The organism is Streptomyces sp. NPDC093544 (assembly GCF_040683495.1).
Taxonomy (GTDB): Bacteria; Actinomycetota; Actinomycetes; order Streptomycetales; family Streptomycetaceae; genus Streptomyces.
This window is the reverse complement of record NZ_JBFBEA010000002.1, coordinates 1-56,334: the sequence shown is the minus strand read 5'-3', so window position 1 is coordinate 56,334 and position 56,334 is coordinate 1. Positions and strand designations below refer to the sequence as shown.

Below are 56,334 nucleotides of genomic sequence, written 5' to 3'. Positions count from 1 at the left end.
GTGCACGGTTCGGTGCTGTCCGTCCTCGACCGGCTCGGCATCCGGGTGCTGCCGAACACGGCGGGCTGCTTCACCGCGGGCGAGGCCGTACTGACCGCCCGCCTCGCGCGCGAGGCGCTGGGCACCGACGTGATCAAGCTGGAGGTCATCGCCGACGAGCGCACGCTGCTGCCCGATCCGATCGAGTTGCTGGACGCGGCGGAGACGCTGGTGGACGACGGGTTCACCGTGCTGCCGTACACGAACGACGACCCTGTGCTCGCGCGGAAGCTGGAAGACGTCGGGTGCGCCGCGATCATGCCGCTGGGGTCGCCGATCGGATCCGGGCTCGGGATCCGCAATCCGCACAACTTCCAGCTGATCGTGGAGCACGCGCGCGTGCCGGTGATTCTGGACGCGGGGGCGGGTACGGCGTCCGATGCCGCGCTCGCGATGGAGCTGGGGTGTGCGGGGGTGATGCTCGCCTCGGCCGTGACCCGGGCGAAGGAGCCCGTGCTGATGGCCGAGGGCATGCGGCACGCGGTGGAGGCGGGGCGGCTCGCCTACCGTGCGGGGCGGATTCCTCGGCGGCACTTCGCCGAGGCGTCGTCCCCTGCGGAGGGGCTGGCCCGGCTGGATCCGGAGCGGCCCGCGTTCTGAGCTTCGGCCGACCGTCGGCCGTGGTTGCGGCTTCAGGACTTCCCCGCCCGCGCACCGCACGTTTCCACCCCGTTGGAAGGTGTGCCTCTCCCGTGGGGGTCCCCGCCGTCGGCGGCTGCCGCATGCCTCGCGTCTCGTGAGGCATGCGTCACAGGTCGGCTTCAGTCCAGCCCCGGTATCGGCTGAACGGGTGGGGGGTGACGGTGGCGGCTCGTACACTCACCTGCGTGGATATGACCCTTCAGGACCCGCTTGTCGGGCAGCTGCTCGACGGCCGCTATCGCGTGGACGCGCGGATCGCGGTCGGCGGGATGGCCACGGTCTACCGGGCCCTGGACACCCGCCTCGACCGTGTGCTCGCCCTCAAGGTGATGCATCCGGCGCTGGCCGCCGACGGCTCGTTCGTCGAACGGTTCATCCGCGAGGCCAAGTCGGTGGCCCGGCTCGCGCACCCCAATGTGGTGCAGGTCTTCGACCAGGGGGCGCACGGGTCGTACGTCTATCTGGCCATGGAGTACGTCGCCGGGTGCACCCTGCGCGACGTGCTGCGCGAGCGCGGAGCCCTCCAGCCGCGGGCCGCGCTCGACATCCTGGAGCCGGTGCTCGCCGCGCTCGGCGCCGCCCACCGCGCCGGGTTCGTGCACCGCGACATGAAGCCGGAGAACGTCCTCATAGGGGATGACGGCCGGGTCAAGGTGGCGGACTTCGGGCTCGTACGGGCCGTGGACACCGTCACGAACACGACGGGTGCGGTCCTCGGCACCGTTTCGTATCTCGCCCCCGAGCAGATCGAGCACGGCACCGCCGACGCCCGCGTCGACGTGTACGCGTGCGGAATCGTCCTCTACGAGATGCTCACCGGCGACAAGCCGCACTCCGGGAACTCCCCCGCCCAGGTGTTCTACCAGCACCTCCACGCGGACGTACCGCCGCCGTCGGCCGCCGTACCGGGGCTGGCGTTCCAGCTCGACGAGCTGGTCACCTCCGCGACCGCGCGCAACCCCGAGGTCCGCCCGTACGACGCGGTGACGCTGCTCGGTCAGGTGCTGGCGGCGCGGGCGGGGCTCAGCGCCGAGCAGCTCGACGCCGTACCCCCGCAGGCCCACAGCACAGGTCACCACAACGCCGAGGACCGTACGAGCGTGATCCCGCGCTCGCTGTCCGTGCCGCGCCCGCTGCCGGTGAACGAGTACCAGGACGCCGCCGTACTCAACCCGACCAGCCGGTTCGAGCGGACCAGCCAGTTCGCGTCCGAGGGGGCCCCGCCTTCACGGCGTGCCCCTGGCCGCCCTCGGCGCGGAATGATCGCGGTCGTCACCGCGGTCCTTCTGGTGCTCGGCGTCGGCGCGGGCGTCTGGTACATCAACTCGGGCCAGTTCACCAAGGTCCCGGCGGTTCTGGCGGTATCCGAGGCGACGGCCAAGGACCGCCTGTCGGACGCCGGGCTCGACGCCGGGGACGTCAAGCACGCGTACAGCGACACCGTGGAGCGCGGCACCGTCATCAGCAGCAACCCTGCCGTGGGCGCCCGGATCCGTGACAACGACTCCGTGGACCTGACCATCTCAGACGGCCCGGAGACGGTGAATGTGCCCGACCTCCACGGTGCGGCGCTGGACACGGCGAAGAGCCGGCTGAAGGACAGCGGCCTGGCGGCGGGCACGGTCACCCGGGAGTTCAACGACGATGTTCCGAGCGGCTCCGTGATCAGCACCGACCCGGAAGCGGGTACCGAGCGCCGCGCGGGCTCCACCATCGCGATCACGGTCAGCAAGGGCAGCCCGGTGGAGGTGGCCGACGTCACCGGAGCGTCGGTCGAGGACGCCACCGCGGAGCTGGAGGAGGCGGGTCTGAAGGTGAAGATCGCCTCCGCGCAGGTCAATTCGGAGTTCGACAAGGGACTGGTCGCCAAGCAGTCCCCGGGCGAGGGCCGCGAGGCCGCCGAGGGCGACACCGTGACGCTGACGATCTCCAAGGGTCCCGAGCTGATCGAGGTCCCGGACGTCGTGGGCGACAGCGTGGACGACGCGAAGCAGGCGCTGGAGGACGCCGGGTTCCAGGTCGACGAGGACCGCGGACTGCTCAACCTCTTCGGGAACACGGTGAAGAGCCAGTCGGTGGACGGCGGCGATACGGCACCCAAGGGGTCGACGATCACCATCGGGATCGAGTGAGCCGCACCGCGCCGGCCCCGTGCACGAGGTCCGCCGACGGGGCGGGCGCACGCGCGTGACACCCTGACGGATGTGACCAGCAAGCAGCTCCGCAACCCCGTCGGCGGCCATGTCCCCGTGGCCGGCGGCCTCAGTTCCGTCGGCCTGAGCTACGCCCGCGAGCTCAAGGCCGAGACCGTTCAGGTCTTCGTCGCCAACCCGCGCGGCTGGGCGACGCCCCCTGGCAACCCCCGCCAGGACAAGGAGTTCCGCGCGGCCTGCGCCGCCGAGTCGATCCCCGCGTACGTCCATGCCCCGTATCTGATCAACTTCGGCTCACACACCGAGGCGACGGCTCTGAAATCCGTGGAATCGCTGCGGCACTCACTGCGCCGGGCCCGGGAGATCGGCGCGCTGGGTGTGGTCGTGCACACGGGGAGCGCCACCGGGGGCAGGGAGCGTTCGGTGGCCCTGGCGCAGGTGCGCGAGCACATGCTGCCGCTGCTCGACGAGCTGACCCACGACGACGACCCGTATCTGCTGCTCGAGTCGACGGCCGGCCAGGGCGCCTCGCTCTGCTCCCGCACCTGGGACTTCGGACCGTACTTCGAGGCCCTCGACGCCCACCCGAAGCTGGGCGTCTGCCTCGACACCTGCCACATCTACGCGGCGGGCCACGACCTGACCGGGCCGAGCGGGATGCACCAGACCCTCGACCTGCTGGTGGACACGGTCGGCGAGGGCCGCCTCAGGCTGATCCACGCCAACGACTCCAAGGATGTGGTCGGCGCCCACAAGGACCGCCACGAGAACATTGGCTCCGGCCATATCGGCGAGGACCCGTTCCGGGCGCTGATGACTCACCCCGCCACCGAGGGCGTACCTCTGATCATCGAGACGCCGGGCGGCCAGGAGGGGCACGCGGGGGACATCGAGCGCCTGAAGAAACTCCGCGAGTAAGGAATACCCCTGGGGGGTATCCAGTTCTTGCTGGACGACAGGCACCACCACCTGACTCCGGGGGCTCCCCATGCGGCACGACGCGCACGCTCACGAACCGCACGCCCACGCATCACACGGTCACGAGACGCACGGCCTCGACAGCGGCAAGGCCACCTGGTCCATGGCCGCCCAGGCGACCCTTCACTGCCTCACCGGCTGCGCCATCGGCGAAGTCCTCGGCATGGTGATCGGGACCGCGCTGGGCTGGGGCAACGTACCGACGCTGATCCTGGCGATCGCGCTCGCCTTCTTCTTCGGGTACCTGCTCACGCTGCGCGGCGTGCTGAAGGCGGGCATCGGCCTGAAGGCCGCGATCCGGGTCGCACTCGCCGCCGACACCCTCTCCATCGCCGTGATGGAGCTGATCGACAACGGCGTGATCGCCCTGTGGCCGGGCGCGATGGACGCGGAACTCGCGGACGCGGCGTTCTGGTGGGTCCTTGCCCTCGCACTCGCCGCCGCGTTCGTGATCACCACCCCGGTCAACAAGTGGATGATCGGCCGCGGCAAGGGCCACGCGGTGGTGCACCAGTACCACTGACGAGGCACCGACCAGCCGCCGACCGGCACAGAAGCAGGAGGAGCTGCGCGGGACTCAGAGCTCGGGGCCGTCCCCGGGCTCCTCCTGGTACGAGTAGCGCTGCTCGCGCCATGGGTCGCCGACGTTGTGGTAGCCGCGCTCCTCCCAGAAGCCGCGGCGGTCCGCCGTCATGTACTCCACGCCGCGGACCCACTTGGGGCCCTTCCAGGCGTAGAGCTGCGGCACGACGAGGCGGAGCGGGAAGCCGTGTTCCGCCGTCAGCAGTTCGCCATCCTTGTGGGTGGCGAAGATCGTGCGGTCGGAGGCGAAGTCGTCGAGACGGAGGTTCGAGCTGAACCCGTACTCGGCCCAGACCATGACATGAGTGACGGTGGGTGCCGGCGGGGCGATCTCCAGGATCGTTCGGGCCGCAATGCCGCCCCACTCGGCCCCGATCATGCTGAACTTCGTGACGCAGTGCAGATCGGCCATGACCGAGGCGTACGGCAGGGCCGTGAACTCCTCGTGGGTCCAGCAGTGCTTCTCGCTGTCGGCGGTCGCGCCGAAGACCCTGAACTCCCAGCGCTCGGGGCGGAACTTGGGTACAGGACCGTAGTGCGTGACCGGCCAGCCGCGCTGCAGTCGCTGCCCCGGCGGAAGCTCCGACTGCGCTGCTTCTCCAGATTCACGCTCCACCGGCTGACCCATGACTCCATCCTGACAGACCCCGGGCGGTGCACCTGACCAGCGCGACTCCGATTCCGGCAACTCCTACTAAGCGTGCACTTACTGGACGTTCAGAGATTGCCGATGCGAGGATGCGGCGCAACCTGCCCCCGTTCCCCGCCTGCCTGGAAGGAGCCTCTGCAATGCAGGGCGACCCCGAGGTCCTCGAGTTTCTGAACGAACAGCTCACCGGCGAGCTGACGGCGATCAACCAGTACTGGCTGCACTACCGCATCCAGGACAACAACGGTTGGACGAAACTCGCCAAGTACACGCGTTCTGAGTCCATCGATGAGATGAAGCACGCGGACAAGATCACCGAGCGCATCCTCATGCTCGACGGTCTGCCGAACTACCAGCGGCTGTTCCATGTCCGGGTGGGGCAGACCCTCACCGAGATGTTCCAGGCCGACCGGCAGGTGGAGGTCGAGGCGATCGACCGCCTCAAGCGCGGCATCGAGGTGATGCGCACGAAGGGCGACATCACCTCCGCGAACATCTTCGAGGACATCCTCGAGGACGAGGAGCACCACATCGACTACCTGGACACGCAGCTCGAACTGGTCGAGAAGCTCGGTGAGGCGCTCTACATCGCGCAGCAGATCGAGCAGCCGGACAGCTGACCGGCCCGCTAGGCCGCCTCGTCCAACGACGCGGGCACCGGGACCTGCGAGAGGACCGGCTGACCCTGCTCCACCAGTTCGCGGCGCGGGCACGCGCCCCGGCCCAGCAGGGCCTGAATGTGGCGGACGCACGAACCACAGTCCGTGCCCGCCTTGCTCGCCGACGCTATCTGGCGAGGGGTGCAGACCCCGTCCTCCGCGTGCTTCTTCACCTGCGCCTCGGTGACACCGAAGCAGTTGCAGACGTACACGCGGTCCACCTCCCGACGGGGGATTCCTAGGTCGCGCCATCCCGATAATCGGTGAGGCTAACCTAACCTTACCCGTCTCGCAGAGACCGCAAAAGTGCGGTGGGGCGCGGATCGTATGTGATCCGCGCCCCACTTCACGCTCCTGTAACAGCCGAAACAGCTGTGCGTCCGCTACTGGTCGCGGTACATCTCCGCGACGAGGAAGGCCAGATCAAGCGACTGGCTGCGGTTCAGACGGGGGTCGCAGGCCGTCTCGTACCGCTGGTGCAGATCGTCGACGAAGATCTCGTCGCCGCCGCCCACGCACTCGGTGACATCGTCACCGGTGAGCTCCACATGGATGCCGCCCGGGTGGGTGCCCAGCCCCTTGTGGACCTCGAAGAAGCCCTTCACCTCGTCCAGCACGTCGTCGAAGCGGCGGGTCTTGTGCCCGGAGGCCGCCTCGTAGGTGTTGCCGTGCATCGGGTCGGTGATCCAGGCGACGGTCGCGCCGGAGGCGGTGACCTTCTCGACCAGCTCGGGCAGCTTGTCGCGGACCTTGTCCGCGCCCATCCGCACGATGAAGGTGAGACGGCCCGGCTCGCGGTCCGGGTCGAGGCGCTCGATGTACTGCAGCGCGTCCTCGGCCGTCGTCGTCGGGCCCAGTTTGATGCCGATCGGGTTGCGGATCTTCGAGGCGAACTCGATGTGCGCGCCGTCCAGCTGGCGGGTGCGCTCACCGATCCACACCATGTGGCCCGACACGTCGTACAGGTGGCCCGTACGCGAGTCGACCCTGGTCAGCGCCGACTCGTAGTCCAGGAGCAGCGCCTCGTGGGAGGCGTAGAACTCGACGGTCTTGAACTCCTCCGGGTCGGCCCCGCAGGCGCGCATGAAGTTCAGCGCCTGGTCGATCTCGCGCGCCAGCTGCTCGTAGCGCTGACCCGACGGGGACGACTTCACGAAGTCCTGGTTCCAGGCGTGCACCTGGCGCAGGTCGGCGTAGCCGCCGGTGGTGAAGGCGCGTACCAGGTTGAGCGTGGAGGCGGAGGCGTTGTACATCCGCTTCAGGCGCTCGGGGTCCGGGACGCGGGACTTCTCGTCGAAGGCGAAGCCGTTGACCGAGTCGCCGCGGTACGTCGGCAGGGTCACGCCGTCGCGGGTCTCGGTGCCCTTGGAGCGCGGCTTGGAGTACTGCCCCGCGATGCGGCCGACCTTCACCACCGGCACGGAGGCCGCGTAGGTGAGGACGGCGCCCATCTGGAGCAGGGTCTTGAGCTTGGCCCGAATGTGGTCGGCGCTCACGGCGTCGAACGACTCGGCGCAGTCGCCGCCCTGAAGAAGGAACGCGTCGCCCTTCGCGACGGCCGCCAGACGGGCGCGCAGCTGGTCGCACTCGCCCGCGAAGACGAGCGGCGGATACGACTCGAGGTCCGCGATCACATCGCGCAGAGCCTCGGCATCGGGGTACTCGGGCTGCTGCGCCGCGGGCAGGTCTAGCCAGCTCGCCTTGGCGGCGATGGCTTGGGAATCAGCGTTCACGGTCACCTCGTAAACATTACGGGGTCGTGTCGAGCCTCCCTTCACCTGCTCACAAATTGAGACAGGACGAACTCGACGGGGCCGTGCGCCGGGCGGCCGTACAACCGGTTCGTACGACCGCCCGGAGCAGGCAAGAGGCGACTGGAGGCGGCTAGTCGACGTCGAGCCGGTTGCGGTCGATGCTGATCTGCACACCGCCGTGGGTCTCGGTCGTGTCGCCCGCGTACTGGTGGATCCGCTGGTGCTTGGGCCACAGGCTCGCGGGGATCGCGGAGTCCGTGGTCGTCGACTCGTAGTTCCAGCGGGCGAAGTGGATCACGTCGGGCGGGGTGATGTTCTGCGCGTTGGCCACCAGATCGGTGATCAGGGACGAGACGCTGCCGTAGGCGCCCGAGCGGTAGCCCAGCTGGTGCAGGCGCTCGGTGTAGGCGTCGATGTAGGCCAGTACCCGGGTGGTCACCGTGCCGCCGGGGGCGTAGTGCTCCAGGTCGTTGTAGATCACCGACCCCTTGCCGAGTCCCAGCGCGGCGGCCTGCTTGGCCGCGTCGTCGGCGGCCGCGGTGCCCTGCGGCACCGGGTCGGTGATCGACGAGCAGCCACCGCCGCAGCTGCCGCCGTCGGCGGAGGGCTGCCGGCCGACGTACAGCGGGAAGAACCGCCAGCCGTTGGCGTACTGCGTCCGCACCCAGGCGGCGGTCAGGTTCGGCTGGGCGCAGGCGCGGTTGAGGCCGCCGATGTAGATGCCGATGGCGCCGTAGTCGGACGCGTCGCGCCAGGCGTTCATCGCGGACTGGCTCGGCGCGGTGCAGGCGTCGAAGCCCTCGCCCCGGAAGGACGTGGCGTCCGCGGGGACGGGCGCCGCCGCGGCCTGCTCGGCCTGCGCGGTCGCGACGGGCAGCCCGGCGCTGCGCAGGATCCGCTGGATGCTTCCGCGGTCGTCGCCGTACGCGGCGGTCACGACGATGCGGTCGGCGGCGGCCTGATAGGTGCGGGCCGTGCGGTTCTCGGTGACGGCGCTCCCCGCGGCGGTGGCGGGCTGGATGAGGAGCGCTTCGGTACGTCCCCGCAGGCGCGCCGGGCAGTCCTGCCGGCCGCCGGGAGTGCCGAGGTACACGGCGTGGCGGTCGAAGCGGACACAGGCGTCCGGGTTCTTCTCCAGGTCCACGACCTCCCAGGAGGCGGGGACGGTGAACTCGTGGCCCCGGTAACTGACCTGGCTGATGTCGTCGGATTCGGCCGGGCGGGGGGCCGACTGGGCGGCGCCGGGCCAGCCGGCGGCAAGGACCGTGGCTGCGGCGAGGGCCGTGAGCGCGCGTGCGCCGCTCCGGCGGGACAGGGGTGAACGAACTGCGTGAATGACTCGCTCCTAGGTCGGGCTCCTCGATCGGGCTGTGAACCCATCAATGGCCGCCGACCGGGCAGCCCGAACCCCGTCCCCACACGGTTCACGCTGTTGCCCGGCCACCGGCGTCGGGTAGAGTGCAGCGCATGTTCGCGCACTCGATCCAGACCTGGTGGTGGACCGCTCATCCGGCGGCCCGCTGACTGCGCGTACTCAAAACTTCGCGAAGGCCGCCCGAGGGGCGGCCTTCGGTGTTTTCCGGAGCCGTTCCTCTCTGACCCGGGTCACCCAGACCTCTCCGAGAAGGAACAGGACCGATGAACCTGCTCGATCTGCTGGACGATCCCCGTCCGTTCGCCCTGCTGCGCCGCCGCACACCCGGCCATGACGAGAACACGGTCGAGGTCATGCTCGGCCCCGTCAGCACCTACGACCGCCTCGCCGACCTTCCCGACGAGGGCCTGGCGCTGATCCCCTACCGTCAGATCAGGGAGCGCGGCTTCGACGTCCGCGACGACGGCACGCCGCTCGCGGTGCTGACCGCCGAGGAGACGTACGAACTGCCGCTGGAGCGGGTCTTGGCGGAGCTGCCGTCGCACGACGTGCGGGTCGAGGGCGGCGGCTTCGACGTCGCCGACGAGGAGTACGCCGGGATCGTCGGGCGCGTCCTCCACGAGGAGATCGGGAGCGGCGAGGGCGCGAACTTCGTCATCCGGCGTACGTACGAGGGTGAGATCCCGGGGTTCGGGAAGGCCGACGCCCTGGCCCTCTTCCGGCGGCTGCTCGTCGGCGAGCGGGGCGCGTACTGGACGTACGTCGTGCACACCGGGGAGCGGACCCTCGTCGGGGCGAGCCCAGAGGTGCACGTACGGATGTCGGGCGGCACGGTCGTCATGAACCCGATCAGCGGGACGTACCGCTACCCGGCCGGGGGGCCGACGCCCGAGGATCTGCTCGGTTTCCTCGCCGACGGCAAGGAGATCGAGGAGCTCTCGATGGTCGTCGACGAGGAGCTCAAGATGATGTGCACGGTCGGTGACATGGGCGGGGTGGTGATAGGGCCGCGGCTCAAGGAGATGGCCCATCTCGCGCACACGGAGTACGAGTTGCGGGGCAAGTCGTCGTTGGACGTACGGGATGTACTGCGCGAGACCATGTTCGCCGCCACCGTGACCGGGTCACCGGTGCAGAACGCGTGCCGGGTCATCGAGCGGCACGAGGTCGGCGGGCGGGGCTACTACGCGGGCGCGCTGGCGCTCATCGGGCGGGATGCGGGCGGCGCCCAGACCCTCGACTCCCCCATCCTGATCCGGACCGCCGACATCGACGCGGCCGGGCGGCTGCGGGTGCCGGTCGGCGCCACCCTCGTACGGGGATCGGATCCCCGGAGCGAGGTCGCGGAGACCCACGCGAAGGCGGCGGGGGTGCTCGCGGCGCTGGGGGTCCTGGACGGCAGGCCGCGCGAGGAGGGCGTACGACCGGAACTGGCCGACGATCCGCGGGTGCGGGCGGCGCTCGACGGGCGCCGGGCCTCGCTCGCGCCGTTCTGGCTGCGGATGCAGGAGCGGACCGACGCCCTGGAAGGGCATGCGCTGGTCGTGGACGGCGAGGACACGTTCACGGCGATGCTCGCGCATGTGCTGCGGTCGTCGGGTCTTGACGTGACGGTGCGGCGGTACGACGAGCCGGGACTGCGGGATGCGGTCGTGCGGCACGACGGGCCGCTCGTGCTCGGCCCCGGCCCGGGCGATCCGTGCGACATCCACGACCCCAAGATGCGTTTCCTGCGTGAGCTGACCGCCGAGGTCCTGCGCAGCCACGGCCACGGCGTGCTCGGCGTCTGCCTCGGCCATGAGTTGATCGCGGCCGAGCTGGGGCTGGAGATCGTACGCAAGGAGGTGCTCTACCAGGGCGCGCAGACCGAGATCGACCTCTTCGGGCGGACGGAGACCGTCGGCTTCTACAACAGCTTCGTGGCGCGCTGCGACGACGAGGCGGCCGCTGAGCTGTCGGCCCATGGCGTCGAGGTCAGCCGCGGCGGGACCGGCGAGGTGCACGCGCTGCGCGGGCCCGGGTTCGCCGGCGTGCAGTTCCACCCGGAGTCGGTCCTGTCGCTGAACGGCGCGGCGGTGGTGCGGGAGCTGATCGGTCAGCTGCGCGGCACGAGGACGTTCTCGGAGCGGCGGCCGGCCTTGTAGTCGAGGACGTTCCGCACCGCGGCCTCGGTGATCTGGCCTACTCCGAAGGCCAGGATCCCCAGGGTTCCTGGTCCGAGGTGGTCACCGCCGAATACGCTGAGTATGGGGCGGTAACCACCTGGGAGCCGGGCGGCCTCGGGCAGTCGGGGCGTCAGCCGACGTCAACCCGCCGGAACCTCGCGCAGCCCGGGCACCCTCGGTCAGCCGAAGAAGACGCCTACCTCCTCGTACAGCTTCGGGTCCACCGTCTTCAGTTTGGCTGTGGCCTCCGCGATCGGGACGCGGACGATGTCCGTGCCGCGCAGGGCGACCATCTTGCCGAAGTCGCCGTCCCGGACGGCTTCGATGGCGTGCAGGCCGAAGCGGGTGGCGAGCCAGCGGTCGAAGGCGCTGGGGGTGCCGCCGCGCTGGACGTGCCCGAGGACCGTGGTCCTGGCCTCCTTGCCGGTGCGCCGCTCGATCTCCTTGGCCAGCCACTCGCCGACACCGGAGAGCCGGACATGCCCGAAGGAGTCGAGCGAACCGTCCTTGAGGACCACATCGCCGTCCTTGGGCATGGCGCCCTCGGAGACGACCACGATCGGGGCGTACGAGGCCTTGAAACGGGAGGTCACCCAGCCGCAGACCTGCTCCACGTCGAAGCGCTGCTCGGGGATGAGGATGACGTTCGCGCCGCCGGCGAGGCCCGAGTGGAGGGCGATCCAGCCCGCGTGCCGGCCCATCACCTCGCAGACGAGCACCCGCATGTGCGACTCGGCGGTGGTGTGCAGCCGGTCGATCGCCTCGGTGGCGATGTTGACGGCGGTGTCGAAGCCGAAGGTGTAGTCGGTGGCGGACAGGTCGTTGTCGATGGTCTTCGGTACGCCGACGACGGGGACGTCGAACTCGTCGGTGAGGCGCGCGGCGACGCCCAGCGTGTCCTCGCCGCCGATCGCGATGAGCGCCCCGACGTTCTGCTTGGCGAGGGTCTCCTTGATCCTGCGGATGCCGTTCTCGACCTTGAGCGGGTTGGTGCGCGAGGAGCCGATGATGGTGCCGCCGCGGGGCAGGATGCCACGCACGGCGGGGATGTCGAGCCGGACGGTGTCGCCTTCGAGCGGCCCTCGCCAGCCGTCCCGGAAACCGACGAAGTCATAGCCGTACTCCTGCACGCCCTTGCGGACGATGCCCCGGATGACGGCGTTGAGCCCGGGGCAGTCGCCGCCTCCGGTCAGTACTCCGACCCGCATGGAAGAGTCCCTTCGCCATGGATGGCTGATGGGACTCACGCTAATAGTGATCCAGGTCACTTCGGCATGGTGCGGAAGGTCAATTCCGGTGAATTGTGCGGGTGTTGATCACCCGTCGTCACCCGAAGGTGGACAACGGGTACATGTGCGCGAGCCCTAGACCTCGTCGAGGCCGCGCTCGATCGCGTAGCGGACCAGCTCGACCCGGTTGTGGAGCTGCAGCTTGCCCAGGGTGTTCTGCACGTGGTTCTGGACCGTGCGGTGGGAGATGACCAGGCGCTCGGCGATCTGCTTGTAGCTGAGGCCCTTGGCGACCAGGCGGAGCACCTCGGTCTCGCGGTCGGTGAGCTGCGGGGCCCTGGGCGCGTCGCCGCCCGTGGCGGGCCCGGGGTCGGAGGCGAGCCGACGGTACTCGCCGAGGACCAGGCCCGCGAGGCCCGGCGTGAACACCGGATCGCCGACGGCCGTACGGCGCACCGCGTCGATCAGCTCCTCCGTGGACGCCGACTTGAGCAGATAGCCCGTCGCGCCGGACTTGACCGCCTCCAGGACGTCGGCGTGCTCACCGCTGGCCGACAGGACGAGGACGCGCAGCGCCGGGTTGGCTCCCACCAACTCCTTGCAGACCTGGACTCCGGGCTTGGCCGGCAGGTTCAGGTCGAGCACGAGGACGTCGGGCGCGGCGGCCTGGGCACGGCGCACGGCCTGCTCACCGTCGCCCGCGGTGGCCACCACGTCGAAGCCGGACTCGGCGAGGTCACGGGCGACGGCGTCCCGCCACATGGGGTGGTCGTCCACCACCATGACCCTGATCGGCCCCTTGCCCTGCTCACTCATGCCCGCTCCGCCTTCCCCCGTGAAACCTTCGAAACTTTCGAAGCCCTCGAATCCTTCGACGCTTCAGGATCCTTCTCCGACCCCGTCGCTTTCGGTACCTTCAGCTCGACTTCCGTGCCCTGCCCCGGGACCGAGATCAGCTCGGCCGCGCCGCCGATCTCGCGCAGCCGGCCGCGGATCGACAGGGCGACGCCGAGCCGCCCCTCACCCTCGGCCTGGGCGAGCCGCCCCGCCGGGATGCCGGGGCCTTCGTCGCGGACGGTCACGATCACCGCGTCCGGCTCGTCCTCGACGAGGATCCAGGCGCGGGCGTCTTCGCCGACGTGCCTGCGGACATTGTCCAGGGCCGCACCGACAGCCGCGGTCAGCTCTTTGGCGGCGGCCGGGGCGAGCGGCACGGGCGCACCGGGTTCGGAGAGCGTCACGCGCGCGGTGGCGTACGGGACGAGGAGCGCGCGCAGGTCGACGGGGCCCGTGGGGTCCTCGTCGTCGTCCGGTTCGTCGACGGCGCGTACGACGGCACCGAGCGCCGTGTCCTCGGACACCCGGGAGACGGGCAGAAGGCCGCCCGAGACCAGCGTGCGCAGCGCCACCTCCTGCTCGCCTGCCATCCGGCCCAGCTCGGCGGCCTCGCCGCCGAGGGCGGAGGCGCGGCGCTGGACCATGGCGAGGACCTGGAGCACCCCGTCATGGATGTCGCGGGCCAGGCGCTCCCGTTCGCGGGTGGCGGCCTCGATCTCCAGGGCGCGGGCGAGGGTGAGCTCGGAGGCGCGGGCGACCTCGACGACGTATCCGATGGCGATGGAGGCGACCCAGACGAGAAGCACGTTGTGGACGGTGTCGCGGGTCGGGGCGCCGCGCTGGACGACGTTGGCGACCGCGACGAGTGTGGAGGCGAACGCCGCCCAGCGCCAGCCGCCCTTGATCGCGAACGCGAGGACGGAGCCCGCGGTCCATATCGACGGCAGGGTCGGGCCGCCGGCCTCTATCCGGGCCGCGTCGTCGGCGACCCGGGTGAGCAGGATGCCGGCGAGCGCGATGGTCAGGTCGGCGGCGAGGAAGCGCTTGGTGCAACTGGCCGCGTTGGCGACCCTGGGCAGCGTCGCGACGGTCCACACGGCCAGCAGGGCGTAGTACGCGATGGCCACCCAGGGCCGGGCGAACGTGTCGTAGGCGGTGACGAAGAGCCCGATCGCGTACACCATCGTCAGCAAGCGGTAGCCGCTGAGCGCGCGCCACAGCGGCTGCTCGACCGACATCCTCATGACTCGCTCGCGCTTGGTCATGTCCCCCACCCCAAACTCCACACCACTGACGGACGCGTCTAGGAGCCGGCCCGTTCCTTCTCGGCGGCCTCAGCTGCCGCGACTTCCTCTGCGGCCCCGGCAGCCTCAGACACCTCGGTCACCTTTTCGGCTTCGGCTTCGGCCTCGGAGGTGGCCTTCACGACCTGCTTCTGTGCCTGCTCGGCTTCCTTTTCGGCTTCCTTCTGCGCCTGCTTCTCGGCCTTCGCCGCCTCCGCGATCTGCCGCTTGGCGGCCGTGGCGTAGATGTCGACGTACTCCTGGCCGGAGAGCTTCATGATTTCGTACATGACCTCGTCGGTCACCGCACGCAGCACGAAACGGTCGTGCTCCATGCCGTTGTAACGGCTGAAGTCGAGCGGCTTGCCGATACGGATTCCCGGGCGCATCAGCTTGGGCATCACCTTGCCCGGCGGCTGGATCTTCTCGGTGTCGATCATCGCGACCGGGATGACGGGCGCGCCACTGGCGAGCGCCACGCGCGCGAGGCCGCCGGGTTTGCCGCGGTAGAGACGGCCGTCGGGCGAGCGGGTGCCCTCCGGGTAGATGCCGAACAGCTCACCGCGCTCCAAGACGTCGATTCCGCTCTTGACGGCCGCCTCGCCCGCGCCACGCGCACCGGAGCGGTCCACCGGGAGCTGGCCGACGCCCTTGAAGAAGGCGGCGGTCATCCGGCCCTTGATCCCGGGTGTCGTGAAGTACTCGGCCTTCGCGATGAAGGTCACCTTGCGGTCGAGGACTGCGGGCAGGAAGAACGAGTCCGAGAACGACAGATGATTGCTCGCCAGAATGGCGGGGCCCTCGGCGGGGATGTTCTCGAGGCCTTCCACCCAGGGCCTGAAGGCGAGCTTCAGCGGCCCTCCGATGGAAAACTTCATTGCGCCGTAGATCAACCGAGTGCCTCCTGTGTCGTAGCTCAGACCTTAACCCGGAGCACTGTCAAAGGCCCCGACGACCCTGGTCGGTGTCAGTGCGGTCGCGTACGGTGAAGTACGCCTCGAACTCCCGGGGTCGTGTCTTGCTTCCGCCGCTTGTCCCATTCCGCCCGTCTCATGAACAGGAGACCGAAGGTGCCGGTCCTGCCTGGAGCCGAGCCGTTCCGCCATGAAGGCGGAGAGGTCGGCGTCCTCCTCTGTCACGGTTTCACCGGTTCCCCGCAGTCACTGCGCCCCTGGGCGGAGTATCTCGCCGAGCGTGGTCTGACCGTCGCGCTGCCGTTGCTGCCCGGGCACGGCACCCGCTGGGAGGACATGCAGCTCACCGGCTGGCAGGACTGGTACGCCGAGGTGGACCGCGAACTGCGCGCCCTCCGCGAGCGGTGCGCGCAAGTCTTCGTCTTCGGCCTGTCCATGGGCGGCGCGCTGACCCTGCGGCTCGCCGCGAAGCACGGGGACGAGGTGAGCGGCATCGTCGTCGTCAACCCTGCGATCAAGGTGCACGGCCTGGCGGCGTACGCCCTTCCGGTGATCCGGCACGTCGTCCGCACGGTGCCCGGCATCACGAGCGATATCGCCAAAGAAGGCAGCGTCGAGGTCGGCTACGACAAGGTGCCGCTGCACGCGGCGCACTCGATGCGGAACTTCTACCGGCTGGTCGACGGCGAGCTGCCCCAGGTCACCCAGCCCCTGCTGCTCCTGCACAGCCCGCAGGACCATGTGGTGCCGCCCGCCGACTCGGCGCGGATCCTCAGCCGGGTGTCATCCACGGACGTGACGGAGATCCTGCTGGAACAGAGCTACCACGTCGCGACGTTGGACCACGACGCGGACCGGATCTTCGAGGAGAGCTACGCGTTCATCGGCCGGCTCGCACCCAGTGTCGGCAAGGAGTCCGACGCGGGTCGACCGGTTCAGCAGGAAGGGACGGCCACGGGTGGCTGAGCACGAGGCGGACCGCGACGATTCCGAGGAGAAGGGCGTGCCCCTGGGCGATTCCCTCGGTGAGTCCCTCGGCGATGAGCAGAGCGTGCCCTTCGACGAGGAGGCCGCGTGGCAGGCGATCGTCTCCGGGTACGGCGAGGAGCCCAAGGACCCACCGGGCGCCAAACCGTTCAAGTCGGTGGAGGACCTGGCCCTTCTCGAACCCGAGACGAACGACAGCGACAAGGGAAGCAAGGACAACGAGGACGACAAGCCCACCACCGCACCCGGGGACGCGACCGAGGACACGACCGGGGACAAACCCTCACCCGTGAAGCCCCTGGGCAGCTCGGTCGCCTTCGCCCCCGGCGTCGCCGGCCCGCGTGACTTCCAGACGCCCGAGCCCGCCGACGAGGACTTCGAAGAGGACGACGAGGGCCACTTCGTACCGCCCGAGCCGCCCCCGCTGCCCGCGGCCGACACCACGGCCAAGTTCGCCTGGCTCGCCGTCCTCGGCGGCCCCGTCCTGCTCCTGCTGGCCATCCTTCTCAGCTGGGACATGACCTGGTGGCTCGCCACCCTCGGCATCGGCGGCTTCCTGGGCGGCTTCGCCACGCTGGTGACCCGTATGAAGAGCGACGACGAGGACGGGGAGGACCCGGGCCGGGGCGCGGTGGTCTGACCCCGCGCCTAGCCAACCGGTACCCTGAGGGCGGCCAGCACCGGAAGGTGATCGGTCGCCCTCGCAAGGTCGGCCTCCGCAACACCCGGGAGGCCCAGCGGCACCCCGCACCCCAAGACCTCCACGCCCTCCGTGGCAAAGATCGCGTCGATCCGCTGGCGAGGATCCACCGCGGTGGAGGTCAGCTCACCGCCCCAGGGCCGGGTGGTCCAGCAATCCTGAAGGGCGGCGCCAAGGCGCTTGAAGGTGCGCCCGTCCGGCCGCTCATTGAGATCGCCACCCGCGACAACATGAGGCGTGCCAAGGCCCGCCAGACGCTCAAGCAGCATGCCGCCCTGCTCGTACCGCTCGTCCTCCCGCAGCGAGAGATGACAGCTCACCACCCCGACCCGGACGCCACCGAACCGAACGACCGCGGTGGCGAACCCGCGCCGGTGCAACCCGGGCGTGAGCGGAAGCAGAACGTCCTCAGTACGCTCGACAGTCGCCCGCAGGGAGCACAACAGCGCCGGCCCGGACGCGGTACCCCCACCCGACAGGACCACCTGCCCGGACGCCGCCGCGAGCCGCGCCAGCTTCTTCCGCCAGCGGAAGAACCGCGGAGCCTCCTGCACCAGCACAAGGTCCGGCGAACAGGCCCCGATCACCCGCGCGAGCGCGTCAGTGTCATCCCGCATGGAACGGATGTTGTAACTGAGCACCCGAACAACAGCCGAACCATCGGCATCCATACGGGAGTTGGGCAGCGACCTGACCACACTGGACGAGCTATTCGGCATGACGATCAAGATACGACAGCCACGCGCCCACGGAGGTACGCCGACACCGCCCCCGCAGCCGCCCATGCACGCCCCACGACGACGCAGCGGGCGAAAGACACCCACAAAGCGCACCGAAATGACAACGCCCGCCGCCCCCAAGAGGGGGAACGGCGGGCGCAGAGAACGCGGCACGCGAACGTCACATGATCGGATCCGGCTCCCGGGCAAGGTCCGCCGCCCCCACAAGCCCCGCCTTGTTACCAAGCTGCGCGGCAATGACGTCAGCGACGGGACGCCAATTGCCCCCCACCAGCCAACGCTTGTACGACTTACGGATGGGGTCGAGAACCAGCTCGCCCTCGTCCGACAGACCGCCACCCACGATGAAGGCGGACGGGTCGAAGAGCGAGGCCAGATCGGCAAGGCCCGCACCGGCCCAGCGGGCCAGCTCACGGTAGGAGTCCACCGCGACCGGGTCACCCTGACGCGCGGCGACCGAGATGTGCTTGCCCTCGATGCCATCGGGGTTGCCGTCCCCCAGCGCGAGCAGGATCTCCGCGTTCTCGGGGGTCGCGTTCGCCCGCTGCTTGGCGTACCGGACGAGCGCCCGCCCGGAGGCGTACTGCTCCCAGCACCCCTGCGACCCGCACCCGCACAGCAGACCGTCCGGCACCATCCGGATGTGCCCGAACTCGGCGGCCACACCGAAGTGCCCCCGGCGCAGCTTGTTGCCGATGATGATGCCGCCGCCGAGGCCCGTGCCCAGCGTGATGCAGATGACGTTCCGGTGGCCCTTGCCGGCGCCGAACTTGTACTCGCCCCACGCGGCCGCGTTGGCGTCGTTCTCGACGACGACCGGCAGCCCCACGCGCGATTCGACCTCGGCCTTCAACGGCTCCTGCCGCCAGTCGATGTTCGGCGCGAAGTACACCGTCGAGCGCTGGCGGTTCACGTATCCCGCCGCACCGATACCGACGCCCACGATCTCGTGCCCGGCGCGCGCACCCTCCACGGCGGAGGCGATGGCGTCCACGATCGCCTGCGGCGTGGTGGGAGTCGGCACCTTGTGGGTCGAGAGGATGTTGCCTTCCTCATCGACCACACCGGCCGCGATCTTCGTGCCGCCGATATCGACGCCGATGGTGAGTCCCATGAATCCCTCAGTTTCGGTCGAGCCCCGCTACGGCCAACCGTACCCGAGCTGCCATTAGTCCAAGTCGATGCGTTCCCCTGGACCGGTGCCCTCGTCGCGAGGGCCCGTGTCCCGGGTCGTCCAGCGCCGTTCCTGTGCCTCGACGGCCGACCGGTAGGCGGCGAGCAGCTCGGAGCCCGCGGTCGCGAGGTGGTCGAAAACATCGGGGTTGCGCTCTATGACGGGTTCGACGGCGGCCTTGGCCTGCTGTACGACCTGGTTGACCACCTGCTGGGCGGCGCCGCCGGCGACCGCCCCGAGGAGCGGCGACTGCAGTCCGGACAGCTTCTCGGCGACGACGTCGACGAGCTTGCGCAGCTCATCGGCGGCCGAGCCGGGCGGTGTGCCGTACTGGGCGCGGCGACGGGCCTTCTCCGCCGCGAGATCCTCGGCCACCGCGTGCGCCCAGGCGTCGGCATCGACGTCGGCCGCACGGACTTCGCCAGCCGCTTCCTGAGCGGCGTCGGACGGCGTGCGCTCTTCGCTCATGGCGGTTCTCCTGACTACGTTTCGTCCCTCCGACGTTACCCGAACGGAGGTACGCAGTTCACCGTGTCCGCGGCCACAGTCCGGGGTCCGGCGCGAATCGGATCCTCAGTTCGCCCTCGCGCAGGGCTGCGCCGTCCACGGTGCAGCGCCGCAGGGCCGACGGCAGCGGCATGATCCGGCGGAACTGTCCGACGGTGACGACGAGTTCGTCGCCGCGCCGGATCAGGTCCAGCTCGTCGCGTATGGCGCCGGGCAGCGGGATGTGCCAGACGAGGACGCCCTCGTCGGCGAGGCGGTCCTCGAGAGGCCACTCGACGGGGGGCGGCGTCTCGTTGACGACACCGGGTACGGGGAGCGCGGCGAGGTCGTGGGCGCCGCGCGGGTCGTGCCCGCGGTGCGGGACCTCGTGCACGTCGTACGTCTCCTGCCACTCGTCGAGGCCCTTGCGCTGCTGGGCGGCGAGGGCGGCGAGCCAGGTGTCGTTCGTGGCACCCGGCAGCACACGGTTCGCGACCAGGGCGTCGACGGAGAGGCCGCGCAGGGCGAGGGCGGTGCCGGCGGCGCGTACGGCGTCGGTGCCGGCGGGACCCGGCTCGGCTACCAGCCGTACGGTCGTGGCGCGGTCCTCGACGACCGCCTCCACGGCGGCCAGTTCGAGGTCCCAGCGGGCCGCCGTCTCGTACAGCCACTCCGCGGGCATCGGGATACCCGCGAGGCGGCCGAGGACGGGGCGCAGGGCGCGGGCCGCCTGGCGTTCCGCCGGGAGCAGGCGGCGCAGGTAGCGGCGGAGTTCCTCGGGGAGGGAGAGGAGGGCGAGGGCCTGCGGGGTCGGGGGAAGGTCGACGACGAGAAGGTCGTACGTGTCCGAGGTCGCGGCGTCGCGCAGGGCGCGGAGCAGGGCGAGTTCCTCGGCGCCGGGGAGGGGAGTGACTTCCTCGGCGTCCAGGCGGGTGGCGCCGAGCAGGTCGAGGGCGGTGGTGGCGCGGTCCTGGAAGGCGGTGAGGTCGGCGCGGAAGTGTTCGGTGGCGTCGGGGCGCCAGGTGGTGAGGTTGTCGCCCGCCTCTGCCGGGGCGAGCCCTGTCCGTACGCCGAGGGCGGCGCCCAGGGTGTCCGTGCGGTCGGCGCTCAGTACGAGGGTGCGGGTGCCCTCTCGGGCGGCGTTCAGCGCGGTGGCTGCGGCGACGGTGGTACGGCCGGAGCCGCCGGGGCCTGTGATCAGGATGGTGCGCATGAGGGTGAACGGTACCTGGGCTGGCGGGGGCGCCTTGGCGGGGCTTCAGTGCAACCCCGTTTGCATGGCAGCCGGCGCCCGTGCCGGCGTAGAGGCGTTTTTTCGCCCCCTCCGCCCCTACCCGTCCCTTGTTCCTGGGGGCTCCGCCCCCAGACCCCCTATCGCGCTGAACGCGCTCGTCCTCAAACGCCGGACAGGCTGAAAGATCTGCAGCGCCGGCGGACGGGCTGGTCGTCTACTTGGTCTCCTCCACACGCTTCTTCAGGCCCGCCAGCGCGCGGTCGATGATGACCTTCTCCGCCTTGCGCTTGATCATGCCGAGCATGGGGATCTTGACGTCGACCGTCAGGAGGTAGGTGACCTGGGTGGCGCCGGTGCCCGCGGGCTTGAGGATGTACGAGCCGTCCAGGGAGCGGAGCATCTGGGACTTGACCAGGGTCCAGGAGACCTCGTGGTCGCCGGTCCAGGTGTAGCCGAGGGTCTGGTCGTCCTTGATGGCGCCGGCGTCCATGACGAGGCGCACCTGCTCGGCGCGGCCCTGACCGTCCGTGGCGAGTACCTCCGCCTCCTTCACCTCGCCGGTCCAGTCCGGGTAGCGGGCGAAGTCGGCGATGACCGCCATGACATCAGCCGGTGCCGCCTCGATCGTGATGCTCGAACTGGTGTGTTCAGCCATCGCCGTGGCTCCTCCAGATACGGTCCGGTGAGGGAGGGTGGTGCGCACGTGTGTGCAGCGTGAAGGCTACCGCGCAGCGGACGGGGCTCCGTCACCCGTACCGGTCAGGAGGCGGCTTCGCCCCTCACCACTCCAGGGCCCACGGCCGCCCGGAGCCCGCGAAGTGCCCCACGTTCACACACTCGGTCGCCCCGATCCGCATCCGCCGTGCCAGCGGCTGGTGGACGTGGCCGAAAAGCGAGTAGCGGGGCCGCGTACGGCGGATCGCGTCCAGGAGAGCCAGGCTGCCGCGTTCGAAGCGGCGCGCCACCGTGTCGTAGACCAGTTCCGGCACCTCGGGCGGGATGTGGGTGCACAGCACGTCGACCTCGCCGACGGCCTCGATCTTCGCCGCGTACTCCTCGTCGCTGATCTCGTAGGGCGTACGCATAGGGGTCATCAGTCCCCCGCCGACGAAGCCGAAGGTCCAGCCGCCGATCTCCACCCTTTGGCCGTCGAGCACCGTCGTACCGGGTCCGGCGTATTCCGGCCACAGCGTCGGCATGTCGACATTGCCGTACGTCGCGTACGTCGGTGTCGGGAAAGCGGCGAACAGCTCGGCGTACTGCTTGCGCACCGCCTTCTCGATGGCGGTCGCCCGGCCGGTGCCGATGCCGGACCACAGCCGGGCCCCGAGGTCCCGCGCCTCCTCGAAGCGGCGGGCGGTGCGCAGCTCGACGATGCGGTCCGCGTTCTCGACACCGAAGAGGTCGGGGAAGATGCCGCGCGAGTGATCGGCGTAGTCGAGGAAGAGCACGAGGTCACCGAGGCAGATCAGCGCGTCCGCGCCGTCGCCGGCCCTGGCCAGGTCACGGGCGTTGCCGTGCACGTCACTGACCACATGAACGCGTGTCCTGCCGTTACCGCCTGGTGTGGGTGCCATGACGATCAAGGGTAGGCGTGTGCGGCATACGTGAACAGGAGCGGGCCGGACCAGCGGTTACTGGCCAGTCCAGAAAGCCGTGGACTACTGTGCGCCAAGGAATACCAACCTGTGTGACACGGCGAACATCTCGTCCGACCCCCCTGTCGAAGAAGCCATACCGACGGGTAACGTCCGGGCAGTCCAGTCGTACTCAGGATTTCAACAGTGATCTCCCTGGGTGCCTGCCCAAGCCTTGGACCGCACCGTCGCAGCACACAGAGTCGTGGCGTCGGCGCCCAATGAGGAGCAGCAGTCTTGCGCGAGTTCAGCCTTCCGGCTTTGTACGAGGTCCCTGCGGACGGAAACCTGACCGACATCGTCCGTAGAAACGCCGCGCAGCATCCCGACGTCGCCGTCATCGCCCGCAAGGTGGGCGGCACGTGGACGGATGTCACCGCCACCGTCTTCCTCGCCGAGGTGCGGGCCGCTGCCAAGGGTCTGATCGCGTCGGGCGTGGAGCCCGGTGACCGGGTCGCCCTGATGTCCCGCACCCGCTACGAGTGGACGCTCCTCGACTTCGCGATCTGGAGCGCGGGCGCGGTCACCGTGCCGGTGTACGAGACCAGCTCGGCGGAGCAGGTGCAGTGGATCCTCAGCGACTCGGGCGCGACCGCCTGCGTCGTCGAGCTGGACGCGCACGCGGCCACTGTGGAGTCGGTGCGCGACCGGCTGCCCGCGCTGAAGCAGGTGTGGCAGATCGAGGGCGGCGGCGTCGAGGAGCTGGGCCGCGCGGGCAAGGACATCACCGACGAGGCGGTCGAGGCGCGCAGCTCGCTCGCCAAGGCCGACGACCCGGCCACCATCGTCTACACGAGCGGGACGACCGGCCGCCCCAAGGGGTGCGTCCTCACCCACCGCAGCTTCTTCGCCGAGTGCGGCAACATCGTGGAGCGACTGCGCCCGCTGTTCCGTACGGGCGAGTGCTCGGTACTCCTCTTCCTGCCGCTCGCGCATGTCTTCGGGCGTCTGGTCCAGGTCGCGCCGATGATGGCGCCGATCAAGCTGGGTCTCGTTCCCGACATCAAGAACCTCACCGACGAACTGGCCTCGTTCCGGCCGACGTTGATCCTCGGTGTGCCGCGCGTCTTCGAGAAGGTCTACAACTCGGCGCGCGCAAAGGCGCAGGCAGACGGCAAGGGCAAGATCTTCGACAAGGCGGCGGACACGGCGATCGCGTACAGCCGCGCGCTGGACACCCCCGCGGGCCCGTCCCTCGGTCTGAAGCTCAAGCACCGGACCTTCGACAAGCTCGTCTACAGCAAGCTGCGGGCCGTGCTCGGCGGCAAGGGCGAGTTCGCCATCTCCGGCGGCGCCCCGCTCGGCGAGCGCCTCGGCCACTTCTTCCGCGGCATCGGCTTCACGGTCCTGGAGGGCTACGGCCTGACCGAGTCCTGCGCGGCCACCGCCTTCAACCCGTGGGACCGCCAGAAGATCGGCACGGTCGGCCAGCCGCTGCCCGGTTCGGTCGTGCGGATCGCGGACGACGGCGAGGTGCTGCTGCACGGCGAGCACCTGTTCAAGGAGTACTGGAACAACGAGGCCGCGACCGCCGAGGCCCTTGCCGACGGCTGGTTCCACACCGGTGACATCGGCACGCTCGACGAGGACGGCTACCTCAGGATCACCGGCCGCAAGAAGGAGATCATCGTCACCGCGGGCGGCAAGAACGTCGCCCCGGCCGTGATCGAGGACCGTATCCGGGCGCACGCGCTGGTCGCGGAGTGCATGGTGGTCGGCGACGGGCGCCCGTTCGTCGGCGCGCTGATCACCATCGACGACGAGTTCCTGGGCCGCTGGGCCGCTGATCACGGCAAGCCGGCCGACTCCACCGCGGTGTCGCTGCGCGGGGACGCGGATCTCCTTGCCGCGATCCAGAGCGCGATCGACGACGGCAACGCGGCGGTGTCGAAGGCGGAGTCGGTAAGGAAGTTCCGCATCCTCGACTCCCAGTTCACTGAGGAGTCGGGGCATCTCACGCCGTCGCTGAAGCTCAAGCGGAACGTGGTGGCGAAGGATTACGCCGCCGAGATCGAGGCGATTTACCGGGGCTGACGCCCCAGCGACGGAGTCCCGCCGTAGGGGCGGGGGTTTGATGACGACCCACCGGCCGTGTGTGGCTGGTCGCGCAGTTCCCCGCGCCCCTTCAGGGCGCCCCCCGCAGAAGCGCGCCTCCAGGGGCGCGGGGAACTGCGCGAGCAACCCACAACCACCCGCAGTCGCCGAGGGCCAGAACGCGACACCCCCGCCGGCCCTACAGCAACTCCCGCAACCGCCCCGCCAGCAGATCCCAGCGCCACTTCTCCTCGACCCACTCCCGTCCCCGCTCCCCCATCCGGCGACGCAACTCGGCGTCGCCGAGGAGGGCGGTGACACGGTCCGCCGCGTCCTCCGGCGAGCCGCCGCGCACGACCCACCCGGTCTCACCGTCCAGCACCGCGTCAGGCGCCCCGCCGGAATCACCGGCGACAACCGGCAGCCCCGTCGCGGACGCCTCCAGATACACGATGCCGAGCCCCTCCACGTCGAGCCCGCCGCGCCGCGTACGGCAGGGCATCGCGAAGACGTCACCGGCGCCGTAGTGCGCGGGCAGCTCCGACCAGGGCACCGCGCCGGTGAAGCGGACCGAGTCGGCGACACCGCTCTCGTGCGCGAGCCTCCGCAGCTCCTTCTCATACGGCCCGCCTCCGACGATCAGCAGCACCGCCTCCGGCTCCTGGGCCAGGATGCGCGGCATCGCGAGGATGAGGGTGTCCTGCCCCTTGCGCGGGACGAGCCGCGAGACGCAGACCACGACCGGGCGGTCGGTGAGCCCGAGCCGGGCGCGGACCTCGTCACCGCCGGAGCCCGGGTGGAAGGTCTTCTCGTCGACGCCGGGCGGCAGTTGGACCATCCGCGCGGCCGCCTCGGGGGTCAGCGCGCCGGCGATCCGGGAGCGCGTGTACTCCCCGAGATAGGTGATGGTGTCGGTGGACTCGCCGATCCGGCGCAACAGCCCACGCGCGGCGGGCAGTTGGGCCCAGCCGGCCTCATGCCCGTGGGTGGTCGCCACGAGCCGCCGCGCGCCCGCCCTGCGCAGCGCGGGTGCCATCAGGCCGAGCGGGGCCGCCGCCCCGAACCACACCGACGTACAGCCGTGTTCCCGCAGCAGTCCGACCGCGCGCCGGGTGGCGGCCGGGGTGGGCAGCAGCATCGTCGTGCGGTCCCGTACGACGGTGAAGGGCTGCTCCGCGTCGAAGGCGGCCGTCGCCTCGACGCCCTCGCGGCCCCGCTTCCAGGTCGAGGCGTAGACGACGAGCTGCTCGGGGTCCAGGCGCAGCGCCATGTTGTGCAGAAACGCCTGGATGCCGCCGGGCCTGGGCGGGAAGTCGTTCGTCACGATCAGGGTCTTGTGCATCGTGTTCGACACTATCGAACCTATACTCACAGCTCCGTACGGCCGCGCTTGATGGCTCCCGCACAACATCGCGCGCCATCATGACCCCGCCAAAACTCATCCGCGGAGCATCGTCGGCTCGCGCGAGATCCGGACGAACGAGGGCCAGGTACGAATGACGGGCGCAAAGGGGGCGAGGTTCCCGTACGCGTTGACGGGAATCTGGGGCCTGACAAGGCTGGTACTGCTGCTCTTCGTCTTCAAGATCCTCATCTTCCCGGGCCCGGACGTCACCAGCGATGTCTCCGTGATCTACCAGGGCTGGTACGAGGTCCTGCGCACGGGCACCTTCCCGTTGGACGACGTCACCTGGCAGTACCCGCCGGCCGCCGCCCTGCCGATCCTCTCCCCCGGCCTGCTGCCCTTCCTCGACTACGCGTACGCCTTCTTCCTGCTGGCCTTCGTCGCCGACGCCGTGGTGTTCGCGCTTCTCCAGTACGCGGGACGGCGCTCCGGGAGGTCGCTGCGCGGCGCCTGGGTGTGGGTGGTGGGCGCACCGCTGCTCGGGCCGACCGTGTACGCGCGCTACGACGTCATGGTGACGGCCGTCGCGGTGGCGGCGCTGCTCGCCGGGGCGCGTCATCCGCGCGTGATGGGCGCGCTGGTGGGCTTCGGGGCGATGCTGAAGGTGTGGCCGGTGCTGCTGCTCGTCGGGGCCGTCAGGCGCCGTGCGTGGGCCGCGGCGGCGGTCTCCGCGGCGGGAATCGCGCTGCTGTTCGCGGTGTCGATGCCCGGCGCCTTCGCCTTCCTGACCTTCCAGCGCGACCGCGGCACCGAGGTGGAGTCGCTCGGGTCCCTCGTCTTCCATGTGGCCCAGCAGTACGGCTGGGACGGCCAGGTGCTGCTCAACTACGGCTCCGTGGAGTTCGTCGGCCCGGGCGTCGACCTGGTGAGCACGCTGGCGCTGGTGCTCACCGCGGTCGCCTTCGGCTGGCTGCTGCTGTGGCGGCTGTGCGCCAAGCGGTTCCTGACGCACACGCTCGCCGACGCCGCGTTCGTGGCGGTGCTGATGTTCACGACCACGAGCCGGGTGATCAGCCCGCAGTACATGGTGTGGCTGGTAGGGCTCGCGGCCGTCTGCCTGTGTTTCCGCGCCAGCCGGATGACCGTGCCGGTCGGTCTGGTGCTGATCGCGTCGTTCGTGACGGTCCTGGAGTTCCCGATCTGGTTCTCGCACGTCGTGGTCAGCGACGGTCTTGGCGTGACCCTCCTGTTCGTCCGCAACGGCCTGCTGGTGATCGCCGCCGTGACCGCCGCGGTGGCCCTGTGGCGCGACACGGTGTCCGAGCCCGCCCCGGCGCTCCCCGCTCAGGCGTCCCGCACCAAGGAGAGCCAGCCGTCCTCCTGACGGCACTCAGCACAGGCGGAGCGGAAGCAGCCCGCGGACGGAGAGCTGAACACGCCCCGCAGCCGCCCGAGTTGCACCTCCCGGATCTCAGCCGAGCTGTGCCCGCAAATACTCCCGCCACTGCTCCGTGAACTTCTCCGGCGTCGTGTCCAACACGTCCCGCAGCGCGTCCTGGACCGCCCCCGCCCGCTTGTCGTGCCCGCCCACGGCCCGGTAGAAGTCGTTGAGGCGGACCTCGCCCCAGCGGTCGGCGATCAGCCGGCAGGCCAGCCAGCCGCCCTCGTACGCCTGCGCCAGCTGCGCCGCGTCCCCGGTGAACCCGAAGTCCTCGTCGTCCGGCAGTGCGGCCGGCACGTGCCCGTCGGTGACTGCGCGCTCCAGCTCCGGGGCGATCTGCGCGGCGGTGCGCCCGCTGCCGAGGTAGCCGACCCAGTCCGCGTAGCCCTCGGAGAGCCAGAGAGGTGTGGCGGCGGTGGTGTGGGCGCGGGTGGCGACATGCGTGGTCTCGTGGGTGAGGACGACCTGTTTGCCGAAGTCGCCGAGGACGCCGTACGCGTCGGGGTTGATGATGATCCGGTCCGCGGGCGCCTTCGCCGAGGCCCCCGCCTCGCCGGTGGTGACCGCCGCGATGCCCTGGTACCCGGAAGCCGGAGCGCCCAGCAGCCCCGCCATGCCCTCCACCGACCTCGGTACGAGCACGACGTCGTGCCCCGACCAGTCGGTGCCCCACGCCTGCGACACGGCGGGCACGGCACGGTCCGCGAGATCCGCGTAGGCGCGCAGGCGCTCGTCCGACTGGCCGACCCCCATCACGAGGCTGTGCTCGCCCCGTACGACCGTCACCGCGCCCTGGTCCCACAACTGCTCGCTCGCGTCCTTGGCGGGCTTGTCGGAGGCGACGTACCACTTGCCACCGGTGCGGGTCAGGCTCAGGGTGCGGGCGGACGTCACGGGTGCCTTGTCGTAACCGTCGACGCGGTAGCTCAGCTCGGCGTCGGCGGTGGCCCGGTCGCCGGAGCGGTGGAAGCCGGTCACGCGGTACGACCAGGCCGCCAGCGGCACCTCGCGGAGATTCCCGAACTCGGTGAGGGGGGTGCCCGTTTGTTCGGTGGCCCGGTACGCCGGCTCGTCCCGGTCGAGGACGGCCGCGGCCCGCCGGTCGAGGACCCGCTGCACCTCGGCCGCCGCCGCGTCCGGGACGGCGGAGCCGCCGCAGCCGACCAGCACGGCGAGCAGCAGTACCAGGGTGAGCCCCGCTCGCGACGCGTGTCTTCGACCAGCCACGTTCCCGATCGTACGGTGACTTCGCGCGGGGTCAGACCCTGGTGACCGACGAGACGGGCATCATGCCCACGGGGTCGTAGCGGACGGGCGCACCCGGGTAGGGCGCGTGGATCACCTGCCCGTTGCCCATGTACATCGCGATGTGGCTGGCGTCGTCGCGGTAGGCGATCAGGTCGCCGGGTTGCGCCTGGGAGAGCGACACCTGCCGTCCGGCGTACCGCTGGGCCTGCGAGGTGCGCGGCAGACCGACCCCGGCCTGCCCGTACGACCACTGCATGAGGCCCGAACAGTCGAAGCCGCCGGGCCCGTTGGAGCCCCACACGTACGGGCGGCCGAGCGCGGAGCGGGCCGCGGCGACGGCGGCGGCCGCGCGCCCGGAGGCCGGGGCCGTGCCCGCGAAGTCGGGCATGTCGGCGCGCCCGGAGCGCGACGCCCGGTCATAGGCGGCCCGCACGGAGTCCGGCAGCGCGTTGAGCAGCTGCCGCGCCCTGGTCAGCTTCCGCTCGACGGTGCGCTTGTGCTCGGCGACGGCCTTGCGGCTCTCCTCCAGCTCGGCGAGCTTGCCGGTGGCCTCCTCGCGATGCTGGGCGAGGTCGCGCATGGCGGACTGGAGCTCCTTGAGTTCACCGGCCTGGTGGGCGTTGATCCGGTCGAGCACGACGGCCTTGTCGAGGTAGTCGTCCGGGTCGTCGGAGAACAGCAGCGCGAGGGACGGGTCGATACCGCCCGAGCGGTACTGGGCCCCGGCGAGCGAACCGAGCGCGTCGCGCATGGTGTTGATCCGCTCCTGCTGCCGGGCGATCTCGTCCTGGGCCTCACTCACCTCCTCGCGCAGCGAGTCGGCGCGCTCGTCGGCCTTGTTGAACGCCTCAGTGGCCTTCTCGGCCTGCGCGTACAGGCGGTCCACCTCGGCCCGGGTGTCGTCCTGTGGCACTCCGACGGCCGGTACGGCACCGAGAGCCGCGGCGGCGGCGGACATCACGCAGACGGCGAGACCGGCGGCGCCGGCGCCCCGGTCGAAGCCGGTCGCTGCAAAGCGGCGATGGGACCCCACGAGTAGCCGCTCTCCCTTCCGCTGACACTCCCCCGGAGTTGGAGGAAACGCGGCCGACAGTAGCCGTGCGACTACGCACTGGCCAAAGACCCCGGCGGGCACACAACGTGACACCCCGCCGGAGACGCAGGTCACCGACGGGGTGTGGGGTCAGCTGGAGTCACCGCGATTCGCCCGTTCGGGCGGCGTGGCGACAGCCTCCGCGGAGCGCGTGCGTCAGATCCGGACGCCGAACTGGAAGGGCATGTTGCTGATCGACTCGTAGCGCACGACCGTGCCGGAGCGCGGGGCGTGCAGCACCTGGCCGTTGCCCGCGTAGAAACCGACGTGGTGCTGGTCGCTGTAGAAGATGACCAGGTCGCCGACCTGGAGGTCGCTCTGCGAGTAGATCCGGGTGCCGGCACTGGCCTGCGCCTGCGAGGTGCGGGGTATGGACACACCGGCCTGGGCGAAGGCCCAGGAGGTCAGACCCGAGCAGTCGAACGAGGAGGGGCCGGAGGCGCCGTAGACGTAAGGCGAGCCGAGCACGGACTGTGCGGCGGCGTACGCGGAGCCGGCCCGGCCCGAGGCGGGAGCGCCGGAGCCACTGAGGGCGGCGGTCTGCGCGGCGGTGCTGGCCTGCGCCTCCTTCGCGTCAAGGGCTGCCTGCTGCGCGGCCGTGAGGCTGTTGAGGAGCGTGTTCGCCTCGGCGAGCTTGGCCTGAACTTCCTTCTTGTTCTTGGCGAGCTCGGTACGCGTCGAGGCGAGGTCCTTGAGCTTCTCGGAGGCTTCCGAACGCTGCTGAGCGAGCGAACGCTGCTTCTCCTGGACCTTCTTCAGCGTCTCGACCTGCTGATTGCTCAGCTGGTCCATCGTGGACGCCTTGTCGAGATAGTCGTCCGGGTCGGCCGAGAGGAAGAGCTGCACGGAGGGGTCGATGCCGCCGGTGCGGTACTGGGCGGTCGCCATCGAACCGAGGCCGTCGCGCAGGTCGTTGAGCTCCTCCTGGCCGCGGGCCACGTTGTCCTGAAGGGTGTCGATCTCCTTCTGGAGCTTGTCCTGCTTCTCCGTGGCCCCGTCGAGCTTCTCGGTGGCCTGCTCGGCCTCTTCGTGGAGCTTGTCGACCTGGGACTTGACGTCGTCCACGCTCGGCTTCTCACTCGGCGCGGCGTTGGCGGCGTTCGCGCTGAGGACCACGGCGGCGGCCGCGGCGGTGGTGAGCACGGTCACACGGGTGCGGCTCGGCTGCTTGGGTCGACGGTGGGACGCCACGAAGGCGAGCTCCTTCTTCCTCCAGCCGCCTGCCGATCACTCCGACGGGCGGGGCCCCCTCCACCGTCACTCCCAATGAGTGATCACCCGAGCGGAGGTTCGAGGCCTGACCCTAGTGACCTTCTTGTGATCAGTTCAAATCCTGAAAGGAAAAATCTCGGTCACCGAGCGTTTCTTTGCCGACAACTCACATGCAGTAATGCGCACTTGACACTACGTTGCGTGAAAGCCTCACCAATCCGGGCATCACACCCAGACGTTACGCATGACACTTAGGTTGCCTATGGGGCGTACGCGGCATCCGGTCAGCCGCGCGAGAAGCGCTTGAGGAGCACCACCGAAGCCACCGGCCGCGCACCCGCCTTGGCGATCCCGTCGGCCACCTCACGGTCGGTGGAGACGACGATGACCGGCCGCCCCGGCGGCTCGGCGCGCACCAGCTGGCGGATCAACTCGTCCGCCGTGACACCGGGCTTGGAGAACAGCACCCGCACCCCGCGCGGCGGCGCGAGCAGCACCGGCGCGGCCAGCTCGGCCCCGTCGAAGACACAGGTCACCTCGGCCCCGGTCTGCGCGGCGAGCTGCGAGAGCTGCCCGAGCAGCCTGAGCCGCTGCTTCTCCAGCGGCATCTGCGGATAGCCGGTCTTGGTGACGTTGTAGCCGTCGACCACCAGATGGGCCTGCGGCAGCGCGAGCAGCTGGTCGAGGATCGCCGGGTCGTGTTCGGACAGGGCCCGGGCCGCGATGTCCTTCGGCGTCATCCGTCCCGGTTCGACCGCGTCGACCGTCTCGGCGGGCCGCACGGACACCGGCGGCAGTGCGAGCTCCCGCCGCAGCCCCTGCGTGGCCTCAAGCACCGTGTCGAGCAGCAGTCGTACGCGCATGTCCTCGACGCTGCGACCCTCGCGCGTCGCTCTCCGCGTCGCCTCCAGGGCCGCCTCGGCCTCCCCGAGCCGCGCCTTGAGCCGCCGGGTCTCGCTCTCGGCGGCGGACAGCTGGGCCTGCCCCTCCGCCCGTGCGGTGTCCGTCTCGGACTGGAGCTTGCGCACGGCCGCCTCGCCGCGCTTGACATCACTGAGGGCGCCGCGCAGCTTGCGGTGAAGCGATTCCGCTTCCTTCTTCGCGGACTCCAGCTCCGTACGCAGCCGCTCGGTCTCCGCCTTCGTCTGGCCGCGGGCCTCCTCGAGCTCCTGGCGCAGCCGCTCCAGCTCCGCCCGGCTCTCCTCGTCGGCGCGCTCGGCATCCGCTCGCAGGGCCTCCTCGCCCGCGGCGGCCACCAGCTTCACCCAGCCCGTGGGGCGCAGCACGTAGGCCGCGGCCGCCACGTCCAGCGGATCCGCGGCCGGGGGCGGCGCGCCCGAGTCGAGCGCGCCGGTCAGCTCCGACTGCGCCTCTCTCAGCTTCTCGGCGATGCGCTGTCTGAAGAGGGGGTCCGTCTCCAGCGCGGCGGCCATCGCGTTACCGGCGAACTTGGCCCGCCGGTTGGGCGCGAACCGCGCGAACTGCCGCAACTGCGTGGGCAGTTCACCGATGGTCAGCCCGCCGAAGCCGTCGGAGACGATCTGTACGACCCGCCGGCGCACACCGTCGGGCAGCGGACGGTCGAGCACCTCGGCGGTGCCGTCGTCCGGCTCCCCGCCTGTGGTCTCCACCATCCGTCACCCCATTACCTGTGCGGGGCCCACTCCCTCAGGAGCCGGCGCCCGGCCTGTCCACGAGTTCCACCTGGTCCAGCGCGTTGCACCAGCGACACCGCACCGACTCGATGGTCTCACTGACCACCTCGCGCTCCTCGACCTTGGGTTCCCCCGCGAGGTCGAGATGCACATACTCGACGACCTTCGACGAACGGGTCACGTCGAAACGTGTGAGGTTGCCGCAGAGCGTGCAGCGCCACCGGGTCTCGGCAGTCGGGAGGGGAACCGTCATGTGGTGTCGTTTTCCTTCTGATGTCCGTACCGCGCCAGTCTCCCTGGCGTGTATGGCTCGTAACCCTAAGGCCTGGCGGGTACTCGACGCTCGGCCGTCCACTGCGGCGAGGCGCTCTGTGCGCATCCGTCCTATTACGCCATGCTCTGCACCATGATCGGCAACTGGAGTACGACGGTCGGCAGGGCGGTACGGAGTCAGTCGGCACCGGTGACGTACGGGCTGATCATCCTGTCCTGCCTGATCTTCGTGATCGGCCCGGCGTCCGGCCTCAATCCGGTGTACGGCACCGGGGACGAGCTGCTGGCAGCCCAGCGGGCCTACTTCCGGCGCTGGGGTGTGGTGCCCTCGGAACTCTTCACCGGAGACCCGCGTGCGGCGCTCACCCTCGCCACAGCCCTGTTCATCCACGGCGGCTGGCTCCATCTCCTCGGCAACATGCTCTTCTTCTACGTCTTCGGGACGATGACCGAGGAACGGATGGGCCACGTCGAGTTCGCCCTCTTCTATCTGGGCTGCGGCTGTCTCGCCCTGCTGGGCTACGCGGTCGCCAACGCGGAGTCCCAGCAGACCCTGGTCGGCGCCTCCGGGGCGATCTCCGCGGTGCTCGGCGCGTTCCTGTACCTGTTCCCCAAGGCCCGGGTGACCAGTCTTTTCCCGTTCCTCTTCTTCCTGCCGCTGCGCTTCCCGGCCTGGGTGGTGCTGCCCTTCTGGGTGACCCTGCAGTGGCTGGCGGCGGGCCGCGCCTCCACCGGCCCCGGCGTCGCCTATCTGGCCCACCTGGTGGGCTTCTCCCTCGGCTTCGTCTACGCGTGGGTGCGTTTCGGCCGGACGACTAGAGTGAAAGCCCCAGCCGCGGCCCCCGAGGGAGAAAACCAGCCGTGATCACCGCGATCGTGCTCATCAAGACCAGCGTGGACCGGATCCCCGAGATCGCGGAATCGATCGCCGCCCTCGACAGCGTCAGCGAGGTCTTCTCCGTCACCGGCACCTACGACCTGATCGCGATGGTCCGTGTGAAGGCCCACGACGACCTGGCGGACGTCATCCCCGGCAAGATCAGCAAGATCCCGGGCGTCGAGGGCACGGACACCCACGTCGCGTTCCGCACGTACTCCCAGCACGACCTGGAGGCGGCGTTCGCGATCGGGCTCGACGGCTGAGAGGCCGCGGCCGAACGCGAAGCCCCGGCTGTCAGGCGCTGACGTCCACCGCGGCGATGCCGCCCCCCGAGGGAACGTAGAGGCGACTGCCGCTGAGCACCGGGCTGTGCTGGTCGTCGCCGGTGGAGGCGCCGAGTGCCTCGCTCCACAGCGGCTTGCCGTCCAGGCCCAGGGCGCACAGGACGAGCCCGCTTCGCACATAGATACGATCTCCGGCCACCACCGGTCCCGGCAGCCAGTCGCCGCCGATCTCGTACGTCCACGCGGTGGAGCCGTCGGCCGCCTTGATCGCGTCGACGGTGCCCTGCCCGGTGGTGATCGCAAGCGACCGGTTCCCGGCGACCATCGGCCCGCTGCCCTCCCCCTGGGTTTCCCACAGCAGCTCACCGTCGGGGCTGAACGCGTGCCGGGTCGTCTCTCCGCCCGACTCGGCGACGAGGATGTCGCCGACCAGCGCCGGCCGGCCGACGTCGAGGCCCGCGGGGACCGACCAGATCCTGGTGCCGTCGTCGGCGTTCAGGGCCACCAGGTGGTCGCCGAAGGTGCCTGTGTAGATCACGTCACCCGCCACCAAGGGGGTGCCGTTCGGACCGGCGGGGGTGGACGCGTTCCACAGCACGGAGCCGTCGGCCGCGTAGCAGCGGAGCCCTCCCTCGTCGGTGTCGCCGGTGGCCACCAGCACGCCCTCACCCGCCAGAACCGGCGGGTTGTAGCCGTTTTCGCCGACGGTCTTGGTCCATATGAGCTTGCCGTTCGCGTTCACCGCGCACAGCCGGCGCCGTACCCTCTCCTGGTCCCAGGCGACGCAGAAGATCCCGTCCGCGGTGACGACGGGCGTCGACACCTCCTCGCCGAGCGCGACCGCCCAGAGCCGCCCGCCCGCACGGGACAGGGCGTGCAGCTTGCCGTTCGCGTCCCCGAGGTAGACGACTTCGCCGTCCGGCGACATGGCGACGCAAGGTCCGTACATGCCGCCGAGCCCGGCGGCGTCGTACTGCCAGGCGAGGGCGGCTGGACTCTCCACGCCCGCCGCGGACGCGGTCTGAGGGGATTCCGGGGACCCGGCTCCTTGCGTTCCGCTCTCCCGCCCGGGCCGCCACAGCCCCCAGCCGGCTCCCCCGGTGGCGGCAACCACCGCCCCACCCGCGACAGCCGTCAACAGCCCCCGCCGCGAACGCCGTTGGGGTTCCGGTATGCGGTCCGGCGCCGAAGCGCCCGTGACCGTCGCCGGGGCGATGTACTCGACCCGGCTCTCTCCCTCGCCCGACTCGCGCTCCGGAAGCCACCGTTCGTCCCCCGCGACCGTCGCCGGTGCGGAGGTGAGCCACCCCGGCCGCAGAGCCGCCCGCAGGGAGGCGGCCGAGTGTCCGGCGGCCTCGACCACTTCCTCGGGGGTGGGCCGGTCCCCGGGCTCCTCCCGCAGACAGGCCTCGACGAGCGGAAGCACACGCGCAGGAACCCCGGAAAGATCGAAGTCCCGCGTCACGATGCGCAGCAGGATCACCGAGTCCTGGCCCTCCCCGAAGGGCTCGCGGCCACTCGACGCGTACGCGAGCACGGCGCCCAGCGCGAAGACGTCGCTCGGCGGCCCCACCTCGGAGCCGTTGCGGATCTGCTCGGGCGAGACGTATCCGACCGAGCCGACCAGGGTGCCGGTGCGGGTCATCGCCGTCGCCTCCAGCGCCCGTACGATCCCGAAGTCGATGACTCGCGGACCGTCCGGCGCCAGCAGGATGTTGGACGGCTTGAGGTCGCGGTGCACCATGCCCTTGGCGTGGATCGCGGCGAGGGCCTCGCCCAGTGCGGCCGCGAAGGTGAGCACCGCGTCCTCGGGCAGCGGCCCGCCGTCGAGCACCGCGTCGCGCAGGTTCGGCCCGTCGACGAACTCCGTTGCCATCCAAGGCCGTTCGCCCTCGGGGTCGGCATCGACCACCCGCGCGGTGTACGTCCCGGTCCCGCCGACGGTCTGCGCGGCCCGCACCTCCTGGCGGAACCGGGCGCGGAAGGTGCGGTCCTCCGCGTGCTCGGCCCGCACCACCTTCACGGCCAGCCGGAGCCCGGCCCGGGACTCGGCGAGATAGACCTCGCCCATGCCGCCCGCGCCGAGCCGCCCGAGCACCTCGTACGGACCGATCCGCCGTGGATCCGTCTCCCGCAGCGCCTGCACTCCCCGTGACTCCCCTGTTCGCCGTACGGCCGCCGAAGGGGAGCGTATACGCCGTGCTCCTGTCAGGCGATCACACCGCCGGGACGCAACGCCCGTCCTCCGTGCGGTAGTTCCACTTCGCGCCGTCCCGGACGAGCTCCTTGACCGCGCGCACGAAACGCTCGACGTGCTCGTCCGGCGTGCCGGCGCCGAAGCTGACGCGGATGGCGTTGAGGGACTTCTCGCCGGGCGCGGCCTCGGGGGCGCCGCACTCGCCCTGGGTCTGCGGGTCGCTGCCGAGGAGGGTGCGCACCAGCGGGTGGGCGCAGAACAGGCCGTCGCGCACTCCGATGCCGTACTCGGCGGACAGCGCGGCCGCGAAGTGCGAGCTGTTCCAGCCCTCGACGACGAAGGAGATGACGCCGACACGCGGGGCGTCGTCGCCGAAGAGCGAGAGGACCCTGACCTCGGGCACCTCGGCGAGACCCGCGCGGACCGTCTCGATCAGCTGCTGCTCGCGGGCGACGAGCGTGTCGAAACCCGCCTCGGTGAGCGCCTTGCAGGCGGACGCGATCGAGTAGACCCCGATCACGTTCGGCGAGCCGGCCTCGTGCCGGGCGGCGCTCTCGTGCCACTCCACGTCCACGCCCCCGTCCGTACGCCGCGACACCTTGCGGCTGGCGCCGCCGCCCGCCAGGTACGGCTCGGCCTCGAGCAGCCAGTCGGAGCGGCCCGCGAGGACACCGGAGCCGAAGGGGGCGTACAGCTTGTGCCCGGAGAAGGCGACCCAGTCGACGTCGAGGTCGCGCACCGACACCGGGTGGTGCGGGGCGAGCTGCGCGGCGTCGAGGACGATGCGCGCGCCGTGCGCGTGCGCGGCGGCGGCCAGCTCACGCACCGGCCACAGCTCACCGGTGACGTTCGAGGCGCCCGTGACGCAGACGAGGGCGGGACCGTGGGGGTCGCGGTGGCTGAGCGCGTGCTCCAGGGTCGCGACGGCCTCCTGCGGCGTACGCGGGGCGTTCAGGTACGTCACCCGCGCGTCCCGCCAGGGCAACAGCGAGGCGTGGTGCTCGGTCTCGAAGACGAAGACCTGGCAGTCGGCCGGAAGGGCGGCGGCGAGCAGGTTGAGCGAGTCGGTGGTCGACCGGGTGAACACGACCTGGTCGCCGTCACGGCAGTCCAGGAACTCGGCGACGGTGGTGCGGGAGTTCTCGAAGAGGTCGGTGGAGAGCTGGGACAGGTACCCGGCCCCGCGGTGCACGCTGCCGTAATAGGGGGCGTACGCGGCCACGTCGTCCCACACACGCTGGAGGGCCGGGGCGCTGGCGGCGTAGTCGAGGGCGGCGTACGAGACCTCGCCACCGGTGACGAGCGGGACGGTGACATCTCGCCCCAACACGGGCAGAGGCGTACAAACGGTCTGGGCGGCGGCAACGGTGGAGACAGACATGGCGAACTCCTGTGAGACGCAGGGAAATCACCGCGCGAGCCGGTCCATGGAAGTGGCGCTCAGCGCGGCAAAAGGTGAAAGGGATAGGCGGAAAAGGGGCTCGACGCCCTATCGCATTCGCTTGCTCACAGAAGGCTCCCTCGATGACCAGGACCCCTGGGCCTTTACCGCTCAAAAGAGGGCGAGGGGTCCGCGCTTGCCGCAGACCTCGCTGCCTACGGCCTGGTCTTCACCCGGGGCACCCCGCCACGGACGGAGGGTTGCCGGACAGTCGGCCGGGGCCTCATGACTGTCACTCATGACCTGCCGAAAAACCTAGTCGAACCGATCGAGACGACGCAACCCGTGTCCGGATCCCGGAACGCGAAAGGGGCCGGGCGCCTTGGCCCGGCCCCACCCGGCGGGCTCGCCGAGGGCACTACGGATTGGTGACCGCCGTACCGCCGCAGGCGCTACGCGTTGGTCGCGGCCACCCACCGCTCGAGCGTCCGCTTGGCCGTCCCCGAGTCGACGGCCTCCGCGGCCTTCGTCATCCCCGCGCGGATCTGGTCCGCGAGCGATCCGTCACCCGGCGACAGGGCCACCAGGGCCGCCGCCGAGTTCAGCAGCACCGCGTCCCGCACCGGCCCCCTCTCGCCGTCGAGGAGCCGGCGCGCCACGTCCGCGTTGTACGTGGAGTCCGCGCCCCGTAGTGCCTCGATCGGGACCAGGTCGATACCGACGTCCCTCGGGTCGAAGGTCTCCTCGGTGACCTTTCCGTCCCGTACGACCCACACCCGGGACGTGGACGTGATGGTCAGCTCGTCGAGCCCGTCGTCGCCGCGGAAGACCAGCGAGGAGTTGCCGCGCTCGGCGAAGACGCCCGCGACGATCGGCGCCATGCGGGGGTCCGCGACGCCGACCGCCTGCGCCTTCACCCGTGCCGGGTTCGTCAGCGGACCGAGGGCGTTGAAGACCGTCCGGATGCCCAACTGCCCACGCGCGGCGCCCACATGACGTAGCGCCGGATGGAACTTCACCGCGAAGCAGAAGGTGATCCCGGCCTCCTCGGCCACCTCCGCGACCCGCTTGGTCGTCAGCTCCAGATTGACCCCGAGCTTCTCAAGGACGTCGGACGCGCCGGACGCCGAGGAAGCCGCCCGGTTGCCGTGCTTGACGACCTTCGCGCCCGTCCCGGCGATGACGATCGCCGACATGGTGGAGATGTTGACGGTCTTGGCCCCGTCACCACCCGTACCGACGATGTCGACGGTCTTCCCCGGCACCTCGATCACATTGGCGTGCTCGTACATCATCCGTACGAGCCCGGTGATCTCCTCGACGGTCTCTCCCTTGGCCCGCAACGCCACCGCGAACCCGGCGATCTGTGCGTCGGTCGCCTCACCGCGCATCATCAGGTTCATCGCCCAGGCGGTGTCGTCCGCACTCAGGTCACGGCCGTCGAGCAGGCCGTTCAGCAACCTGGGCCAGGAACGGTCCGCCGCGGTGTCGCCTCCAGCGGGGTTCACAGCGCTCATGGTCGCTCCTGGGGTTCTCAGAGAGGTACCCGGGTGGACTCGACCCGGGTACGTACGGGTGAGTCCACCCTATCCAGCCCTGGAGACGGCAAAGAGCCCCGTCCATGCAATGGACGGGGCTCCAGCCGTGGCGATCAGCGAGGAACGCTGAGGCGATCAGTGGTGGCCGTGGCCGCTCGTGATCTCCTTGTACTCCTCGACGGTGGGCTTGGGGATCTGGCTGTCGTCCCCGTAGTAGCCCTTGCTGAGCTTGGCACGCAGCTTCTGCGCGCCCTTCACCTTGCGCTCGACACCGTTCTCGTCGACCGGCGGGCCGATCTGGGCCGGCTGGTACTGCTCGTGCGCGGTGAGCGTGTGCAGAGCCTCCTGGCTGAGCGGCTCGTGGATCTCGACGAACTCACCGTGCGGCAGGCGCTTGATGATGCCCGACTCGCGGCCGTGCAGCACCTTGTCCCGGTCACGGCGCTGAAGACCGAGGCAGATCCGCTTGGTGGCGATGAACGCGAGGACCGGCGCGACGAAGAACGCGATCCGCACGAACCAGGTGATCGAGTTGATCGACAGGTGGAAGTGCGTGGCCCACAGGTCGTTTCCACCACCGATCAGCAGGACCATGTACCAGGTGATCCACGCGACACCGAAGGCCGTACGCGTCGGGACGTTGCGCGGGCGGTCCAGGATGTGGTGCTCGCGCTTGTCGCCGGTGACCCAGGACTCGATGAACGGGTAGACCGCGATCGCGACCAGGACCAGCGGGAAGATGATCAGCGGGATGAACACGCCCAGGACGAGCGTGTGACCCCAGAGGTTGATCTCCCAGCCCGGCATGAAGCGGATCAGACCCTCGGAGAAGCCCATGTACCAGTCGGGCTGAGCGCCGGTCGACACCTGGTCCGGGCGGTAGGGGCCCATGGTCCAGATCGGGTTGATCGACGCGATCCCCGCGATGACCGTGATGACACCGAAGACCAGGAAGAAGAAGCCTCCGGCCTTGGCCGTGTAGACCGGCAGGAGCGGCATGCCGACGACGTTGTTGTTCGTCTTTCCGGGGCCCGCGAACTGCGTGTGCTTGTGGTAGAAGACCAGGATCAGGTGGCCGACCACCAGGCCGAGCATGATGCCCGGCAGCAGCAGGACGTGGATCGAGTAGAAGCGGGCCACGAAGTCGCCGCCCGGGAACTCGCCGCCGAAGAGGAAGAACGAGAGGTACGTGCCCACGATCGGCACGGACAGGATCGCGCCCTCCATGAAGCGGACGCCGGTACCGGAGAGCAGGTCGTCCGGGAGCGAGTAGCCGGTGAAGCCGGTGAACATGCCCAGGACGAACAGCAGGAAACCGAAGATCCAGTTGACCTCACGGGGCTTGCGGAACGCACCCGTGAAGAACACCCGCATCATGTGCACGAACATGCCGGCGAGGAAGATCAGCGCCGCCCAGTGGTGGATCTGCCGGATCAGCAGACCACCGCGCACATCGAAGGAGATGTGCATGGTCGAGTTGAACGCCTCGGACATCAGCTGGCCCTGCAGCGGGACGTAGCTGCCGTCGTACACCACCTCGTTCATCGAGGGGTGGAAGAACAGCGTCAGATACACACCCGTGAGGATGATGATGATGAAGCTGTAGAGGCAGACCTCACCCAGCATGAAGGACCAGTGGTCCGGGAAGATCTTGCGCATGTTGGTCTTGGCCAGGCCGTAGATGCCCAGCCGGCCGTCGGCCCAGTCGGCGACCCGCTCACCCGCGGGTGCCTTCTTCCGCGAGTTCGCCTCGCCCGGGTCGGAGGTGGTCGCAGTACTCATCCGCGCTCCCAGAAAGCAGGACCGACGGGCTCTTCGAAGTCGCCGAGCGCCTCGAGGTAGCCCTCAGCGTTCACACCGATGCGCAACTGCGGCAGGGCGTGACCGGCCGGGCCGAAGATCACTCGGGCGCCGTCGGCGAGGTCGAAGGTGGACTGGTGGCACGGGCAGAGGACGTGGTGCGTCTGCTGCTCGTACAGGGAGATCGGACAGCCGACGTGGGTGCAGATCTTCGAGTAGGCCACGATGCCCTCGTGCGACCACTCGAGTTCCCGCTTGTCCTTGATGTTGTCCGGCTGGAGCCGGACGATCATCAGGGCCGCCTTGGCGATCTCGGTCTGGAACTCCTCGTCGTGCTCCTCCAGGCCCTCGGGCTTGGCGAAGGTGAGCGAGCCGACGACGACGTCCGAAGGACGCAGCGGCTCGTTCGTGTTCATGTTGACGAGTTGCAGACCCTTGCGCCACATCGTGTGGCGGAGGCTGGTTCCCGGCAGCGGGCCGAGGTCGCGCAGCAGCATGACGCCGGAGAGCGGGACCAGGGCCAGCGCGCCGAACATCGTGTTGCGGATCAGCTTGCGCCGACCGAGCGCGGACTCCTTGGCACCCTGCTTGAAGTCGGCCAGGACCTGGGCCTTGACCTCAGGCGGCGCCTCGATCGGGTGGCGCTCGGCCGGGATCTCGACGTCGGACATCAGGGTGCGGGCCCAGTGGACCGCCCCCGCGCCGATGGCGAACAGCGCGACGCCGAGGGTCATGCCCAGCGCGAAGTTGAGCGCGCTGACATGCCCGATCGGGAAGATGTAGACGCCCCTGTCGGCCGGGATCGCCACGTACGAGGCGATGAAACCGACCGTGGCCAGCATCGACAGGGTGAACAGGAAGGCGACCACGCGCTCGGAGCGCTTGGCTGCCCGCTCGTCGATGTCCTGGACGCGGTGCTCATGGGGCGGCAGCCCCGGGTCGGCGAACGGGTCCTTCTCGTTCGCCACCGACACGGCACCGTGTCCATGGTCGTCGGTGGCCCGCTCGGCGGGCAGGTTCTCTTCTGGAGATTGTTGGCTACTCATCACTTCTTGGCCTTTGCGGTCCGAGCGGCGACCCAGACGGCGACAGCGATCAGGGCTCCGAGTCCGAAGATCCAGGCGAACAGGCCCTCGCTGACCGGCCCGAGGCCGCCCAGGCTGAGGCCGCCCGGCTCCACGGTGTCGCCACCGTTGACCGCGTCGAGGTACGCGATGACGTCCTTCTTGTTCTGCTCCGACATGATCGTGTCGGGGAAGGAAGGCATGTTCTGCGGGCCGGTCTGCATGGCCTCGTAGATGTGCTTCGGGGAAACACCTTCCAGGTCGGGCGCGAACTTGCCCTCGGACAGCGCACCGCCCTTGCCGGTGAAGTTGTGGCACTGCGCGCAGTTGGTACGGAAGAGTTCGCCACCCTTGGCGATGTCCGCACCCTCGGGGCTGACCTGGTTCTTGGTCGGCACCGAAGGACCGGCGCCCAGCGAGGCGATGTACGCCGCGAGCTGGTCGATCTCGGCCTGCGTGTAGATGACCTTCTTCTTCGGGATCTGCGCGCCCGGCTGCTGGGCCGGCATACGGCCGGTGCCGACCTGGAAGTCGACGGCGGCTGCGCCCACGCCCACCAGGCTCGGACCGTCAGAGCTGCCCTGACCGCCGGTGCCGTGGCAGCTTGCGCAGCCCACGGCGTAGAGCTTCTTGCCCTCGTCGATAGCGAGGGACTGGGCGGTTTCGTCGGCCTGCGCCTGGCTCGCGGGAGCGAACGCGGCGTACAGCCCCCCGGTGGCCGCCAGCGCGAGGAGTAGGACGACGACCGCCGCCAGCGGATGGCGTCGTCGTGCGGAGAGCTTTTTCACGGATTACCCCGGTGTCAGGATCTTCTGCGTCGGTGCTTCTGGATGTTTTCGGGCGGTTGGCCCGATTACTTGATCAGGTAGATCGTGGCAAAAAGGCCGATCCAGACGACATCGACGAAGTGCCAGTAGTAGGACACGACGATGGCGGCGGTTGCCTGCTCATGAGTGAACTTCCTGGCCGCGTAGGTGCGGCCGAGGACGAACAGGAAGGCGATCAGGCCTCCTGTCACGTGCAGGCCGTGGAAGCCGGTGGTCAGGTAGAACACCGAGCCGTACGGGTCGGAGGAGAGCGAGAGCCCGTCCTTCTTGACCAGTTCGGTGTACTCGAAGATCTGACCGCCGATGAAGATCGCACCCATGATGAAGGTGACGATGAACCACATCCGGAGCTTCTTCACGTCACCGCGCTCAGCGGCGAACACGCCGAGCTGGCAAGTGAGTGAGGAGAGCACCAGGACCGTGGTGTTCGTCGCTGAGAACGGAACGTTCAGCGACTCGGCCATTTCCTTCCAGTGATCCGGCCCGGTCACCGATCGCAGGGTGAAGTACATCGCGAAGAGGGCCGCGAAGAACATCAGCTCGGAACTCAGCCAGATGATGGTTCCGACGCTGGTGAGGTTCGGCCGATTGACCGACGGGTGCGCGTGCCCGGTTTCTACTGTCGTTGCTGTCGCCACGACCGACATTATGTCGGTCGCTTATCCCGCCCTCACCCCGGGGGGTGCCGTTCGGAGTGTTGATGCGGTGTGTCCAGCCCAAATGGCCCATCGAAGCCCTGTCCGAACCGGTGTTGACGAGGTGTTCGGAGGAGTAGCATCCGCGCAGCGGACCCTGTCCGTCTCGACGACGCCGACGTCTCGGAGGAAGAATGCAGCCGACCGCCACGGTGCTGGTCTACAGCGACGACTCCAACACCCGGGAGCAGGTGCGGCTCGCAACAGGCCGCAGGCCGGCCACCGATGTCCCCCTGGTCGAGTTCCTCGAGTGCGCGACACCCGCCGCCGTCCTGAAGGAACTGGACAAGGGCGGGATCGACGTCTGCGTGCTGGACGGCGAGGCCGTGCCGATGGGCGGAATGGGTGTCTGCCGCCAGATCAAGGACGAGATCTTCAACTGCCCGCCCGTCCTTGTGCTGATCGGGCGGCCCCAGGACGCCTGGCTGGCCACCTGGAGCCGTGCGGACGCCGCGGTGACCTTGCCGGTCGATCCGGTGGAGTTCGCCGCCGAGCTGGCCGCACTGCTGCGCCGGAAGGCCCTAGCGGGCGCCTAGGAGTTCGGGCGGCCGCGCAGTCCGGCGACTGCGGGCCGCGTCCGGCTGGTCGCGCCCACGCGGCGGAGCCGCATAGGTCACAGCCCGGCGCCCCTGACGGGGCGCTACGGTGCGCCCCGGTCTCACACGGACTCGGGGCGCAGCCTGGCCCGGTCCTGCACGCTCGGCCCCTCCGGGGATCCGCCGACCAGGGCGCTGCCCTGACGCCACTTCTTCCAGTTGACGTTCCAGTCGCCGAAGCCGTTGCCGAACGGGTCCATGTCCTCGCCGTACGAGTTGATGACCTTGACGATGTCGCCCTCACGGACGGTCTCGTAGAACCACGCGGCGTTGTCCGTGCTCATACCGGTGCAGCCGTGGCTGACGTTGGCGTATCCCTGGGAGCCGGTCGACCAGGGCGCGGCATGCACGTACTCGCCGCTCCAGGTGACTCTCGTCGCGTAGTACACGGGCAGGTCGTACGAGTCCGAGGTGCCCTCGGCGATGCCGATGCTGGTACCGCGCATCCGTACGAAGTACTCCTTGCCCAGCACGACCTTGACGCCGTTTCGGGTCTCGAAGCCGGGCTTGCCGGTGGTGACGGGGATCTCGTTGATCTCCTTGTCGTTCCGGTAGACCGTCATCGAGTGCGCGGAGGCGTCCGTGACCGCGACGAGGCGGTCGCCGATGGTGAGCTTCAGGGGCTTCGCCTCGCCGCCCCAGAGGCGCTCGGCGATCTTGATGCCGCCGATGTTGCTGTGCGCCTGGATGGTGGCGTGGGTGGGCCAGTACTCCTTGGGGCGGTAGTGCAGTGTCTTGTCGTCCACCCAGTGCCAGGCGCCTTCCACGGCGGGCTTGGAGTCGACCTTGAGGGCGCGCTCGACGACCGCGCGGGCGGCCTTGTCCTTGACGGGGACGCTGAGTTCGGCCGTGACGGGCTGGCCGACGCCGTACGTGCCCGCCTCGGGCCCGAAGGTCACGTTCAGCCGCTTCTTCGTCTTGGGTGTGCTCGTGTCGAAGGCGATGACCTTGCGGCCGGGCCCGCCGTCCTCGTCCTCCGTGCTCACGCGCACGGTGTAGCGGGCGCCCGCGGCCAGCGGTGAGGTGCTGTGCCAGCGGCGGCCGTCGGCGGAGAGTTCGCCCGCGACGTAACGGCCCGACGCGTCCGTGGCCGTCACATCGGTGATACGCCCGTCGTCGCCCTCGGCGGTGATCTCCAGGGGTTTGTCGGGGTCGACCTCGCGGCTCTCGCCGGTCGGGCCGTTGAAGGAGATCTGACCCGCCGCGTCATACGGCTTGGCCGAGAGCGGGTGGCCGTCGGAGCCGCAGGCGGTGACGCCCGCGCCGAGGGCGACCAGCAGCGTGGTGCAGCTGGCGACCGTGCGGAAACGCGGTGAGTGGTTCATGAGCCCACGCTATGAACCCCTGTCGACTACGGCGCGCCGAGTGACCCGAGCGAGGGACGGCAGACGTGGCAAACGAGGGAGCCCGGACTCTCCTGACGGAGTGTCCGGGCTCCCGGGTGTTCAGCGCGTGCTACTGAGTGCGGTTCTCACCGTGGTAGTACTCGAAGACCCAGCCCCACAGGCCGATCAGAAGGAGCGGGGCCGAGAAGTACACCAGCCACCAGCCGAAGACGACGCCCAGGAAGAGAAGCGCGCCTCCGATGCCGAGCGTGAGCGGCTGCCAGCTGTGCGGGCTGAAGAAGCCCACCTCGCCGGCCTCGTCCGCGACATCGGCCTCCTTGTTGTCCTGCGCCAGCGCGTCGACCCGCCGGGCCGTGAAGGCCAGGTAGTAGCCGATCATGATGCTCAGGCCGAAGCCCAGGAAGAGCGCCGTGGTGCCGGCCGGCTCCTTCGACCACACGCCATAGACGATCGCCATGACGAGGATGAAGAGGGCCAGCCAGATGAACATCTTGCCTTGGACCTTCACTTGCCGGCCTCCTTGCCACCAGCGAGGGCCTTTTCACCGTGACCGGCGTTCTCGAGCTGGTCGAGAGCGGCGATCTCCGGGTGATGCAGGTCGAACGCCGGGGATTCGGAACGGATCCGCGGCAGGGTGAGGAAGTTGTGCCTCGGCGGCGGGCAGGAGGTAGCCCATTCGAGGGAGCGGCCGTAACCCCAGGGGTCGTCGACCTCGACCTTCTTGCCGTACTTGGCGGTCTTCCACACGTTGTAGAGGAACGGCAGTATCGACAACCCGAGCAGGAACGAGCTGATTGTCGAGATCGTGTTAAGTGCCGTGAAGCCGTCGGCCGCGAGATAGTCCGCGTAACGACGCGGCATGCCCTCGGCGCCCAGCCAGTGCTGCACCAGGAACGTGCCGTGGAAGCCCACGAACAGCGTCCAGAAGGTGATCTTGCCGAGGCGCTCGTCGAGCATCTTGCCGGTCATCTTCGGCCACCAGAAGTGGAAGCCGGAGAACATCGCGAACACCACGGTGCCGAAGACCACGTAGTGGAAGTGCGCCACCACGAAGTACGAGTCGGAGACGTGGAAGTCCATCGGCGGCGAGGCCAGGATGACACCGGTCAGACCACCGAAGGTGAAGGTGATCAGGAAGCCGGTGGCCCAGAGCATCGGGGTCTCGAACGACAAGGACCCCTTCCACATCGTTCCGATCCAGTTGAAGAACTTCACGCCCGTTGGCACGGCGATGAGGAACGTCATGAAGGAGAAGAACGGTAGGAGGACGCCACCGGTGACGTACATGTGGTGCGCCCACACGGTCACGGAGAGACCGGCGATCGCGATGGTGGCGCCGATCAGGCCCATGTAGCCGAACATCGGCTTGCGCGAGAACACCGGGATCACTTCGGAAATGATTCCGAAGAATGGCAACGCGATGATGTACACCTCTGGATGGCCGAAGAACCAGAAGAGGTGTTGCCATAGCAAGGCCCCGCCGTTGGCGGCATCGAAGACATGTGCCCCGAATTTCCGATCCGCCTCCAGCGCGAACAGCGCGGCGGCGAGAACGGGGAAGGCCAGCAGGACCAGGACCGCGGTCAGCAGCACGTTCCACACGAAGATCGGCATACGGAACATCGTCATGCCGGGCGCGCGCATGCAGATGATGGTGGTGATGAAGTTGACCGCGCCGAGGATCGTGCCGAAGCCGGAGAAGGCCAGACCCATGATCCACATGTCGGCGCCGATGCCCGGCGAGCGGACCGCGTCCGACAGCGGGCTGTAGGCGAACCAGCCGAAGTCGGCCGCACCCTGCGGGGTGAGGAAGCCACCGACCGCGATGAGCGAGCCGAACAGGTAGAGCCAGTAGGCGAACATGTTCAGCCGCGGGAACGCCACGTCGGGCGCGCCGATCTGCAACGGCATGATCCAGTTCGTGAAACCGGCGAACAGCGGCGTCGCGAACATCAGCAGCATGATCGTGCCGTGCATCGTGAACGCCTGGTTGAACTGCTCGTTCGACATGATCTGCAGACCCGGACGCGCCAGCTCGGCACGCATGAGCAGCGCCATGACGCCGCCGATGCAGAAGAACGCGAACGACGTGATCAGGTACATCGTCCCGATCGTCTTGTGGTCAGTGGTGGTGAGCCAACTGATCACAACGCTGCCGGGCTGCTTGCGCCGTACCGGCAACTCGTTCTCGTACGAGTCCTCGGCTTCGGCGGCACCCTGGGGTTCGTTGAGGATGCTCACAGGTTGGTCGTCTCCCGGTTCTTCTCGGGGTCCGTCTGCTCAATGCCGGCCGGGATGTAGCCCGTCTGGCCCTTCTCCGCGAGCTCCTTGAGGTGGGCCTCGTAGCGCTCGGGAGAGACGACCTTCACATTGAAGAGCATCCGGGAGTGGTCGACGCCGCAGAGTTCGGCGCACTTGCCCAGGTAGGTGCCCTCCGCATTGGGGGTCACCTGGAAGGAGTTGGTGTGGCCCGGAATGACGTCCTGCTTCATCAGGAACGGCACCACCCAGAAGGAGTGGATGACGTCACGTGAAGTGAGGATGAAACGGACCGTCTTGCCCTCGGGGAGCCAGAGGGTCGGACCGGGGTTACCCGTCTGCGGGTTCTTCGAGGCCGGCGTACCGACGTCGTAGACACCGCCGGCGTTCGCCGGGTAGTCCTCCTTGAACCGGTCCGGAATGGCGGCCAGGTTCTTGTCGGTCGCGGCGTCACCGGTGGAACCGTCGACGTTCTCGATGTAGTTGAAGCCCCAGCTCCACTGGAAGCCGACGACGTTGATGGTGACGTCGGGCTTCTTGTCCAGACTGAGGAGCTTCGTCTCGTCGCGGGCGGTGAAGTAGAACAGCACCGAGACGATGATGAGCGGGACCACGGTGTACAGCGCCTCGATGGGCATGTTGTACCGGGTCTGCGGGGGAACTTCGACCTTGGAACGGCTGCGCCGGTGGAAGAACACACTCCACAGGATCAGGCCCCAGACCAGCACGCCCGTGGCGAGCGCGGCCGCCCACGAGCCCTGCCAGAGGGAGAGGATCCGCGGACCCTCGTCCGTAACCGGGGTGGGAAAACCAAGGCGGGGAAAGTCCTTGTATGTGCAACCGGTAGCGGTAGCCAGGACCAGGCCCGCAGTCATTGCCTGCAGCAGCTTCCGCCGCATCGGGCGCCGCGGCGTGGGGGTACCGCCCGCGCCCTTCAGGATGCGGGGGAGGTCGGAGCCGTTGGGACTCACGTAGCGCCTTCCCGAGAGTCTCGCCCGCGCTGGTTGGCTACGGCCTTCTCGCTGGTCGCTCGCCGCCCTGGCACACGGGCAGGGGTTTGGATGTTTATGCGGAGCAAACCCTACTGGACGCTATTTGGGGTCGCGCGGGGAGGGGTGCGCAACGCGCCGCCGGGTTTCACGAAGGGGGTGGGTTGCCCTGTCCTGGGCTGCTTCTGACGGGGAGTTTGAGGCGCCCAATAGCTCGGCGGGTTGTTCTCGTATGGCGGCTGCTCGTTCGTTGTGGCTGATCGCGCCGTTCCCCGCGCCCCTTTGGGGCGCCCACCTGACCGGACGCTTTAGCGTTGCTGCGTGTCCTACTTCGATGCCGCTTCGGCCGCCCCTCTCCATCCCGTTGCCCGGCAGGCCCTGCAGGCCTCTCTCGACGAGGGGTGGGCGGATCCCGCACGTCTGTACAGGGAGGGAAGGCGGGCCCGGTTGCTGCTCGACGCGGCTCGGGAGGCGGCGGCGGACGCGGTGGGCTGCCGGCCTGACGAACTGGTCTTCACCTCGTCGGGTACGCGAGCGGTGCACTCCGGGATCGCGGGCGCGCTGGCCGGCCGTCGACGCGCGGGACGTCACCTGATCGTGTCAGCGGTCGAACATTCTTCGGTGCTCCATTCGGCCGAGGTCCACGAGTCGGCGGGCGGGTCGGTGACCCAGGTCCCGGTCTCTCGTACGGGCGCGGCGTCCCCTTCGGCGTACGCGGCGGCCCTGCGCCCCGACACCGCGCTCGCCTGTCTGCAGTCCGCCAACCACGAGGTGGGTACGGAGCAGCCGGTGGCCGCGGTGGCTCAGGAGTGCCGGGCGACGGGCGTACCGCTGCTGGTGGACGGGGCGCAGTCGCTGGGTTGGGGCCGGGTGGAGGGCGACTGGTCCCTGCTCACGGCAAGTGCCCACAAATGGGGCGGTCCTTCGGGCGTCGGGCTGCTCGTCGTGCGCAAGGGGGTGCGGTTCGCTCCTCAAGGGCCCGTGGACGAGCGGGAGTCGGGGCGGGCCGCCGGGTTCGAGAACATTCCCGGGATCGTGGCCGCGGCGGCGTCACTGCGGGCCGTACGGGCCGAGGTGGCCGTGGAGGGCGCACGGCTGCGGGAACTGACGGACCGGATCCGGCTGCGGGTGCCCGAACTGGTCCCGGATGTCGAGGTGGTCGGCGATCCGGACCGCCGGCTGCCCGGCATCGTCACCTTCTCGTGTCTCTATGTCGACGGAGAGGCCCTGCTGCACGAACTGGACCGAGCGGGTTTCTCGGTCTCCTCCGGTTCGTCGTGCACGAGCAGCACGCTGACGCCCAGCCATGTACTGGAGGCCATGGGTGTCCTGACCGAGGGAAACGTCCGGGTGTCGCTGCCGCCGGGTGTCCCGGCGGCGGACGTCGACCGGTTCCTGTCCGTGCTGCCGGGCGCGGTCTCGGCCGTACGGGAGAAGCTGGGCGCCCCGGTCGCGCCGGCGAGGACGCCCGCGGTCACCGACTCGATCGTCGTGAACGCCCTGGGCAGGCGGTGCCCGATCCCGGTCATCGAGCTGGCCAAGGTGATCGGCGATGTCCCGGTCGGCGGCACGGTCCGCGTCCTGGCGGACGACGAGGCGGCACGGCTGGACATTCCGGCGTGGTGCGAGATGCGGGGACAGGAGTACGTGGGCGAGGAGCCGGCGGACCACGGCTCTGCGTACGTGGTCCGCCGGGTGTCCTAGCTACACGAGGTAGGTCTGGACCTCGGCGGCGGCTTCATGGCCGTACGCCTTGGTGAAGCGGTCCATGAAGTTGGTGCGGCGCAGCTGGTACTCCTGCGTGCCGACCGTCTCGATGACCAGCGTGGCGAGCATGCAGCCGACCTGGGCGGCGCGCTCGAGGGAGACGCCCCAGGCCAGGCCGGAGAGGAAGCCCGCGCGGAAGGCGTCGCCGACGCCCGTGGGGTCGGCCTTGCGCTCCTCCTCGGCGCAGCCGACCTCGATCGGCTCCTCGCCTGCGCGCTCGATGCGCACGCCCTGCGCGCCGAGGGTGGTCACGCGGGTACCGACCTTGCCGAGGATCTCCTCGTCGCTCCAGCCGGTCTTGGACTCGATGAGCCCCTTCTCGTACTCGTTCGAGAAGAGGTACGTCGCGCCGTCCAGCAGTACGCGGATGTCGTCGCCGCTCATCCGGGCGATCTGCTGCGAGAAGTCGGCCGCGAAGGGAATCGAGCGGGAGCGGCACTCCTCGGTGTGGCGCAGCATCCCCTCGGGGTCGTCCGCGCCGATCAGGACGAGGTCGAGGCCGCCGACGCGGTCCGCCACGGCCTTGAGCTCGATGAGGCGGGCCTCGCTCATCGCGCCCGTGTAGAAGGAGCCGATCTGGTTGTGGTCGGCGTCCGTGGTGCACACGAAACGCGCGGTGTGCAGAACCTCGGAGATGCGGACGGAGTCGGTGTCGACGCCGTGCCGGTCCAGCCAGGCGCGGTACTCGTCGAAGTCGGAACCCGCCGCCCCGACCAGGATCGGCTTGGTGCCGAGCTGGCCCATGCCGAAGGCGATGTTCGCGCCGACCCCTCCCCGGCGTACGTCGAGGTTGTCGACCAGGAAGGAGAGGGAGACCGTGTGCAGCTGGTCCGCGACCAGCTGGTCGGCGAAACGGCCGGGGAAGGTCATGAGGTGGTCGGTGGCGATGGATCCGGTGACTGCGATACGCACGGCGAGGACACGCTCCTGCGAGGGGATGTGGAGGGGCTGGCGTTGACAGTTCACGCTACCCGGTCGACGCACGCGCATTGAAGCGGCAAAAACTACCCGATAGTAGATCTTTCTTCGCGAGCTCTACCGTGCCTACGGTGCCGCTATGACAAACCTGAAGGTCCACGGCACCGCTCCGCAAGACCTCGAAGGCGATCTGGCTTCACTGCGCGGCGACTGCGCGCGGATGGTCGAGCACTGGACGGCGCCCGACCCGATCACCGCCCTCCCCGTGCCGCCCTCCCTCATCCACGGTGTGACGGTGCCACCCGCATCGGCCCGGCTGCTGGACGCGATGTCCGACTACGGCAACTGAGGACGCAGCCGAGGACGGGCTGAAACCGTCTGCAAATTCGGCCGGAACCCGCGCCCGCAGGGAACCGTGCGCTCCCCCGCTGCGTCCCATCGCTGTCCCCCGTAAAGGGGATGCGGTGTACGACCCCTCAGTGCCCCATTTTGGGCGCCCCTTCTTGACCGGGCCGGGTCGTCAGGACAGCAGTGGAGCCTAAGGAGCGATGCGGTGAGCACCGAGCGACCCGACAACGAGGCGACCGATTCCCCCGAGGGTGGCGAGACGGGCGGCGAGACGGCGAAGCCGCGCCGGCGGCATTCCCCGGTGGCCGTCGCCTCGGTCGCGGCCGCGGTCCTGCTGGTCGGGGGCGGCGGGGCGTACTTCGCCACGACCGCGTCCAGCGGCGGGAACGGCGACAGCGGCTCCGGGACTCCCGGAGGCGACGGCACTCCCCCGGCGCTCGCCCTCGACGGGTACTCCGAGAGCGGTACGAGTGGCACGGGCGGTACGGGCGCCCCGAACGGCATCGCGCCCGGTGAGCCCAACCCGTACGGCACGACCTACCGGGCGGCAGGCGAGCTGGCCGACGGCCCTGATTCCGCGCCCGTGTACGCCGCGAAGGGCGAGGTCACCAAGGCCGAGGTGGCGCGGCTGGCCAAGGCGCTCGGGGTGGCGGGCACCCCGCGGACGGACGGGGCCGACTGGACGGTCGGCGCCACGAACGACGCCGCGGAACCGAACCTTCGGGTGAGCAAGGACGCGCCCGGGACCTGGACCTACAGCTCCTATGTGCCGGGCACCGACAACTGCCTCAAGGACAAGCCCTGTGGGCCCGTCGGGTCCAGCGGTCTGGCAGGTCTGCGCCCGGCGGCGGTGAGCGAGGCGGCGGCGAAGAAAGCGGCCGCCCCCGTGCTGAAGGCCGTCGGCCAGGACGACGCGAAGCTGGACGCGACCCAGCTCATGAACGATGACCGGGTACGGGTGGTGAACGCGGACCCGGAGGTCGGCGGACTGCCGACGTACGGCTGGACGACCGGTGTCCAGGTCAGCTCCGAGGGCAAGGTCATCGGCGGCAGCGGCCAGTTGAAGGCGCCGGTGAAGGGGGACACGTACCCCGTCATCACCGCGCAGCAGACCCTGGACCTGATGAACGGCTCGGCATCGGGCGGCGGGCCCAAGGGCATCGGCGGCTGCGCCAGTCCCGTACCGCTGAAGGACCGGGACGAGGTGCCGTGCGAGGCTTCGACCTTGGCTCCGGCGCCCGCGTCGGCGACCGTGGAGAAGGCCACGTTCGGGCTGGCGGCGCAATCGGTGGACGGGCGGCAGGTGCTGGTGCCGTCCTGGCTGTTCGATGTCCGGTCCACGGGTGCGGAGGACCTCATCACGGTGACGCATCCGGCGGTCGATCCGCAGTATCTGACCTCGCCGGAGACCGGCCAGGACCCGGCCCCGACCCCTTCGCCGACCGGAGCGCCCACGTCCGGTGACGTCAAGGTGGAGGGCTACACGGCCGACGGCAAGGACCTGACCGTGAGCTTCTGGGGCGGGGTGTGCAGCGAGTACTCGGCCTCGGCGAGCGAGAGTTCCGACAAGGTGACGGTCACGGTGACCAGCACCTCGGAGCCGGGCAAGGTCTGCATCATGCTCGCCGAGGCGATCGACCTCCCCGTGCACCTGGACGAGCCGCTCGGTGACCGCGCGGTCGTGGGCACGAACGGCAAGGCGATCCCGGAGGGCAAGGAACTCGGCGTCGTGGAGAACTCGGCGCAACCACAGTGACGGCTGTCCGGAGGTTGGCACCGGCCCGGTAAGCGGCTGCCAGGTCGCCGCCGCCCCGAATGGGCCGCGGATACGCGAAGGCGGCGTCCCCGTCGGAGAGGGACGCCGCCTTCGTACGCGTGCGTGCCGACGGCCGGCCGGGCGCTCAGCCGCCGGACCGCTCGGCTTAGCTGAAGGAGTCGCCGCAGGCGCAGGAGCCCGTCGCGTTCGGGTTGTCGATCGTGAAGCCCTGCTTCTCGATGGTGTCCACGAAGTCGATGGACGCGCCGCCCAGGTAAGGGGCGCTCATGCGGTCGGTGACGACCTTGACGCCGCCGAAGTCCTTGACGACATCGCCGTCGAGGGAGCGCTCGTCGAAGAAGAGCTGGTAACGCAGGCCGGAGCAGCCGCCGGGCTGAACAGCGACGCGCAGCGCCAGGTCTTCGCGGCCTTCCTGGTCGAGCAGGGCCTTGACCTTGGCCGCGGCCGACTCGGACAGGATGATGCCGTCGTTCACGGTGGTGGTCTCGTCCGATACGGACATCTGCTTCTCTCCCGGGTTGTTCGGAGACTGCTTGCCGACATTTGCAACCGGCGGGGCCTCGGATTCATTCCGGGCCGAGCACTTGTTTTCGCCTTCTCTCTTCATGCTCGCACATGGGCCGGGACACGGACAGCGGCCTGTGGACAACCCCTCCGGGATTCACGTCACATCGACGCTATGGCCTTCGTCAAAGTGACGTGAAGCGGTTATGATAGATAACGTCAATTCGACGAAAAGGCATGTTCCGCTGGGTCGCCCCCGCGATCCGAGCGAGCCGCAGAACAGAAAGGGTTGGTGTCGTGACCACCGCCCAGACCCAGGAGCTCGACGTACAGCCGACGCCCCTCGCCCTGCTGCTGCTCGGCCGTGAGGCCGACACGCGGAGCGAGCGCGGCGTCGAGTGCCCCGGCGATCTGCCCTCGCCGTCCGACCCGAACCTGGTGGAGCGCGCCCGCGCGGCCAAGGAGAAGCTCGGGGACAAGGTCTTCGTCCTCGGCCACCACTACCAGCGCGACGAGGTCATCCAGTTCGCGGACGTCACAGGTGACTCCTTCAAGCTGGCCCGGGACGCGGCCGCGCGCCCCGAGGCCGAGTACATCGTCTTCTGCGGTGTGCACTTCATGGCGGAGTCCGCGGACATCCTGACGGGCGACGACCAGAAGGTCGTCCTCCCCGACCTCGCCGCGGGCTGTTCGATGGCCGACATGGCCACCGCCGAGCAGGTCGCCGAGTGCTGGGACGTGCTGACCGAGGCCGGGATCGCCGAACAGGTCGTGCCCGTCTCGTACATGAACTCCTCCGCGGACATCAAGGCGTTCACCGGCAAGCACGGCGGCACTATCTGCACCTCCTCCAACGCCCAGCGCGCCCTGGAGTGGGCCTTCGAACAGGGGGAGCCCTCAACAACAAAGGTCCTCTTCCTGCCCGACCAGCACCTGGGCCGCAACACCGCGGTCCGCGACATGGGGATGACGCTGGAGGACTGCGTCCTCTACAACCCGCACAAGCCGAACGGCGGCCTCACCGTCGAGCAGCTGCGCGACGCGAAGATGATCCTGTGGCGGGGCCACTGCTCCGTGCACGGCCGCTTCTCGGTCGACTCGGTCAACGACGTGCGCGCCCGGATCCCCGGCGTGAACGTCCTGGTGCACCCCGAGTGCAAGCACGAGGTCGTCTCCGCGGCGGACTACGTGGGATCCACGGAGTACATCATCAAGGCCCTGGAGGCCGCTCCGGCCGGCTCCAAGTGGGCGATCGGCACGGAGTTGAATCTCGTACGTCGGCTGGCGAATCGTTTCGCGAGTGAGGACAAGGAGATCGTCTTCCTCGACAAGACGGTCTGCTTCTGCTCGACCATGAACCGCATCGACCTGCCCCACCTGGTGTGGACCCTGGAGTCCCTGGCGGAGGGCAACCTCGTCAACCGCATCGAGGTGGACCGGGAGACGGAGCAGTTCGCCAAGCTGGCGCTGGAGCGGATGCTGGCGCTGCCGTAGTCCGTATGCCTGTTGAGCGATCCGTATGTCTGTTGGGTAAGGGGCGTCGGCCATTGCCGGCGCCCCTTACTCGGCGTTCTTGTAGGACTAGTAGGAGCAGAGGTCCCGCGAGACCTGCGTCGGGTCGCTGCTCGCGCTGCCCCAGTTGTACTCGTCGAACTTGTTGGCGATCGCACTGCCTTCTTCGACGATCACGTACGAGGTGTTGTCCCCCGCGTAGTCGTCGTTGCGGAACTCGTTGTCCGTGGTCTGCGACAGCCAGTCCGTCAGACCGCCCTGGTTGTTGAACATCGCGTGCTTGCCCCAGCCGACGTAGACGCTCGGCCGCTCCTTGCCGTAGCCCCAGTTGTCGGCGTTGATGTCGGCCGACTCAACGGTGCTCCAGTCGGTCAGAACCTTGTGGCCGCCGTGGGAGCTGAGCAGGAGCGAGGAGCGGGTCCACTTGTTGTCGCCCGCGTACTTCCAGGTGGTCACCACGTGCTCGAAGTCGTACGCGTGGCCGATGACGCCGGTGAAGCCGTCCTTGGGGAAGAACAGCGTGTAGATGACCCGCACCTCGGTGCCGAAGCAGGTCTTGACCGTGGTGTACGTCGGGAAGTAGGTGCCGGGGGCGGCGCAGCCGTAGTCGGTGTCCGGCCACGGCTTCAGCTCGGCGGGCGGCGCCTGCTGGTCACCGTTGACGAAGGCGCTCGCCGGCCAGCAGGTGTCGTTGCCGAGGGCGCGGGCGAACTGCCAGTCGGGGGCTCCCGCCGCGATGAAGTCGTTGAGGTTGCCCTTCCACTCCAGCGGCTCGTTCGCGCTGGCGGTGGGGGCGGAGGCGAAGGTGCCGAGCACGGCGAGCGCCAGGGCGCCGAGGATCGTGCGGTGCGGGCGGACGGCGGTACGGAGGGATCCGTGGGGGGCGTTCATGACGGTCCTTAGTTCAGGGGGAACCGGATTGCGCTGGCTGTCGAACAGGGGTCCCAGCAGCTCGCCACCGCCGCGGGGTGCGGCGGTGGCGAGCGAGGTCACGCGGGGAAGGGAGCCGTCAGCAGTAGAGGTTGGCGCCGGCCGAGACGCCGAGGATGCCGACGAAGCGGTTGTAGGCGTCGACGCGGCTCTGGACCTGCGCGGGGTTCTTCCCGTCGCATTCCAGGGAGCCGTTGATGCTGC

At 69.5% G+C, this 56,334-nt stretch carries 53 protein-coding genes and 1 riboswitch (1 of these 54 only partly in view); of the genes, 18 read left to right on the top strand and 35 right to left on the bottom strand.

Features of this window, described 5'->3' with window-relative positions; genetic code table 11:
* The 4 genes from AB0N66_RS02575 to AB0N66_RS02560 form a co-directional block, all read left to right on the top strand.
* Nucleotides 1-639, top strand: partial view of a thiazole synthase gene (locus AB0N66_RS02575; protein ID WP_365427465.1) — the 3' portion only. Its footprint begins 156 nt before the window's first position; the window shows 639 of its 795 coding nt (coding positions 157-795); the start codon falls outside the window, past its left edge; it ends in the stop codon at nucleotides 637-639.
* 227 nt (nucleotides 640-866) lie between these two features.
* Nucleotides 867-2,813 carry a Stk1 family PASTA domain-containing Ser/Thr kinase gene (gene pknB / locus AB0N66_RS02570; RefSeq protein ID WP_365427462.1) on the top strand — a complete coding sequence of 649 codons (1,947 nt, stop codon included), beginning with the start codon at nucleotides 867-869 and terminating at the stop codon, nucleotides 2,811-2,813.
* 72 nt (nucleotides 2,814-2,885) lie between these two features.
* Entirely contained in the window at nucleotides 2,886-3,752 is an 867-nt protein-coding gene (locus AB0N66_RS02565; RefSeq protein ID WP_365427460.1) for a deoxyribonuclease IV, read from the top strand.
* A 163-nt stretch (nucleotides 3,753-3,915) separates the two neighbouring features.
* On the top strand, nucleotides 3,916-4,335 hold the full coding sequence (locus AB0N66_RS02560) for a DUF4396 domain-containing protein (RefSeq protein ID WP_365428446.1): 420 nt from the start codon (nucleotides 3,916-3,918) through the stop codon (nucleotides 4,333-4,335).
* Between the two features lie 54 nt (nucleotides 4,336-4,389).
* Here the strand turns inward: AB0N66_RS02560 and AB0N66_RS02555 are convergent, their stop codons facing one another.
* Complete coding sequence (locus AB0N66_RS02555; protein WP_365427457.1) at nucleotides 4,390-5,022, bottom strand: sulfite oxidase-like oxidoreductase; 633 nt, start codon at nucleotides 5,020-5,022, stop codon at nucleotides 4,390-4,392.
* 161 nt (nucleotides 5,023-5,183) lie between these two features.
* Here AB0N66_RS02555 and bfr point away from each other — a divergent pair, with 161 nt between their 5' ends.
* Nucleotides 5,184-5,663 carry a bacterioferritin gene (bfr, locus tag AB0N66_RS02550; protein WP_365427454.1) on the top strand — a complete coding sequence of 160 codons (480 nt, stop codon included), beginning with the start codon at nucleotides 5,184-5,186 and terminating at the stop codon, nucleotides 5,661-5,663.
* An 8-nt stretch (nucleotides 5,664-5,671) separates the two neighbouring features.
* Here bfr and AB0N66_RS02545 read toward each other — a convergent pair whose 3' ends face one another.
* The 3 genes from AB0N66_RS02545 to AB0N66_RS02535 all read right to left on the bottom strand — a co-directional run bounded on the left by AB0N66_RS02545 (nucleotide 5,672) and on the right by AB0N66_RS02535 (nucleotide 8,600).
* Nucleotides 5,672-5,923: a (2Fe-2S)-binding protein gene (locus tag AB0N66_RS02545; RefSeq protein ID WP_365427451.1), complete on the bottom strand. Its 252-nt coding sequence runs from the start codon at nucleotides 5,921-5,923 to the stop codon at nucleotides 5,672-5,674.
* A 162-nt stretch (nucleotides 5,924-6,085) separates the two neighbouring features.
* Nucleotides 6,086-7,441, bottom strand: a complete 1,356-nt coding sequence (locus AB0N66_RS02540) for a class II 3-deoxy-7-phosphoheptulonate synthase (RefSeq protein WP_365427448.1) — start codon at nucleotides 7,439-7,441, stop codon at nucleotides 6,086-6,088.
* Between the two features lie 145 nt (nucleotides 7,442-7,586).
* The gene (locus AB0N66_RS02535; RefSeq protein ID WP_365427446.1) at nucleotides 7,587-8,600 is read right to left on the bottom strand and encodes a glycoside hydrolase domain-containing protein; all 1,014 of its coding nucleotides are present in this window, start codon (nucleotides 8,598-8,600) and stop codon (nucleotides 7,587-7,589) included.
* Nucleotides 8,601-8,923: 323 nt separating this feature from the next.
* Here AB0N66_RS02535 and AB0N66_RS02530 point away from each other — a divergent pair, with 323 nt between their 5' ends.
* Both AB0N66_RS02530 and AB0N66_RS02525 read left to right on the top strand, forming a co-directional pair.
* The gene (locus AB0N66_RS02530) at nucleotides 8,924-8,980 is read left to right on the top strand and encodes a trp operon leader peptide (protein ID WP_078602827.1); all 57 of its coding nucleotides are present in this window, start codon (nucleotides 8,924-8,926) and stop codon (nucleotides 8,978-8,980) included.
* A gap of 114 nt (nucleotides 8,981-9,094) precedes the next feature.
* A complete protein-coding gene (locus AB0N66_RS02525) occupies nucleotides 9,095-10,975 on the top strand; it encodes an anthranilate synthase family protein (protein ID WP_365427442.1) in 1,881 nt (626 codons plus the stop codon).
* A gap of 200 nt (nucleotides 10,976-11,175) precedes the next feature.
* Here AB0N66_RS02525 and AB0N66_RS02520 read toward each other — a convergent pair whose 3' ends face one another.
* From AB0N66_RS02520 to AB0N66_RS02505, 4 genes are all read right to left on the bottom strand, one after another.
* Nucleotides 11,176-12,204: a 6-phosphofructokinase gene (locus tag AB0N66_RS02520; protein ID WP_365427439.1), complete on the bottom strand. Its 1,029-nt coding sequence runs from the start codon at nucleotides 12,202-12,204 to the stop codon at nucleotides 11,176-11,178.
* A gap of 156 nt (nucleotides 12,205-12,360) precedes the next feature.
* Nucleotides 12,361-13,041, bottom strand: coding sequence for a response regulator transcription factor (locus tag AB0N66_RS02515; RefSeq protein ID WP_365427436.1), 681 nt, complete (start codon nucleotides 13,039-13,041; stop codon nucleotides 12,361-12,363).
* Entirely contained in the window at nucleotides 13,038-14,327 is a 1,290-nt protein-coding gene (locus AB0N66_RS02510) for a DUF5931 domain-containing protein (RefSeq protein ID WP_365427433.1), read from the bottom strand. The genes AB0N66_RS02515 and AB0N66_RS02510 overlap by 4 nt, the downstream gene beginning before the upstream one ends.
* A gap of 38 nt (nucleotides 14,328-14,365) precedes the next feature.
* A complete protein-coding gene (locus AB0N66_RS02505) occupies nucleotides 14,366-15,223 on the bottom strand; it encodes a lysophospholipid acyltransferase family protein (protein ID WP_365427430.1) in 858 nt (285 codons plus the stop codon).
* A 192-nt stretch (nucleotides 15,224-15,415) separates the two neighbouring features.
* Here AB0N66_RS02505 and AB0N66_RS02500 point away from each other — a divergent pair, with 192 nt between their 5' ends.
* Together AB0N66_RS02500 and AB0N66_RS02495 are read left to right on the top strand one after the other, a co-directional pair.
* A complete protein-coding gene (locus tag AB0N66_RS02500) occupies nucleotides 15,416-16,225 on the top strand; it encodes an alpha/beta fold hydrolase (RefSeq protein ID WP_365427427.1) in 810 nt (269 codons plus the stop codon).
* A gap of 37 nt (nucleotides 16,226-16,262) precedes the next feature.
* Nucleotides 16,263-16,886 carry a hypothetical protein gene (locus AB0N66_RS02495; protein ID WP_365428443.1) on the top strand — a complete coding sequence of 208 codons (624 nt, stop codon included), beginning with the start codon at nucleotides 16,263-16,265 and terminating at the stop codon, nucleotides 16,884-16,886.
* Between the two features lie 8 nt (nucleotides 16,887-16,894).
* Here the strand turns inward: AB0N66_RS02495 and AB0N66_RS02490 are convergent, their stop codons facing one another.
* The 6 genes from AB0N66_RS02490 to AB0N66_RS02465 all read right to left on the bottom strand — a co-directional run bounded on the left by AB0N66_RS02490 (nucleotide 16,895) and on the right by AB0N66_RS02465 (nucleotide 22,157).
* Nucleotides 16,895-17,665: an endonuclease/exonuclease/phosphatase family protein gene (locus tag AB0N66_RS02490; protein WP_365428440.1), complete on the bottom strand. Its 771-nt coding sequence runs from the start codon at nucleotides 17,663-17,665 to the stop codon at nucleotides 16,895-16,897.
* Nucleotides 17,666-17,846: 181 nt separating this feature from the next.
* Nucleotides 17,847-18,800, bottom strand: coding sequence for an ROK family glucokinase (locus AB0N66_RS02485; RefSeq protein WP_365427424.1), 954 nt, complete (start codon nucleotides 18,798-18,800; stop codon nucleotides 17,847-17,849).
* Nucleotides 18,801-18,854: 54 nt separating this feature from the next.
* Complete coding sequence (locus tag AB0N66_RS02480; protein ID WP_365427421.1) at nucleotides 18,855-19,328, bottom strand: DUF5304 domain-containing protein; 474 nt, start codon at nucleotides 19,326-19,328, stop codon at nucleotides 18,855-18,857.
* A gap of 58 nt (nucleotides 19,329-19,386) precedes the next feature.
* Entirely contained in the window at nucleotides 19,387-20,559 is a 1,173-nt protein-coding gene (locus tag AB0N66_RS02475) for an ArsA-related P-loop ATPase (RefSeq protein WP_365427418.1), read from the bottom strand.
* Nucleotides 20,560-20,794: 235 nt separating this feature from the next.
* Nucleotides 20,795-21,235, bottom strand: a complete 441-nt coding sequence (locus tag AB0N66_RS02470) for an SRPBCC family protein (protein WP_365427415.1) — start codon at nucleotides 21,233-21,235, stop codon at nucleotides 20,795-20,797.
* 124 nt (nucleotides 21,236-21,359) lie between these two features.
* The gene (locus AB0N66_RS02465; RefSeq protein ID WP_365427412.1) at nucleotides 21,360-22,157 is read right to left on the bottom strand and encodes a metallophosphoesterase; all 798 of its coding nucleotides are present in this window, start codon (nucleotides 22,155-22,157) and stop codon (nucleotides 21,360-21,362) included.
* Between the two features lie 297 nt (nucleotides 22,158-22,454).
* Between AB0N66_RS02465 and AB0N66_RS02460 the strand changes: the two genes are divergently transcribed.
* Nucleotides 22,455-24,251: an AMP-dependent synthetase/ligase gene (locus AB0N66_RS02460; protein WP_365427409.1), complete on the top strand. Its 1,797-nt coding sequence runs from the start codon at nucleotides 22,455-22,457 to the stop codon at nucleotides 24,249-24,251.
* 199 nt (nucleotides 24,252-24,450) lie between these two features.
* Here the strand turns inward: AB0N66_RS02460 and AB0N66_RS02455 are convergent, their stop codons facing one another.
* Nucleotides 24,451-25,593, bottom strand: coding sequence for a glycosyltransferase family 4 protein (locus AB0N66_RS02455; protein ID WP_365427406.1), 1,143 nt, complete (start codon nucleotides 25,591-25,593; stop codon nucleotides 24,451-24,453).
* Between the two features lie 154 nt (nucleotides 25,594-25,747).
* Here AB0N66_RS02455 and AB0N66_RS02450 point away from each other — a divergent pair, with 154 nt between their 5' ends.
* Nucleotides 25,748-26,980 carry a glycosyltransferase family 87 protein gene (locus AB0N66_RS02450; RefSeq protein WP_365427404.1) on the top strand — a complete coding sequence of 411 codons (1,233 nt, stop codon included), beginning with the start codon at nucleotides 25,748-25,750 and terminating at the stop codon, nucleotides 26,978-26,980.
* An 87-nt stretch (nucleotides 26,981-27,067) separates the two neighbouring features.
* On the opposite strand, the gene AB0N66_RS02445 is transcribed toward AB0N66_RS02450, so the two are convergent.
* From AB0N66_RS02445 to AB0N66_RS02425, 5 genes are all read right to left on the bottom strand, one after another.
* On the bottom strand, nucleotides 27,068-28,264 hold the full coding sequence (locus AB0N66_RS02445; protein ID WP_365427401.1) for a hypothetical protein: 1,197 nt from the start codon (nucleotides 28,262-28,264) through the stop codon (nucleotides 27,068-27,070).
* 31 nt (nucleotides 28,265-28,295) lie between these two features.
* Nucleotides 28,296-29,318 carry an NlpC/P60 family protein gene (locus AB0N66_RS02440; protein ID WP_365427399.1) on the bottom strand — a complete coding sequence of 341 codons (1,023 nt, stop codon included), beginning with the start codon at nucleotides 29,316-29,318 and terminating at the stop codon, nucleotides 28,296-28,298.
* Between the two features lie 216 nt (nucleotides 29,319-29,534).
* Nucleotides 29,535-30,569, bottom strand: a complete 1,035-nt coding sequence (locus AB0N66_RS02435) for an NlpC/P60 family protein (protein ID WP_365427396.1) — start codon at nucleotides 30,567-30,569, stop codon at nucleotides 29,535-29,537.
* Between the two features lie 305 nt (nucleotides 30,570-30,874).
* On the bottom strand, nucleotides 30,875-32,224 hold the full coding sequence (locus AB0N66_RS02430) for an NYN domain-containing protein (RefSeq protein ID WP_365427393.1): 1,350 nt from the start codon (nucleotides 32,222-32,224) through the stop codon (nucleotides 30,875-30,877).
* Nucleotides 32,225-32,258: 34 nt separating this feature from the next.
* Complete coding sequence (locus AB0N66_RS02425; RefSeq protein WP_266465096.1) at nucleotides 32,259-32,498, bottom strand: hypothetical protein; 240 nt, start codon at nucleotides 32,496-32,498, stop codon at nucleotides 32,259-32,261.
* Nucleotides 32,499-32,651: 153 nt separating this feature from the next.
* On the opposite strand from AB0N66_RS02425, the gene AB0N66_RS02420 reads away from it, so the two are divergent.
* Together AB0N66_RS02420 and AB0N66_RS02415 are read left to right on the top strand one after the other, a co-directional pair.
* Nucleotides 32,652-33,383, top strand: coding sequence for a rhomboid family intramembrane serine protease (locus tag AB0N66_RS02420; RefSeq protein ID WP_365428437.1), 732 nt, complete (start codon nucleotides 32,652-32,654; stop codon nucleotides 33,381-33,383).
* The gene (locus AB0N66_RS02415; RefSeq protein WP_266465093.1) at nucleotides 33,380-33,661 is read left to right on the top strand and encodes an Lrp/AsnC ligand binding domain-containing protein; all 282 of its coding nucleotides are present in this window, start codon (nucleotides 33,380-33,382) and stop codon (nucleotides 33,659-33,661) included. Before AB0N66_RS02420 ends, AB0N66_RS02415 begins: the two co-directional genes overlap by 4 nt.
* 31 nt (nucleotides 33,662-33,692) lie before the next feature.
* Here the strand turns inward: AB0N66_RS02415 and AB0N66_RS02410 are convergent, their stop codons facing one another.
* The 7 genes from AB0N66_RS02410 to AB0N66_RS02380 form a co-directional block, all read right to left on the bottom strand.
* Nucleotides 33,693-35,828: a serine/threonine-protein kinase gene (locus AB0N66_RS02410; protein WP_365427390.1), complete on the bottom strand. Its 2,136-nt coding sequence runs from the start codon at nucleotides 35,826-35,828 to the stop codon at nucleotides 33,693-33,695.
* A 70-nt stretch (nucleotides 35,829-35,898) separates the two neighbouring features.
* Entirely contained in the window at nucleotides 35,899-37,260 is a 1,362-nt protein-coding gene (locus AB0N66_RS02405) for an aminotransferase class V-fold PLP-dependent enzyme (RefSeq protein WP_365427387.1), read from the bottom strand.
* Nucleotides 37,261-37,447: 187 nt separating this feature from the next.
* Nucleotides 37,448-37,564: riboswitch (SAM riboswitch) on the bottom strand.
* Between the two features lie 148 nt (nucleotides 37,565-37,712).
* Nucleotides 37,713-38,777 carry an anthranilate phosphoribosyltransferase gene (gene trpD, locus AB0N66_RS02400; protein ID WP_365427384.1) on the bottom strand — a complete coding sequence of 355 codons (1,065 nt, stop codon included), beginning with the start codon at nucleotides 38,775-38,777 and terminating at the stop codon, nucleotides 37,713-37,715.
* 156 nt (nucleotides 38,778-38,933) lie between these two features.
* Nucleotides 38,934-40,580: a cytochrome bc complex cytochrome b subunit gene (locus AB0N66_RS02395; protein ID WP_365427381.1), complete on the bottom strand. Its 1,647-nt coding sequence runs from the start codon at nucleotides 40,578-40,580 to the stop codon at nucleotides 38,934-38,936.
* The gene (locus AB0N66_RS02390; RefSeq protein WP_365427378.1) at nucleotides 40,577-41,644 is read right to left on the bottom strand and encodes a Rieske 2Fe-2S domain-containing protein; all 1,068 of its coding nucleotides are present in this window, start codon (nucleotides 41,642-41,644) and stop codon (nucleotides 40,577-40,579) included. Before AB0N66_RS02390 ends, AB0N66_RS02395 begins: the two co-directional genes overlap by 4 nt.
* Complete coding sequence (locus AB0N66_RS02385) at nucleotides 41,644-42,450, bottom strand: c-type cytochrome (RefSeq protein ID WP_365427376.1); 807 nt, start codon at nucleotides 42,448-42,450, stop codon at nucleotides 41,644-41,646. Before AB0N66_RS02385 ends, AB0N66_RS02390 begins: the two co-directional genes overlap by 1 nt.
* Nucleotides 42,451-42,515: 65 nt before the next feature.
* The gene (locus AB0N66_RS02380) at nucleotides 42,516-43,136 is read right to left on the bottom strand and encodes a heme-copper oxidase subunit III (protein ID WP_365427374.1); all 621 of its coding nucleotides are present in this window, start codon (nucleotides 43,134-43,136) and stop codon (nucleotides 42,516-42,518) included.
* 182 nt (nucleotides 43,137-43,318) lie between these two features.
* Here AB0N66_RS02380 and AB0N66_RS02375 point away from each other — a divergent pair, with 182 nt between their 5' ends.
* Nucleotides 43,319-43,720: a hypothetical protein gene (locus AB0N66_RS02375; protein ID WP_365427372.1), complete on the top strand. Its 402-nt coding sequence runs from the start codon at nucleotides 43,319-43,321 to the stop codon at nucleotides 43,718-43,720.
* Between the two features lie 122 nt (nucleotides 43,721-43,842).
* On the opposite strand, the gene AB0N66_RS02370 is transcribed toward AB0N66_RS02375, so the two are convergent.
* The 4 genes from AB0N66_RS02370 to coxB form a co-directional block, all read right to left on the bottom strand.
* Nucleotides 43,843-45,105 carry an Ig-like domain-containing protein gene (locus tag AB0N66_RS02370; protein ID WP_365427369.1) on the bottom strand — a complete coding sequence of 421 codons (1,263 nt, stop codon included), beginning with the start codon at nucleotides 45,103-45,105 and terminating at the stop codon, nucleotides 43,843-43,845.
* Between the two features lie 130 nt (nucleotides 45,106-45,235).
* A complete protein-coding gene (locus AB0N66_RS02365; protein ID WP_365427367.1) occupies nucleotides 45,236-45,634 on the bottom strand; it encodes a cytochrome c oxidase subunit 4 in 399 nt (132 codons plus the stop codon).
* Nucleotides 45,631-47,367, bottom strand: coding sequence for a cytochrome c oxidase subunit I (gene ctaD / locus AB0N66_RS02360; protein ID WP_365427364.1), 1,737 nt, complete (start codon nucleotides 47,365-47,367; stop codon nucleotides 45,631-45,633). The genes AB0N66_RS02365 and ctaD overlap by 4 nt, the downstream gene beginning before the upstream one ends.
* Nucleotides 47,364-48,284: a cytochrome c oxidase subunit II gene (gene coxB, locus AB0N66_RS02355; RefSeq protein WP_365428434.1), complete on the bottom strand. Its 921-nt coding sequence runs from the start codon at nucleotides 48,282-48,284 to the stop codon at nucleotides 47,364-47,366. The genes ctaD and coxB overlap by 4 nt, the downstream gene beginning before the upstream one ends.
* Nucleotides 48,285-48,695: 411 nt before the next feature.
* On the opposite strand from coxB, the gene AB0N66_RS02350 reads away from it, so the two are divergent.
* Entirely contained in the window at nucleotides 48,696-50,078 is a 1,383-nt protein-coding gene (locus AB0N66_RS02350; protein WP_365427361.1) for an aminotransferase class V-fold PLP-dependent enzyme, read from the top strand.
* Here AB0N66_RS02350 and AB0N66_RS02345 read toward each other — a convergent pair whose 3' ends face one another.
* On the bottom strand, nucleotides 50,079-51,053 hold the full coding sequence (locus tag AB0N66_RS02345; protein ID WP_365427358.1) for a carbohydrate kinase family protein: 975 nt from the start codon (nucleotides 51,051-51,053) through the stop codon (nucleotides 50,079-50,081).
* 145 nt (nucleotides 51,054-51,198) lie between these two features.
* Here AB0N66_RS02345 and AB0N66_RS02340 point away from each other — a divergent pair, with 145 nt between their 5' ends.
* Together AB0N66_RS02340 and AB0N66_RS02335 are read left to right on the top strand one after the other, a co-directional pair.
* On the top strand, nucleotides 51,199-51,408 hold the full coding sequence (locus tag AB0N66_RS02340) for a hypothetical protein (protein WP_365427355.1): 210 nt from the start codon (nucleotides 51,199-51,201) through the stop codon (nucleotides 51,406-51,408).
* Between the two features lie 204 nt (nucleotides 51,409-51,612).
* Entirely contained in the window at nucleotides 51,613-53,163 is a 1,551-nt protein-coding gene (locus AB0N66_RS02335) for a hypothetical protein (RefSeq protein ID WP_365427352.1), read from the top strand.
* 166 nt (nucleotides 53,164-53,329) lie between these two features.
* Here AB0N66_RS02335 and AB0N66_RS02330 read toward each other — a convergent pair whose 3' ends face one another.
* Nucleotides 53,330-53,686: an iron-sulfur cluster assembly accessory protein gene (locus AB0N66_RS02330; protein WP_365427349.1), complete on the bottom strand. Its 357-nt coding sequence runs from the start codon at nucleotides 53,684-53,686 to the stop codon at nucleotides 53,330-53,332.
* A gap of 299 nt (nucleotides 53,687-53,985) precedes the next feature.
* On the opposite strand from AB0N66_RS02330, the gene nadA reads away from it, so the two are divergent.
* Nucleotides 53,986-55,182, top strand: coding sequence for a quinolinate synthase NadA (gene nadA / locus AB0N66_RS02325; RefSeq protein ID WP_365427346.1), 1,197 nt, complete (start codon nucleotides 53,986-53,988; stop codon nucleotides 55,180-55,182).
* Between the two features lie 87 nt (nucleotides 55,183-55,269).
* Here the strand turns inward: nadA and AB0N66_RS02320 are convergent, their stop codons facing one another.
* Both AB0N66_RS02320 and AB0N66_RS02315 read right to left on the bottom strand, forming a co-directional pair.
* Complete coding sequence (locus tag AB0N66_RS02320) at nucleotides 55,270-56,193, bottom strand: NPP1 family protein (RefSeq protein WP_365427344.1); 924 nt, start codon at nucleotides 56,191-56,193, stop codon at nucleotides 55,270-55,272.
* 16 nt (nucleotides 56,194-56,209) lie between these two features.
* Nucleotides 56,210-56,334: glycoside hydrolase family 19 protein (locus tag AB0N66_RS02315; protein WP_365428432.1), on the bottom strand; the 125-nt coding region annotated here is incomplete at its 5' end.

Bases quoted from the DNA above. Each gene is read 5' to 3' on its own strand.
- AB0N66_RS02485 (WP_365427424.1), bottom strand. From the start codon at position 18,800: ATGGGACTCACCATCGGCGTCGATATCGGCGGCACGAAGATCGCGGCC.
- AB0N66_RS02380 (WP_365427374.1), bottom strand. From the start codon at position 43,136: ATGTCGGTCGTGGCGACAGCAACGACAGTAGAAACCGGGCACGCGCAC.
- AB0N66_RS02420 (WP_365428437.1), top strand. From the start codon at position 32,652: ATGATCGGCAACTGGAGTACGACGGTCGGCAGGGCGGTACGGAGTCAG.
- AB0N66_RS02425 (WP_266465096.1), bottom strand. From the start codon at position 32,498: ATGACGGTTCCCCTCCCGACTGCCGAGACCCGGTGGCGCTGCACGCTC.
- AB0N66_RS02475 (WP_365427418.1), bottom strand. From the start codon at position 20,559: ATGCGCACCATCCTGATCACAGGCCCCGGCGGCTCCGGCCGTACCACC.
- coxB (WP_365428434.1), bottom strand. From the start codon at position 48,284: ATGCGGCGGAAGCTGCTGCAGGCAATGACTGCGGGCCTGGTCCTGGCT.
- AB0N66_RS02450 (WP_365427404.1), top strand. From the start codon at position 25,748: ATGACGGGCGCAAAGGGGGCGAGGTTCCCGTACGCGTTGACGGGAATC.
- AB0N66_RS02555 (WP_365427457.1), bottom strand. From the start codon at position 5,022: ATGGGTCAGCCGGTGGAGCGTGAATCTGGAGAAGCAGCGCAGTCGGAG.
- AB0N66_RS02370 (WP_365427369.1), bottom strand. From the start codon at position 45,105: ATGAACCACTCACCGCGTTTCCGCACGGTCGCCAGCTGCACCACGCTG.
- AB0N66_RS02430 (WP_365427393.1), bottom strand. From the start codon at position 32,224: ATGGTGGAGACCACAGGCGGGGAGCCGGACGACGGCACCGCCGAGGTG.
- AB0N66_RS02390 (WP_365427378.1), bottom strand. From the start codon at position 41,644: ATGAGTAGCCAACAATCTCCAGAAGAGAACCTGCCCGCCGAGCGGGCC.
- bfr (WP_365427454.1), top strand. From the start codon at position 5,184: ATGCAGGGCGACCCCGAGGTCCTCGAGTTTCTGAACGAACAGCTCACC.
- AB0N66_RS02480 (WP_365427421.1), bottom strand. From the start codon at position 19,328: ATGAGCGAAGAGCGCACGCCGTCCGACGCCGCTCAGGAAGCGGCTGGC.
- AB0N66_RS02375 (WP_365427372.1), top strand. From the start codon at position 43,319: ATGCAGCCGACCGCCACGGTGCTGGTCTACAGCGACGACTCCAACACC.
- AB0N66_RS02490 (WP_365428440.1), bottom strand. From the start codon at position 17,665: ATGCCGAATAGCTCGTCCAGTGTGGTCAGGTCGCTGCCCAACTCCCGT.
- AB0N66_RS02560 (WP_365428446.1), top strand. From the start codon at position 3,916: ATGGCCGCCCAGGCGACCCTTCACTGCCTCACCGGCTGCGCCATCGGC.
- AB0N66_RS02455 (WP_365427406.1), bottom strand. From the start codon at position 25,593: ATGCACAAGACCCTGATCGTGACGAACGACTTCCCGCCCAGGCCCGGC.
- AB0N66_RS02525 (WP_365427442.1), top strand. From the start codon at position 9,095: ATGAACCTGCTCGATCTGCTGGACGATCCCCGTCCGTTCGCCCTGCTG.
- AB0N66_RS02515 (WP_365427436.1), bottom strand. From the start codon at position 13,041: ATGAGTGAGCAGGGCAAGGGGCCGATCAGGGTCATGGTGGTGGACGAC.
- AB0N66_RS02520 (WP_365427439.1), bottom strand. From the start codon at position 12,204: ATGCGGGTCGGAGTACTGACCGGAGGCGGCGACTGCCCCGGGCTCAAC.
- trpD (WP_365427384.1), bottom strand. From the start codon at position 38,777: ATGAGCGCTGTGAACCCCGCTGGAGGCGACACCGCGGCGGACCGTTCC.
- AB0N66_RS02470 (WP_365427415.1), bottom strand. From the start codon at position 21,235: ATGGCTGAACACACCAGTTCGAGCATCACGATCGAGGCGGCACCGGCT.
- AB0N66_RS02330 (WP_365427349.1), bottom strand. From the start codon at position 53,686: ATGTCCGTATCGGACGAGACCACCACCGTGAACGACGGCATCATCCTG.
- AB0N66_RS02510 (WP_365427433.1), bottom strand. From the start codon at position 14,327: ATGACCAAGCGCGAGCGAGTCATGAGGATGTCGGTCGAGCAGCCGCTG.
- AB0N66_RS02465 (WP_365427412.1), bottom strand. From the start codon at position 22,157: ATGGCACCCACACCAGGCGGTAACGGCAGGACACGCGTTCATGTGGTC.
- AB0N66_RS02340 (WP_365427355.1), top strand. From the start codon at position 51,199: ATGACAAACCTGAAGGTCCACGGCACCGCTCCGCAAGACCTCGAAGGC.
- AB0N66_RS02405 (WP_365427387.1), bottom strand. From the start codon at position 37,260: ATGTCTGTCTCCACCGTTGCCGCCGCCCAGACCGTTTGTACGCCTCTG.
- AB0N66_RS02505 (WP_365427430.1), bottom strand. From the start codon at position 15,223: ATGAAGTTTTCCATCGGAGGGCCGCTGAAGCTCGCCTTCAGGCCCTGG.
- AB0N66_RS02395 (WP_365427381.1), bottom strand. From the start codon at position 40,580: ATGAGTACTGCGACCACCTCCGACCCGGGCGAGGCGAACTCGCGGAAG.